Raw genomic sequence first — 54,165 nt, 5'->3', positions numbered from 1 at the left:
TACCTCTCTTTTCGCGCCAAACAATACATTTCACGCCATATGGGCCGCGATTCACGCGGTATATCCTGCTATTCGCGCGGGGCGCTTGGACGGACTGACCCAATTGCCGGTTTTCACGCCATATAATAAGTATTTCAAGCGAAAGTCCGATCGTTTCACGCCTAAGGACTTCGGCCACGCCCCCGTATCGCCTGCGCTCAAAGCTGGTCCTGCTTTCACAAAGCCTATCCATAAAGCGATTTTCCAAAACAACAAAAAAAGCCCGGCAAAAGCCGGACTCCCTTACTCCTTATTCCTCATCAAACTGATAAAGCGGCGTGCTCAAGTAACGCTCACCGTTACTCGGTATAATTGCAAGGACTTTCTTGCCTTTGCCCAATTCTTTCGCGACCTTGACGGCTGCAGAAATGGCGGCGCCGGAAGAGATGCCGCCGAGAATGCCTTCCTCCCTGGCAGCGCGGCGTGCCCAATCAAATGATTCATCGTTATCGATTGTCATCACTTCATCGTAAATTTCCGTATTCAATGTATCCGGCACGAAACCTGCCCCGATACCCTGGATTTTGTGAGGCCCCGGTTCTCCGCCGGATAAAACCGGGGATGCACTCGGCTCCAATGCGATGATTCTAACATCCTTATATTTCTCTTTCAGTACTTCTCCGACACCGCTGATTGTACCGCCGGTTCCGACACCTGAAATGAAAGCGTCAAGACTGTCGCCCATCTGCTCGACAATTTCCTTCGCTGTCGTGTTTTTATGAATGGCAGGATTCGCCGGGTTCTCGAATTGCTGCGGCATGAAATACCCTTTTTCCTCCGCGAGTTCTTTCGCTTTCCTGATTGCTCCGCCCATTCCTTCACTGCCTGGTGTAAGAACAAGTTTCGCACCATAAGCTTTCAACAGATTTCTGCGTTCCATGCTCATCGTATCGGGCATGGCAAAAATGGCGTTGATACCTTTCGCGGCAGTTACCATCGCAAGGCCGATGCCGGTATTGCCGCTTGTCGGCTCAATGATCGTATCGCCTGCTTTAATCTTGCCGTCTTTCTCTGCCGCCTCGATCATAGCAAGGGCAATTCTGTCTTTTACACTGCTGCCCGGATTCATGTATTCCAGTTTCAAATAGACATCTGCGCTGTTCTCATCTGTCAGTCTGTTCAACTTCACGACCGGTGTATTGCCGATTAACTCTGTTATCGAATTTGCGACTTTCATCCTGTCACCTCTTAATCCCGAGTATTTTTATTGGTATTATATTAAATGTAACAGAAAAGGTGCATACCGTCAATTTTTTTGAAGGAGCTATAAAAGTCTTCCCTTAGCTCAAAACATAGGATTTAACCGATTGTATTAAAAAAGGAGGCATTGCGCCCCCTTCCATTTATTCTTATTCATAAATCCAGCTGACATTCGCTTCATCCCAAAAGATTTCAGGTGAAAAATCGCCTTCAATCTGGCTCATTGCGATTTGCCTGCGGATTTGTCCTTTTACATCTTCGTAGGTGTATGTGATTCCATCGCTTTTCCGGTGCAGCTTGATTACCGCAAAGCCATCCTCTGTTTCCAGCGGTCCGCTGATCGACCCTTCTTCAAGGCCTTCCGCTGCTTCGAAATAACGTTCCGGGACAAGTCCGCTGTCCAGTGGAATAAAACCAAGGCTTCCACCCTGCGCAGCAGTAAATTCGTCCGTCGAGCGTTCCATTGCCAGCGCATCGAAGCTAGAGCCGCCTTTCAGCTCTTCAGTGACCGCTTCAGCTTCTTCAGCGGTTGCTACAGCAATATGCGACAGTTTATAACCGGCTGGAATAGTAAAGAGATCCTTATTGCCTTCATAGTAGTCTTTCAGTTCCTCTTCGGAAACGACGACATCTTTTGTCAGCAGCTCCTCAAGCAAAAGGGCATATTCCACCTGGTCCCGCCATTCTTCTTCATTCGGGAATCCCCCTTCAATCGGGCCCTCGCCAAAATCATTTTGAAACATCTGCTCCAAAAGCTCCAGCTCCTGCTCAAGCACTTTTTCCGAAATGGTGATTCCCTCTTGTTCAGCCATACTGCGGACAACTTTACGGTTGATCAGCTCTTGAAGGCGCTCGCGGCCATAAAGGGAAACGAGATCCTCAAGCCAGGCTTCCCTGCTGATCGATTTCCCGCCGACTTGGGCTACCGTTTCGGCAGATGTGATATCATTCTCCGTACTTTTATCTGTTTCTTCGGCTGCCGTATGGACTGTGTTGCTGCCCGAACCGCTCCACCACATGTATCCGACAGCCAGGTTGCTTGCTGCCAGCAGAGTGACCAGCACCCATAAACCCCTCTGTTTCAAAGTACCTCTCCCCAGTCTATTCAGTTTCCCTTTGCTTACTCTCTGCCAATAGAGAAGTCAACTCGGCTTTATCAAAATGGTATCGTTCGTTGCAAAAATGGCAAAACGCTTCTGCTTCCCCGTCTTCTTCGATCATATCCTCAATTTCTTCAGAACCCAGACCGATAATGGCGTTCGAAAGCCGTTCTTCTGAGCATCCGCATTCAAAGGTGACAGGAAGAGTATCAAGAACTTTTACATTTTCTTCGCCAAGCACACGGTAAAGCAATGCTTCCGGAGTCAGCCCTTCCTTGATCATCGTCGAAACAGCCGGAAGGGATTGAATCCTTTTTTCCAGGAACGTAATCGTTTCTTCCCCGGCTCCCGGCATCACCTGAATGATAAATCCGCCTGCTGCGAGAATCGTGTTATCGGGATTTACGAGAACACCGACTCCGACAGAAGAAGGCACCTGTTCGGAAGATACTAAATAATACGTGAAATCTTCACCGAGCTCACCGGAAACGAGCGGAACCTGTCCGGTAAAATAATCACGCATTCCGACATCCTTCACGATTGAAAGCGTGCCGGCGGTTCCCACTGCCCTCGCCACATCAAGTTTTCCGTTTTCGTTCAAGTCGAAGTGCGTCTGCGGATTGGTAACATAGCCGCGGACTTCGCCTTTTCCGTTCGCATCCACGACGATGACCCCGATCGGCCCTCCGCCTTCGACCTTTACGGTGATCTTGTCATTTCCTTTAAGCATAGCGCCGATCATGGTGGAAGCGGTCATGGCACGCCCAAGGGCAGCGGATGCTGTCGGCCAAGTCTGGTGGCGGCGCTGTGCTTCTGAAACCGTCTCCGTTGTATGTGCAGCATAAGCTCTGATTTGTCCGTCAAAGGCAAGGGCCCTGACTAAATAATCATTGCTCATCAAATCTCTCCTTTCTCAGCTGAAGCAGGGCTGCTGTTCCGCATATAAATCAAATGCAGGCCTTTCAAGGTCAAAAATTTATCGACGACATCAATCGTGTCGGTCTCCTCTGCAATCAATGATGCCAGTCCGCCTGTCGCAATGACTTTCGGCGTTATTGCAGATTGTTTTTTCATTCTTGATACAATCCCGTCAACCTGGCCGACATACCCGTAAAATATGCCGGACTGCATCGCGGTCACCGTGTTTTTGCCGACTATAGAAGGCGGCCTCTGGATTTCAATCCGGGGCAGTTTTGCCGCCCGTGAATAGAGAGCTTCAGTCGAAATGTTAATGCCGGGTGCAATCAGTCCGCCCATATAATGTTTGTTTTCATTTATCGAACAGTATGTTGTGGCAGTGCCGAAATCGACGATGACTAACGGTGCCCCATAATAGTGGATGCCGGCAACCGCATTGACAATCCGGTCGGCGCCGACTTCTCTCGGGTTATCGTATTTGATATTGAGCCCGGTTTTGATCCCCGGTCCGACAATCAGGGGTTTGACATGAAAGTACTTATCAAACATCCGTTCAAGTGAAAACATAATCGGCGGCACAACTGAAGATATAATGGCTCCTTCAATGTCGGCAAACGTCAGGCCTACATGTTCAAGAAGGGACTTCATGACCATCCCGTATTCATCTTCTGTTTTATTTCGGCTTGTCTCAATCCGCCAATGATACTTTAAATAATCGCCCTCGTACACACCAAGGACAGTATTTGTATTCCCTACATCCAGCACAAAAATCACAATTCATCACCACTTACCTTTAAAATATATGGCCCAGTGCCATTCTTGCTTTTAGGTTATCGGAAAAAATATGTTATCCCGCTGACTATGGACAGCCCAACAAAGATTACATATGTCATTTTATACTATCCTGAAGCACAGCACCAGTTAGAATGCAATACCATTGCCGTCTTGCAGCCCATGGTGGAAATGGATGCCTGTGTAGTAACTGGCTTCAGTCACTTTGGAATCAACATGTTGACTTCCGCTGCAGGGGCTCGCTTTCCGCGGGGCGGGCCCCTTCCGCTCCAATCAACAGGTGCGTGAACAGATATTCCATTTATATTCTATTTAACCATTGGTTAGATAAAAACAAGCAATCCTGCTCGTTTTAAAACTGAGTGGATTGAAGTAGAAAGAAACGGACAGCATTCAGAAAACCATAATTCTTTTCTGTGAATTTTAAAAAGTAACAACCACAAAAAGCCACGAGCTATTCACATAAACTCCAATCAAAATTTCTAAAACCATGAATGACAAGACCATTGATTTAACAACAAAAACGCATGTGATTTCAATTACGAAACCACATGCGAAATTTATTGGGATTATGCTGGGTGCACGGGACTTTCTATCCGCATGACATCCCTATTCATTTATTCCTTATCTTGATTATCGCTTTCCTCATCCTCTTTATCGGACTTGGAGTTGATATTCACTTTTACATCTTCATAAGAAGCAGGCTCTTTTTCAGTGCCGTTCCCATCTGCGCTGTAATCTCTGTCAGGCAGGGTGCCGTGGTCGACGAGATGTTTGATCTGCTCGGCATCAAGAGTTTCCACTTCAAGAAGTGTCTTGGCGATCAGCGTATGCTTATCGCGGTGTTCTTCGATGATATGGCGGGCCCGTTCATAGGACTCGCTGATGATACGCTGGATTTCAAGGTCGATTTCATAAGCGATTTGATCACTGTAGTTCGGATCGCTGCCTATGTCACGGCCAAGGAACACCTGCTCCTGCGGATGTCCGAACTGCATTGGGCCGAGCTTATCACTCATACCGTATTCAGTAACCATCTTGCGGGCGATATTCGTAGCTTTCTGGAAGTCATTGTGTGCTCCCGTACTCACTTCGCCAAACACGACTTCCTCAGCGACACGTCCGCCAAGAAGCCCGGTGATTTTATCAAGGAGCTCAGGCTTGGTCATGAAGTAACGGTCTTCTTTCGGAAGCATGACAGCATATCCGCCGGCCTGGCCGCGCGGAACGATTGTCACCTTGTGGACCATATCGGCATCTTCAAGCATGACCCCGATTATGGTATGGCCCGCTTCGTGATATGCGACGATATTCCGTTCTTTCTGGGAAATGACGCGGCTTTTCTTGGCAGGACCAGCGATGACACGGTCAATCGCTTCTTCCACATCTTCCATATCAACTTTATCTTTGTTTGCACGAGCCGCTACGAGCGCAGCTTCGTTTAACAGGTTCTCAAGGTCTGCACCTGAGAATCCAGGAGTACGCATGGCTATTGTTTTCAGGTCAACAGAATCATCGAGCGGCTTGTTTTGCGCATGGACTTTCAATACTTCTTCACGGCCCTTTACGTCAGGACGGCCGACAGGGATTTGCCTGTCAAAACGGCCCGGACGAAGCAGGGCAGGGTCCAGGATATCCGGACGGTTTGTCGCTGCTATAATGATGATGCCTTCGTTCGCACCAAAGCCATCCATCTCTACAAGCAATTGGTTCAGCGTCTGTTCACGTTCATCGTGGCCTCCGCCGAGCCCGGCGCCGCGCTGGCGTCCGACCGCATCGATTTCATCAATGAAAATGATACACGGCGAATTCTTTTTCGCATTCTCAAACAGGTCGCGCACACGGGATGCACCGACACCGACAAACATTTCCACGAAGTCGGAACCGCTGATTGAGAAGAATGGAACGCCCGCTTCCCCTGCTACTGCACGGGCAAGCAATGTTTTACCGGTTCCTGGAGGGCCCACAAGCAGGACACCTTTAGGAATACGCGCGCCAAGCTGTGAAAACTTGCGCGGATCTTTCAGGAAATCGACGACTTCGACGAGCTCCTGTTTCTCTTCATCCGCACCGGCCACGTCTTTGAACCGGACTTTTTTCTTATCCTCACTATAGAGCTTCGCCTTGCTTTTCCCGAAGTTCATGACACGGCCGCCGCCGCCCTGAGCCTGGTTCAGCAAGAAGAAGAACAAAATAAAGATAATGACAAATGGAATGATTGATGTGAAAAAGGTTACCCAGCCGCTTGTTTCTTCAGCAGGCTTGATCTCCACTTTCGACTGCTGGACAGCGTCACTGATTCTCGCCATGAACTGTTCGCTGTCAGGACCGTATGTGAGAAAATACTCATCTTCCCCATAATCGGAAAGCTGGCCCTTAATGGCATAAACACCGCGTTCTGGCTGCAGCGAGATGGATTTCACATCACCCTGTTCCAATTTAGAAAGAAATTGGTCGTAAGCCATCGGTTCTGTCTGTTGATTTGATCCATTAAAAAAGCTTACAACACCGATTACAACCAAAAATATTAATAAATAGAAAATTGTATTCCGGAAGATACGATTCATTCCTTACCTCCTCCTAAGAGCGGACAAACTATAGTAAATAGTACCATAAATAAACTGTTGCACTCAACTAATTAATTTGTATAAATTTCTGGCTTCAAAACGCCGATGTACGGCAGGTTGCGGTAACGCTCTGCATAATCCAGCCCGTAACCGACAACAAATTCATCAGGAACGTTGAAACCTACCATGTCTGCTTTCACGTCGCTCTTGCGTCCGCTCGGCTTATCCAGCAGGGTGACGATTTTAACCGATTTTGCCCGGCGATGGCGGAAAAGCTCAACAAGATAACTCAACGTCAAGCCGCTGTCGATGATATCTTCAATGATGACAATATCCCGGCCTTCGACAGGAGTGTTCAAATCCTTAACAATCTTGACTTCCCCGGAGGAAACCGTGGAATTGCCGTAACTGGAGACATCCATGAAATCCATTTCCAGATGGATGTCCATACGCTTCAACAGATCGGCCATAAAAGGCATGGCCCCTTTCAACACGCCGATCGCCAGCGGAAAGCGGTCTTTATATTCAGTTGACAGCTCCTCCGCTAATTCTGTTACTTTTTTTTGAATTTCCTCTTCGGAAATGAGCACTTTCTCAATTTCGTTATGCATTATTTCTGCCCCTCCTGGATGATGTTGCTTCTTAAGTATACTGAATGACTATATATTCTTGTTTCCTTCTATCCGTTTCTGCAAACGCAGATTTTTTCAGCTGCGGAAGCCAGAGTATCCTGCCTTCTGAGTCTGTCACAACAGGCCAGCGGTTCCGTTTTTCAATCGGAACTTTTTGATCGATGAAGATATCTTTCAGCTTTTTGGTTCCCTGCATTCCGAGAACCGACATACGGTCTCCGTTACGGCGATTCCGGATGAGTAAAGGGAGTTTAATGGAATCCGCTCCGCAAACAAAGATATTTTCATCCTGGTGCCCATGAGGGAATTCGTATGTGTGGAAGCTTGCAATCGAGGAACCATCAGGTAATGAAATTTCTTCCGGCACATTAAGGACATATTCATACTCTTCCCGTTTTTCTGCCCGAAATGTAAATAAACATTCGTCATAAGACCGGACGGCAAAAAGGCTTTCCGGGAAGTGGAGAATCCCTGATGGATGTTCACTGGCGAGCAAGTTCAGCAGCTGTTCGATATGTACCGATGACAAAGAAGGCGGTATAATCCGATAAAGATAGTTTAATATTAGATGAATCACTCTTCTTTGTAAAGGCAAAGGCAATGATGAAAGGGCCTTAATCGAAATGCGGGCGCTGTCACTGTTTTGCTCCAGGAGAACGCTGTCCAGCTTCGTCTCAGCAAGCTTCTCAAGATAGGCATTATCCTCTGTCCAGGTCTCGCTTAAGCGCTGGTACCTCTCATGGACGCGCGGGTTTTCTTCCTTTAAAAAAGGAAGAACATGATGGCGGAACCTGTTCCTCGCATATGTATCTTTCTCATTAGTGGGATCAATCCTGGGATGAAGGCCATTTTCCGAGCAATAATGTTCGATTTCCGCTTTCGTCACACTTAAAAACGGACGGATCACTTCCCCTCTCTCCAGTTTTCTCCTGGGCTGCATGCCGGCGAGGCTCATTCCGTAACCACCTCTGACCTGACGCATCAGCATTGTTTCAATCTGGTCGTCCCCATGATGGGCCAGCGCCAGAAAATCCGCATGATATGTATCCATAATTTCGCTGAAAAAAATGAAACGGCATTGGCGGGCCGCCTCTTGAACGCCAAGGTTGTACTTCTTCTGATATTCGGGAACATTTATCCTTTTTCCTTCAAAAGGAATCGATAAATTTCCGCAAAACTTTTCCACAAACAAAAGGTCTTCGTAAGATTCCTCGCCCCTGAACATATGGTCGACATGGGCGGCGATTATCGTCAGGCCCATTCTGTCTTTCACATGGTGCAAGAAATGGAGGAGCGCCAAAGAATCCGGCCCCCCGGAAACACCGACAACAACTGTCGCACCCGGCACCAGGAGCTTATGTTTTTCAGTGAATGAATAAACTTTGTCATGCATATCGAATTCGACCCCGCTTCTATACAGCCAGCCTGCCTGGTTTATGTATCTGTACTCCCATCCTACCCGAAGGATGCAGTCTTCGCAAAGGCGGGCACTGAGAAGCGCTGGACAAAATTGTACACGTTTTGAGTGTTCGGTCAGTGAATTGTAATTCAGTTGACTCCATGGAGTGAATTCCCCGTTTTCGGGTGTTAAAGACGGTGGGCATTCCATTATATTTCTTCTTTTCACGGGTGTTGAATTACTATTCAGTAACCCTATTTGTGTGAATCTCATTACCGGCCCAAAGCCTATATAGGCACTGTCCCGTCATTCAGCACCCCTAGTCCGGCACCTCCCAGCATCCGATTTCCAAGCCGGATTCCCCAGTACCCTCCACATTGCCGCCTTCCCCCGTCATCCCATAAATCACACCATCAAATACAAAAAATAAACAACAAATATCAATATAAATAGTAAAACTGTCTCAAACATATGACCGAGAAAGGTTTTCTTACGCGCAGGACTTTTTTTCTTCGTCTTTGTTTTGCCGGATACTGACTTCCTGCCTGTGCGGCTCCCCGGTGAAGAAGAAAAACTATGCCTGCCTCCCTTTGCTTCTTTTTTCTTCGCTGTTTCAATCAAGTCCCCTTTCATTTCATTCGCACTCCCGTACTTACCCTCCAGGGCTTTCAAAAGGACACCTGCATACGGGCTCAGTTCTGCATGGTTCATGATAAGCGGTTGGAGCTGTGCGATTCCGCCTTCTTTCCTGGTGAGTCTCGCTGGATAGGCAGTATTCACAAAAAACATGGCTGCAGAAAACAGGTCGTATGAAGGCTCTGCCCTGCGGCTGCCCAGACCCCAGTACCCTCTGTCGAAGAACTCGGTATATTCCTTGATTGACCGGCCGATAAGTGTCGTGCCCCCCACATCGATCAGGCGCAGCCGGGGCGGGTTCATTGTGATGACGGTATTTTCGGGTTTCAAATCCCCGAATACCCAGCCATTGTCATGAAGGAATTGCAGGTGGCCAAGCAGCTGCATCATTAAAATCGGCACCCATTCCATCCCTTTTGCCCGAATAAAAGGAAAAAAGCCGGTCCCCTGAATATATTCCATCACATAAAATGGGTATGCATCCCCTTTTCCTGCCTGCCAGTCATCAACATCAAGCAAAGAAGGTCCAAGGGGCTGGCCCTGGACCCGGGAAAACTTTTTAAGAACGTTCACCTCCGATGTAATGGACATCCCATTCTCACTGATTTTCAATGCCCCATGCCCCTGACGGCACGCAACCAGATAGACGGTTCCGGTTGCGCCAGATCCAATCTTTTTGATGACCCGGTATGTCTGACCGTGCCATTTCCCCCGCACGCTGGTGCCGGGCGTAAGTTCATAGGCCGGATTCTTCGATGTAGGATTCATCATCAGAGAGGAAACCCCTTTTTGATTTTTTCCTGTTAAAGAGAGCTGTCGCCTCTTTGATTGCCGGTCCGGTCGGCGTTATGCCGCCTGAAGCAAGTTTAGGGTACACTTTTGACAGGCTGTCCAGGCTGGGAGTCCAGTCAAGAAGCTTTTCAACATCCTTTCTTTTCCCGGGAAATGCATAGACAGCAAATTGATTTGATCCCATTCTTGCATTCAGGCTTATTGAGAGGTCTAACAGGGCTTCTTTAACAGTCGGAAGCTTCTCTTTCATGCTTGCGCTTGTATCGACAAGCACAACCACCTCAAGGCTGACGGTTTCCCCGAGCTCATCGACCACTTCCATTACCTCGCCGCGCTGTTCAGGCGGCAAATCTTCCATCGACTGTGATTTCCCAAGGATTTGTTTCAGTTCCTGGTTAATCACCCCCTGAAGTGTCTGGGTCATTGCTTTCCTTGTCACCATTTGCACAGTTTGGGACAGTTTTTCCGCATATACAACCTGGCTTACGCCTCCGCCTGACATGGAGATGTCTTCAATCTCCCTCATGCCTTCTTCGCTCATGGAGTCACGCTCAAGCACCCCGATCACATTGACAGTGATGCCCTGCTCACGGGCAAATGCCGCTGCTGCTGCAGGATCCTCGCCCTGATTTGAATGGCCGTCCGTTATCAGCAAAATTTGTTTTAATGTTCCTTTCCTCATCCTCTGAACCTCCTCTTTGCATCCATTGTTGACGCAGAGGAAAGGAAATATACTTTTGTGCCCGGACAGGCCGTTAATTATACAAAAAATTTTCACCGCTGTACGGCGGGAGAGCAGGCGGCAGAAGCCACCCCCATGTCAGGCGGCCTTACTGAGCTTTTTTTCGGTAGAGATTAATTTTGTTATACGCCGGAATCGACGCCCATTTCGGTATGTTGCGCTTGATCTTCGCGACGACAACTGTCATATCGTCATCAATATTGCCTTCTTTCGTACGAATCACCTCTTCGAGCAGGAGATCGGCAATCTCCTGCGGATCGTCTGTTTTTAACTCACCGATTTTTCGTTTTAACCAGAAGTCGACGTTCTCTATATTTCTCGGACCCTCAAATATGCCATCACTCATCATGATCAATAGATCCTCAGCCTTGAGCTGCTCACTGACCATATCGACCTCGAATTCATGGATCATTCCGATCGGCAAATTGCTCGCTTCCACTTTCATCACTTTCCCTCCCCGTTTAATGAAGCTGGGCGTCGAGCCGATTTTCAGGAATTTCGCCGTTGCATCCTGGAGATCGACGACAGCAAGATCAAGCGTTGAAAAAATTTCATCTGTCGTTCGCAAAGCAAGAATCGAATTGATCGACTTGATGGCTACCCGCTCTTCGATCCCTGATTGGAGAATTTTTTGCAGGAGCTTAATCGTTTCGTGGCTCTCGATATGGGCCCGCTCCCCGTTGCCCATCCCATCACTGATCGCTACTGCATATTTACCCCCTCCGATTTCCATTGTCGAATAGCTGTCACCTGACACCCATCCGCCCCCCATTGCGGCACAGGCAACCCCGGGTTCGACCACAAATGTTTTTGCTGAACCAAGTGTAAGCTGGCATTGACCGGCCGGAAAAGATGCACAATCCTCCTTTTTCACAATGATGGTTTCTCCCAATATATCTGAAAGGAGCGGGGCGATAATTTTTTCTCCGACCCCGGTCCCGTTGCAATGGGGTATGCTGATTTCGATATCAACATCCCCTTCCTCCAGATTGAAAATATCAATCTGGTTGATTTCCATTCCGAGAGATTCAAGTGATTCATAGATCTGTTCTTCCTGGATGTAATGGTTTTGTCTTTCTTTCTTGATCTCTTCGGCGAAGTCTCCCATTACCCTGGAAATGCCCATCAGCTGGTCAGCCACCAGCCTCCTGCTTTCCAGCACCTGTTTCTTGAGTTTCTGGTTGGCCTGGTAATAGTTGAGTTCCTGATTTATTTTATCGATGACACGCATCGGTTTCACACAGTGATTGTCCCACTCTCTCATGAGCTGCCGGTTGGATTCCAGCTCCCCTTTTTCACTTTCTTGCATAGTTTCTTTCATAAGCTCATATGTTTGAGTAAAGTTCCTCGTCCAGCACGTATCTTTTTTATAGCACGTCTGGCATGTCTTTTCGGTGACATTGCTCAGGAAATAATCTATTTCCTTTTCCCGGCTTTCCTCTTTTTGATCCCCGCCCGGCTGTGTGAAACTGTCAGACAATGTTTTGAATAGGGTCGAAAATTGCTCAACCCGGCCAGCCGTCACATCACGTACTTTGCGCAAATACTGCTGCTGCTCATTGGCATACTCAGGGGTTCCGGGGATGAAACGCGAAAGCTGCAGGATAAATCCTCTGGGTGTCAATAAAAACAGTGCAAAAGCAGCCGCTGATTCCATCAGCCCCGCAGAAAGCGCTGTTCCGTCCTGGTTATACAGCCCGATTAACACTGTGCCGATCATCAGTCCGAATCCAACGCCGATTTTTTTCCCATCCTTGAGTAAACCGCCCAACAGGCCCGAAAAGGCCAGAAGGCTGATTTGGTAAAGACTGGTGACGTTGGCAAGGCTCATAATCAAACCTGTGACAACGCCGACAGTTGAACCGATCGCTGCACCGCCCAGAAAAGCGAACAGCAGGACGAAGTAGCGGGACAAAACATGTTCGACGGACATGTCCATCACCTGCCAGCCGATCGTTCCGGACATGACAGAAGCAAGCAATATGATAAAGCAAATGATTTCTTCATTTTTTAAAGCCTGGCGCCGTTTCTTTATGGATAAAAGCGGCATGCTTTGCAGAAAAATCATCGTCAGGATCAAACTGAGTCCTGATTCGACTCCTGCCATCATCAAGTCCAGTTCCGTCAAGCCCCCGGCAACCGTATACGTGATAAGAAGCCGTACCGACATTCCAGAGAAAAACACGAAGAACGGCAGGAGCTTCAGCCGGGTGTCAGCCGATTTCACCAGCCCCCCGAACGCTGCAAGAAACAATAGGATTGAACCTGTAATGTATGCAGCTGTCGTATACGAACTTGTCACTGCCCCAATGGCAAGGGCGAGCATCACATAAAGGCTTTTATCCCTCCTTGACATGAAAACTGCCGCAAAAAAAGGCAGCGCAAACGGTGTAATATTGGATAAGACTACAGCTCGTCCAAGCAAAAAACCGATCATGACAATCAAAAGCCCTTTTTGGATGAAGATCTCCACTAGCTTCCGTTCTGTCCCTTTCGCTATTTTGTCCGTAAGCATTTGAGACTTCTTTACAACACCAAGACCCCCGAGCGGTTCAAAAAACTGCCTTTCCGCTTTTTCCATTATTAGCACCACCCCAACGTTTTTTTCTGTTGGTTTCCATTTAATCACAGGCATTTCCAACTTTTTGTCAAACCTCCTGCTAATAAACAAAAACTCTTCGACGGGTTTCCATTGAACCTGCCAAACTCTTTACCGTTTAAACAAGGTTCTGATTTGCAATGGTTCTATTCAAATGGAAATATCTGTTCGTATTCCTTGGTCGCAAAGTATACAAACCTTTGTGAGACCTGGCATTTTGCCGTTCTTTGTTTTTCACACAATTTTCACAATATTGTCAATAATTGATTATCGATTTAATAATCTCGACAAAGATAACGTCCAGGTTGACGTACATAAACATTTTGTTACGAGGTTCTCACGAAATGTCATAAAAAAGAAGACAACGCGGTTATTAAGGTAATAAAATGGAAATAGGCGCTTGCATAGGAGGGGTGGGGTTGAAGACATTATTGAAGTTTGCCGGATCCGTTTTGCTTGTGACGGCGTATTTGCTGATTGTTTATGTGCTGAGCATGATGATCATGCCTGACTTACACGTATTTGATTTCAGTTCATATCCTGCATATTTCTACTGGGCTGCTGTTCTTTTGATTCCTTTCATCTATTTAAAAAACAAAGGACCCATACATGCAAACGGCAAAGATAAGCTGTCAACAGGAGATGCAAAACTGGAAGCTCCGGAAGGAATCAACGCCAATGTCATCATTGCCGCTTTCGCATTTTATCCAACCCTATTTACCGTCGCTTATACCGTTCAGCATGCCCTATTCCAAACTGTGCCGGCTTTCTTTGAGATCGAACTATCAGCAGGGATCCCGTTTTATCTGCCTTTTTTCATCTGCAATGCAGCCATAGCAGTCCATTTGCTTTTCAAAAGCATGAAAAGGAAAGCACTCAAAAACAATTCGCTTCATTTTTGAATGGAACAAATGTGCAAGGCGGGGTACCCGCAGGGAGATGCTCTTTCCTCCCAGAGGGGATCACCGCTTATCACGATAGCCGCTGGCGCCTGGAGCTGGACGATTCCCTTCTGGCTTTTTATCGATAACGCTTACATTTTATAATTTCCGTAACGACAAAAAAAGAATGCCTGGCAATTGCCAGGCATTCTGTAATGACCCCTAGGGGATTCGAACCCCTGTTACCGCCGTGAAAGGGCGGTGTCTTAACCACTTGACCAAGGGGCCTTATATGGTAGCGGCGGAGGGGATCGAACCCCCGACCTCACGGGTATGAACCGTACGCTCTAGCCAGCTGAGCTACACCGCCATGTTCCTTAGTAAATAAGCACAAGATATATAGTACCCAAATCCACTTTTATTGTCAATAGTTAAAATCAATTGAATGGACTGCTTCCAGGATCCCTACTTCTGCATCCTCTTCCGGGGGAAAAAAGAAAAAGCACCCCGCGAAAGGGTGCTACTATATTCTATAGAGAAATAGCATATGCCGTCAGCAGCAAGTTAGCCTCGTTTCGAGCCTTTACCCCCGCGCTTGGATTCTGTATGCTTTTTCAAAGATGAAAGCCGGTCTTCGCTGTCTTTCAAGAAACGGTTCATCTTTTGCTCGAATGATTCGAAATTTTGACGCGGACGCTGCGGGCGTCTTGATGACTCCCTTTTCTCCGGTGCTTTGGCGCGTTTGATGGATAGGCCGATTTTGCCGTCCTTTTCAACGTTGATGACCTTCACTTCCACAGTTTCGCCGACCTTCAAGTGATCATTGATGTCTTTAACATAGTTGTCTGCGACTTCACTGATGTGCACAAGGCCAGTCGACCCTCCCGGCAGCTCCACAAAAGCACCGAAATTAGTAATGCCCGTAACCTTACCCTGTAACTTGCTGCCTACTTCGATTGACATAAAAAAAATGCTCCTCCTTAAGTTTTGAAAAGTAATCAGTTTCTCTTATTATACTCATTCAGGAAATAAAGTGTCAATAAGGCGGTATTTAGTCAGGCAGCTTGAAAATAACCTCTCCATCGTTGGACAGGAAATAATCCCGGCGGGCGATTTTTATAATGTAATCTTCATCATTCAGTTTCCTGATCTCTTCTTTAAGGTTTTCCTGCTCCCCTTCAAGCGTGGAAAGCTCCTCCTCAAGCTGTTCCTTCTCTTTTTTCTTTTCATTCATGGCTTCAGCCTGAGAGATGAGTGTGGATATGACGGCAACAGAGATAATAGAGACGAAAATGCCAAACAACACAAGCCTTCTCACCAACCCTTTTTTCCTGCGGAGGGCGCGTTTTTCTGCATATTCGTGTTGTTTCACATAGGTTGATTCTATTTTTGATACGTTGTGTTTTGGTCCGCCCATGGGATCTCATGTCCTCCTATCTTCGAAACTTGCCTAATATTATTTTTAACCTATTCTTTATTTTATTAGCGTTTCCTGCTTTAGTATGGATAAATTTCTTTATTTTTACAGGGACAAGCCGCCATAACAGGACTTTCGACCAATTCAGCGGTGTTACGATCACTTTCAGCAAAAACAACAAAACAGCTCCGACAAAATGAAGGAAAAATAGAGAAATGGCGACAGCCGCCTGTGTGAGCCATTGCACGGGCCTGGCCACTAAAACGGTAAACAGGGTGATGAGAATCGAAATGATACGCCTGCCCAGCGAAATCATCCGTTCCAACACATTTGTATAAAGCTGTTTCATCAGTGACTGATAGGCAGCATAACCACAAAGAAGAGCAGCAAAGATGTAAAATCTGAGCTCCCCTTCATTTACTGTAAAAAGCACAAAAAATACAATGAGGGCCTGGACGACCCAGAATAATATATCGTTGCAAAAAACAAACCAGCGCTTGCGTTTGCTCCGCTGCAAAAAACGGTTGAATGTATCAAAACCCGCACCTATCCATACCCCGGTCAGAACCATGGCAAACATGGTAGAAAATTGAATGGAAAGGCTCATTTAAAAAGCTTGCTAAAGAATCCTTTAGCTTTCTCCGCATTTTGTTCATCCAGGTAGGCCATATCATAAATCCGGCCTTTTATCGAGACGATCCCTTTGTCGACATCAAGGTTTTTCATTTGCAGGTTCGCACCGCGGATGGACAGGAAGCCCATGACAGTTTCCAACAGGAATTCTTCATTATCAAAGCTTTCGACTTGTTTGACGCCGGTTATTTCGAGTGTCTTTCGTCCGCGCATGACCACATCATGATCCTGTGTTTTCGGATTGTACACCGTATTAGTGTCATAGTAACGGTCCATAATCATCCCCCTCTTCTCAATGTTATTTTTATGAAAAGGGGGTGGAGAATAGAACAAGCTATCCGCCGGCAAGTCTTCAATTTTATTATCGGCACGTACAGGCCGCTTATTTATAACGAAATGGGTTATATTGAAAATAATAGTAAACAATTCGGAAAGCGAAAAGGTCCGTTAGTGCCAGACGCGCCTTATTTAAACCTATTGTAATGGGTGAAATGTAATTGTAATGAAAATGAGGAGAAGCGGGAAATACTGCAGAACTTTCCGTAAACCAAAATACATCTTGCTTTTTTCCCACCTCTTTTGGATATAGGAATTGAGATTATCACCCTAATGGATGCTTTTATGGAATGGAGCCTAAAAAAACGGCCAGCAGTTCAAAGACTCTGGCCGTTTTTCCGTGTGATTTGATTGTTATTTGATTAGCGGATTTAAACACCGTGATAATAGTTTGTAGTTTAAAACTGAATCCTTACCTATGATTCAGGCCTTTCCTGTTCATTCCGTTCTTCTTTCAGGACGGTATACAGCTGTGACGCTTCATCTTTCTTTGTCGTTTCACGCAGGCTTTCGACTTTCACGGTCACCGTCTTTTGCCCGAACTTGATTGCCAGTTCATCGCCGACTTTCACATCGGCACTTGCCTTTCCCTTCTGGCCGTTTATTGTAATCCGGCCCTGGTCAGCCACCTCTTTGGCAAGCGTCCGTCTTTTTATGAGGCGGGATACTTTCAAAAACTTATCAAGCCGCATGTTTCACCACTTCTTTCTTTTATGAAAATTTTCTTAATACCCTTGTGATTTTGCTTTATTCCAGTATTCATCCATTTCATCCAGGGACATGTCTGCAAGGTCTTTACCCTCTTCAGCTGCCGATTCTTCAATGAAACGGAACCGCCGCCTAAACTTCTCATTCGTCATGCGCAATGCATCTTCCGGATCAATTTTATAATACCTGGCAAGATTCACCAGGGCAAACAATAGGTCGCCGAACTCTTTTTTCGCTTCCCGGCTGTTCCCAGCCTGGATTTCCGCACGGAATTCCTCGGTTTCCTCGCTGACCTTTTCCCAGACAGGAGCTGATGTGTCCCAGTCAAATCCGACTTTTGCCGCTTTTTTCTGCAGTTCATAAGCCCGGTACAATCCCGGCAGGCCCTTTGGAATGCCGTCAAGCAGGGATTCGCGGGGACTCTCCCCTTTTTCTTCCTTTTTAATTGCTTCCCAATTCTCTACGACTTCCTCGGCATTTTCAGCGGTGGCTTCCCCGAAAACGTGCGGATGGCGGCGGATCATTTTTGAGTTGAGTGCCAAAATGACATCACGGATCGAGAACCAGCCTTCATCTTCTCCAATCTGGGCATGCAGCATCACCTGCAGTAGTACATCTCCCAATTCATCGGCAAGAAGGTCATCATCCTCTTCGTCAATCGCTTCAAGAACCTCATATGTTTCTTCGACGAGATACTTTTTCAGCGATTCATGGGTTTGTTTTTTATCCCATGGGCAGCCATCAGGACCCCTCAAAGCGGCAATCACTTCACGGAGCTTGGAAAACTCGCCGTAAAGGAGAGTTTCTTCCCGCACTGGCGGAACGTAAACGCTTGTCAGGTTATCGACCACCGCTTCCCGGTCGAGTTCGAACAGCGGAAGACGTTTGATCCGTTCGCTGCTGCTTCCAGCAGCGGTAACCAGCACGATTTCGTAGTCATCCGGATACTTTTCCATCAGGCCTAATTTCACTTCGGAAGCGGTAAAAGCATCATATACCTGCGTAATGATCACGTGCTGTTCCATCTGGATGAAGTGCGTCCTAAAATCAGTGGCATCCAGAAGCTGGAATCCCTCAACCGGATCGACCCCGAGTGCGGCGAACATTGGATCAAGAAAGCTTTGTCCGCCCGAAATGCGGACCCGGATCTCTCTTTCCCCGGCTTCCTCCAGCAGCATTTGGACAGTTTTTTCGGCAACAAGCGGATGGCCGGGTACAGCATAGACGACATCCTTTTTTTCTGCCACAGCAAAAAGACGGTCCGTTATTTCCCGGTACACGTCCTCAAACCCGCTATTTTGTTCATAGATTTCATCAAAGGAAACAAACGAAACGTTTTCCTGCTCAAGCACCTGAACAGCAGGATGCTCCTTCGTCCGTAAAAATAAGTGCTCTGAACCTGTCAGCAGTCTGTAGACCCCTACGGTCATTTGGTCAGCGTCGCCGGCTCCAAGACCGGCAACTGTTATCGTGCGTGCCATTATTTCCCCCACCTTTGCATATTTTGATGGATAGCAGCCAGCCTGCCGCCTCCCGGCAGAAGTTCAAGCTCTTCCTCAGAAAAAAGCCCGATGCGCATGATGATCAATAGAAACACGAGACCCCCGGCAGCTGTTTCAAAAAGGGCCTGCACTGCCGCTCCTGCCCTTCCCGCTGCTGTTATTATATCAAGATACCCGAACATTCCATTCAGTATTGCCAGCACAGCTGCCATCCCGGCAACAGCACCTGAAATTTTCAGAAGGGAAGCAGGGGCAACCAGCCTGCTTTTTAAAAAGATAATGATAAAAACAGCATTTATGAAAGCAATCAGTAAAAAAGCGATGACCGTGGCTGCAGCTGCCCCCTCTGTTCCGAAACGCGGGACGAAAATCATGTTTCCCGCCCACTTAATAAGGAAACCGGCGGCGGCACTAGCTGCAGGAATATAAAAATGGCCAAGTCCCTGCAGGACGGAAGAAAGCGTTATGGCGGCAGTGCTGAAGATGATTGCCAGGCTCAACATTTTCAATGTCATCTCGCCGGCATTGTTTTCAAAAAGCATGATGTTGACAGGTTCCAGGATAAGCCATAATCCCGCTGCTGCACCTGCACCTATCATAAGCCCGACCCTCAGTGCCAGTTCCGTCTTTTCCTTCACCTCCCCCATCTTGCCCTTCGCGCTTGCCGATGATACAAACGGAACAAGCGCCAGCGACAATGAGGTCGCAAATACGGTCGCGAGCTGGATCAGCGGGAACCCCCTGTCATATACCCCTTTCATTTCCTTTGCCGTAAGACCGTCCACTCCTGCATAAAGCAGGCCTTTTACAAGTGTCATGGAGTCGGCAAACTGGAGGAGGACAAGCAGCAAGTGACTCATGCTCAGCAGCAGGCCGTTTAATAGCAGGCCTTTCAGAAGATATGCCTTCTTTTCCGCCGGTTTCTTCCGCAGCCTGGCACTGCTCATTATTAACAGCGGCTGCTTCCCTTTTTTAAGCCTGAACAGGATTAAAAAAAGCAGTGCCGCAAACCCGCCGGTCACAGACCCGAATACAGCCCCGGCACCCGCTATGTAGACTCCGTATCCGCTACTGATCAGCAGGTAAGCAAACAGTAAAATCGTAGACACTCTGACCGCCTGTTCGGTTACTTGTGAAACGGCTGTCGGAACCATGTTGCCATGTCCCTGGTAATAGCCGCGGTAGACCGCCAGAAACGGCATGAAGAAAAATGCAAATGCGACGGTTCTGACCGGAAGCTCCAACTGCGGGTCGCCCATCCAGCGGGCAAGCGGACCTGCCCCTGCATACAAGGCTACAAAAAGCAGCATTCCGAAGCCGAATAGGAAAGCAAAGGCACGGATTATAAGGCCCGGGAGCCCTTCCCCGCCTGTTTTTTCATTTTCTTCCGCCACCAATTTGGAAAGCACAGCCGGGAACCCGTAAAGGGCAAACGCAAGCGCTATACCATATAGCGGATAAACCTGCTGGTAAATATAAAAACCGATATCACCGGTAATATTCTGGTAAGGAATTCGATAGGCAGCACTTAAGATTTTCGCCAGCAGCCCTGCTGCCGTTAATATGGCGGCTCCCCGCCAAATGCCGGTACGCTGCCGGAGTTTTTGATCAGGATTCAACTATTTTTTCCTCCTCAGCCAGTACTTGCAGGAAGTATTATACCATAATGCCCTCTTTTCTTCGGATGGACCCGCCCGCTTCCTCTTGTTTCCGTGTATTTCCGCTGCCTTTATCGATGTTTTCGGTGCCTGGGAATTCCCAGGCAATCCGGCGGAAAAATGAGTGCCTTTTTGAAAACGGAAAAAAGGAGACATCACGTCTCCTTTTTCGTTTCCAATCATTCTGTTGGCTGCAGCAGGTGCCTTGCGAGGTTCTATTGCAGGCTCGGAGTGCGAACTGCGCTCTGCCGCATCCCTATTGTTCCATTTGGCGTGCTAAAAATGCTGCACCTGTTTGGGCTGATTTTTGTTCAACTTCACCGAGCGGTTTGTCCCCTCTTGTAAAAATGACAACAGCGCCGATCGGATCTCCGTTGGCAATGATGGGCTGAAGAACAAAGGAAGCAATTGATTCTTCAATGCCGTCTATTAATTCAATTTCCTTTTCAGATGTTTCGAACTGGGGAGCACGGCTTTCCATCGCTTTTTCAACTGTCGGCCCGATTGCACGGTTCAGGAATTCCTTTTTTGATCCTCCCGATACTGATATGAAGGTATCGCGGTCGGAAATGAGCACGGTATGGCCGAGGCTGTCATAGAGTGCATCTGCATACTCTCTGGCGAAGTCGCTCAACTCACTGATTGGAGAATATTTTTTCAAGATGACCTCCCCGTCACGGTCCACGTAAATCTCGAGCGGGTCACCTTCACGAATCCGAAGCGTTCTGCGAATTTCTTTCGGAATGACAACCCTGCCTAAATCATCAATTCGACGAACTATTCCTGTTGCTTTCATATTCTTAGCTGCCTCACTTTCATCTCATTGTGTAATTTTTGGTGATTGGGCTGAACTTGTCCTTCAAATGAAGAAATCACCATTTTTCTTGCCTATAGTATCTTACACGTTTTATGTTCTATTCATAGAGAGGCAAATTTTAACTAAGACAGCAAGAAGAAAGCACCATATCAGGATTCAGCTGTTCACGAACCGACTTTTTCCCTTTTCACCTCGTCCAGCTGTCTTAAAACATGCTCGATTTGCGACAGCTGATCTTTAAGCTCCATTTTCCGGGTGCTGATGATCACCTTCAGCTTCTTGCCTTCCGTTCCAAGCCTGACATGATTGCCCATGTCATTGGCCATTTCAAACAGTTTGGCCCCGTCGATATTGTCACTCGCTTCTTCAGATATTCTCAGCTCAATTTCGTGTTTTTTTCTGGCCAGGAGTTCCACCCGTTCTTTTCTCATCAAGAGACGGAACTTCGTAATGTAAAAGAGATAGCCGACTTCCTCTGGATAGTCACCGAACCGGTCGACCATTTCCTCCTGCAGGTCCTCGACATCCTCGACGGTGTCCGCATTACGGAAACGTTTATACATATCAATTTTTTGCTGTTCATCCTTAATGTATTCTTCAGGGATGTAAGCGTCCAGCTCCAGGTTCATATCAACGTCAATCGGTTTTTCAGCCGGTTTATCTGATGGTCCGGTTTTCCGCTCCTCGATCGCTTCTTGAAGCATCTGGGAATACAGGTCAAATCCGACCGAATCGATGAATCCGTGTTGTTCGGCTCCAAGTATGTTCCCGGCTCCGCGGATGGATAGGTCGCGCATTGCGATTTTGAAACCGGAACCAAGCTCAGTGAATTCTTTTATCGATTGCAGGCGCTTTTCCGCCACTTCATTGAGTACCTTATCACGCTGGTAGGTGAAATAAGCGTAAGCGACCCGGTTTGACCTGCCGACACGGCCGCGCAGCTGGTAAAGCTGAGATAATCCCATCTTATCGGCATTATTGACAATGAGCGTATTGACGTTCGGGATATCAACGCCGGTTTCGATGATTGTTGTGCTGACAAGAACATCATAATGGCCTTCCAGAAAGTCGATCATTACCGCTTCGAGCTCGGTTTCATTCATTTTCCCGTGTGCGAAGGTTACACGGGCATCCGGCACAAGCATCGAAATTTCTTCCGCCTTTCTCTCGATGTCCTCCACCCGGTTATATAGAAAATATACCTGCCCGCCGCGGCCCAATTCCCGTTCGATTGCTTCTCTTACAAGGGCGCCGTTATATTCGACCACATACGTCTGGACCGGAAAACGATTTTCCGGCGGGGTTTCAATGACGGAAAGGTCGCGCACTCCGAGCATCGACATGTGAAGCGTCCTTGGAATCGGCGTGGCTGTAAGGGTCAGCACATCTACATTTGCGCGCATTTGCTTGATTTTTTCCTTATGGGTCACACCGAAGCGCTGCTCTTCATCAATGATGAGCAGGCCCAGATCCCTGAATTTCAGGTCTTTTGACAGCAAGCGGTGTGTCCCTATGACGATATCGACAGTGCCTGCCTTGAGGCCTTTGATCGTTTCATTCTGCTGTTTCCTTGTGCGGAACCGGCTGAGCATGCCGATATTGATTGCATGATCCTGGAACCGTTCACTGATTGTCTCAAAATGCTGCTGTGCCAGGATTGTAGTCGGCACCAGGAAAGCAACCTGTTTCCCCTCCATAATCGCCTTGAATGCGGCCCGGATGGCAACCTCTGTTTTTCCATAACCGACATCACCGCAAAGGAGCCGGTCCATCGGCCTGGCCTTTTCCATGTCTTCTTTGATTTCCTGGATCGTCCTGAGCTGGTCCTCCGTTTCCTGGTAAGGAAAAGCGGATTCGAACTGGCGCTGTTCTTCCGTATCTTCACTGTACGGATAACCTGGCGTCGATTCCCGTTCCGCATACAGTTTAATGAGATCATCGGCAATATCCTGCACAGATGATTGGACGCGGCTTTTCACCTTTTTCCATTCCGTTCCGCCGAGTTTGTATACTTTCGGCTCTTTCCCTTCCGAACCGACATACTTCTGGACCTGGTCGATTTGTTCGACCGGCACATAGAGCTTATCATTGCCGGAGTATTTCACATGAAGATAATCCTTATGGATGCCGTTGATTTCAAGCGTTTCTATGCCAAGATATTTACCGATGCCATGGTTGACATGTACGACGTAATCGCCGACCTTAAGCTCTGAATAACTTTTGATGCGCTCGGCATTGGACAGCTTTTGCCGCCGCTTCGGCTTTTTGGATTTCTTCTTGAACAATTCTTCCTCGGTGATGACAGCAAGTTTTATGCCAGGGAGTTCAAATCCCGATGACAGATCAGCCTCCATAATGAATTGGCCGGCACCCGGAACTTCAGCATCCCTGTCCAGGACACCCGCCTCAATATCATAATCATCCAGGACAGACTGCAGCTTTTCGACGCGCTTTTCATCCGCGGCAAGAAAAACAACACGATAACCGCTGTGCTTCCACCGGTCCAGCTCGCCTTTCAGTACATGCATCTGACCGTGGAAGTTCTGCATCGACCGGCACATGAAATTAATGATATTTTGCGGATTCGTATGCGGTACATGTTTTAAAAACAATGATAAATACAACCGCGGCCTGGCCGTTTTCTGCAGTAAATCGCCGAGATGGTGTGACAATGGGATATCAGACACGATTTTGCCGATTTGCAGCAGCGATGTATGCCAATCCGCTTCCTCTTTATCCAGCGTGGACGAGGTTTCATGGATCCGTGAGATTTCATCCATCATCACCAATCCATTTTCTGGTAAATAGTCTAGTAAACTTTCAGTCTTTTTATAGAAAAGTCCCATGTACTTGAAAATCTGTTCAAATGTCTGCCCGTTTTTCAATTGATCGATTTCAGAAGAGACCTTTTCGGACATCTGCTCTTTGACAGATGCGTCTTTCACTTTTTTCAAGCTTTTCGAAAGTTCTTCTTCCAGCCGGGAAGCGCCCCGTTCAAACTCATCATTGTAAAGCAGCACTTCCGTTGCCGGGCCGATTCTGACTGTTTCCGTTTTATCCTGTGACCGTTGATCTTCCACGTCGAAGTAACGGATTGAATCTATTTCCGTGTCGAAAAGTTCAATGCGCAGCGGCATGGCTTCTGTCAAAGGATAAACATCAATAATGCCGCCTCTCATACTGAATTCGCCCGGAGCGGATACCATGCCTGTTCGTTCATAGCCCATGTTGACAAGCTTGGCCAGGTACTCCTCCACATCGATCTCTTCACCTACAGTAAAATCAAGCTGGCTGTACTTCCAGACCGATTTGGGCGGGAGCATCCGCCTGAGTCCGGCAACCGGTGCGATGATAATCCCCTTCTCATGCTCTGCCCAGTAATTGAGAGCCTCAATCCGCTGTCCTTTCAGCTCGGGGCTTGCCACCGCTATTTCTGAAGCGATCAATTCATTCACCGGATAAAGATAGACTTCATCTTCCCCAACCAGTTCGGCCAGGTCGTCATATATTTTTTGCGCTTGAAAAAGATTGTGCGTTACGACGAGCTGCGGGCGGTTTGTTGACTTATACAGCGATGCCAGCAATAATGGGCGCGCTGCTCCGGTAAGACCTGCAGCAAGCTGTTCCCTGAGACCTTCATCAAATCCATCCACGATGGACTGGGCATCGTTGCTGTTTAAAAAATAGTGCTGCAATCCTCTCAAAGATGATTCCTCCTCCACTTTACCCCTGAAACCCGGTTCGCCTCCGGCAAGCTTCTTCAGCATCGGGTTTACTATTTTAAGTTTATGCATGGTCCGGCATCCATTATTTCATTAAACTAAGAAACAGAAAAATGCTCTGGCCTATAGGAGCCAAAGCGTTCATCCTCATCCACTTATCCGCAGGCTGCATGGAAACTACTGAATAAAAGTGTGCCACTGGTGATAATCAGGATTTCGTTCAAGTGTTTCCTGGCAATCTTCACAAATTGTATTTACATGGACATCACCGTTGGACAAATAACGGATCATCTCTGCCCTTTCGTCGTTTGATAAATGATCAAAGCCCAGCTGCTCACTGCTGACTTCGCGGCGCTCAATGGACCCGATTGCAGTCCCGCAGTGGCGGCAAAAATATTTGATAGCCATGGAATAGACCCTCCTGACAATGTTATGCCATTTTCAAGGCTGCGTTACATTTTATTGTTGATGTGAGATTTCTTTCTCAAACGCCCCCGAGTGACAGGGGAATCAACAGTAATATAACAACGCCTTTTTAAAAACATGGCATTAGTATTGCCGAAGCGGGCTCCATGTATTCATTTATTGAATGTATTCATGACCTCTGTAAATGGCTGCGAGAGCCAGCTTTCACAAGCCTCAGCACTGCGTCTGACCGCTTCATCAACAAGCGGTGCTTCTTCTTCTGTAAATGTGCCAAGAACATAATTTACGATTGGCATGCCGTTTTTAGGGCGGTCTATGCCGATTCGGATCCGATTGAATTCCTGCGTGCCAAGATGCTGGATAATCGATTTCATGCCATTATGGCCGCCGCCGCTCCCTTTCGCACGAAGCCGGATTTTTCCAGCCGGCAGATCCAGGTCATCATAAATGACGGCGATTTCTTCCACCTCGATATTATAATAATCCATAAGCGGTCTGACAGACTCGCCAGAAAGATTCATATAGGTTAAAGGTTTCAACAAAAACACCTTTTCAGATCCTATCATGCCTGAACCGAATATTCCGTTGAATTTTTGTTTGTCCAGCGGAATATTGAGCCGGTCCGACAATTCATCAATCACGCGGAATCCGACATTGTGCCTTGTTTTTTCGTATTTGCTCCCCGGGTTCCCCAGCCCAATGATTAACTTCACACTTGTTTCCTCTCTTTCTTCCGATCCTGTTGTCTTCGTTTTCCCCCTGGAAAAGGCATCCTTCACTCGTTTCATAAAGGGTAAAAAGACGTAACCCGAAAGGTTACGCCTTTGCTGTTTACTCATCTTCTTCTGTAACTTCTTCCTGCTGAGCATCTTCTTTGGATTCAGCCGGCTGTCCACCGGATTCTTCTTCCGCTTCAGCTTCTTCATCCGCTTCTTCCTCTTCAGGCTTCTGCGGAGGAAGCACGGTGATGATCGTGGATTCCTGTTCATCAAGGATTTCATACTTTCCGTCTTTTTTCAGGTCCTGAACCTGTAATGCATCTCCGATTTCAAGTGCGGATACATCAAGTTCAATGTATTCCGGCAGGTCTGAAGGGAGAGCACGCACGTTAAGATTATGAAGGGTATGCTGGACCACGCCGCCTTCTTTTACACCTGCGGCTTCCCCGGTCAAGTGAACCGGAACTTCCACTTCAACCTCTTCTTTCAAGTTAACCGCAATAAAGTCGGCATGAAGGATCTCATCTTTGATCGGTTCTGTCTGATAATCCTGGAGCATAACGGAAAGCCTGCTGTTTTGGCCCTCGACTTGAAGGTCCAAAATGCCGTTTCTGCCCGCTTCCCTTATTGTTTTAATAAAATCCGCATAGTTAATGTAAATCGTCTGGTTTTCCGTTTTATATCCGTATACAACTGCAGGGAAATTCCCTTCATCACGCAGCTTTCTTGTTGTTGAGTGATTCAGGTTGTCGCGTTTTTTAGCATGTAACGTTACTGCCATGTTCAATCACCTTCCCTTATGATATAGAAAACTCACGAAACTCTATCTATATCTTTACCCATTAAGAAAAGACACTAAACAGGCAACTTAAAAAGAAATGCGCAAGGCGCCCGCTTAGCGGCGTACGCATAAGCGGGGGCATCCGCAGGGAGGCGCTTTTCCCTCCCGGAGGAGGCCACCGCTTATGACGATAGCCGCTGGCGCCTGGAGCTGGACAACATGAAATGCGGAGAGCACCGGGTAGCGGCGTATGCATAAGCGGGGGCATCCGCAGGAAGGCGCTCTTTCCTTCCGGAGGAGGCCACCGCTTATGACGATAGCCGCTGGTGCTCGCAGCTGGACATCTCGAAATGCGCTAGGCGCCGGCAACCTGCCTCATGTATTTTGAAAAACAAAGACCTCTGAATCAATCAAACAGAGTGCTTACAGACTGCTCTTCATGAACGCGGATGATCGCTTCACTGATTAACGGCGCAACAGACAGCTCGGTGATCTTATCGATGCGTTTGTTCTCAGGAAGCGGGATGGAGTTTGTGATGACAAGCTCCTTAATGTTGGAATTCCCGATCCGCTCGATAGCAGGCCCAGATAAAACCGGGTGCGTACAGCATGCATAAACATCCTTCGCCCCGTTTTCAATCAGCGCATTGGCAGCCAGTGTGATTGTTCCGGCAGTATCGATGATGTCATCGATCAGAATAGCCGTTCTGCCTTCCACATTACCGACGATGTTCATTACTTCCGCCACATTCGGCCGCGGACGGCGCTTATCAATGATTGCAATCGGAGCCTTCAGGCGGTCCGCCATCTTGCGCGCGCGCGTCACGCCGCCGTGATCAGGAGAAACGATAACGATATCATCAAAATTCTTGCTCTTAAAGAAATCAGATAAAATCGGAACACCGACAAGATGGTCAATCGGAATATCGAAGAATCCCTGGATCTGCGGTGCATGCAGGTCAAGTGTAATCACACGTGTAGCACCGGCCGTTTCAAGAAGATTAGCAACCAGCTTGGCAGTAATCGGCTCACGTGCCCTTGCTTTGCGGTCCTGGCGGGCATACCCGTAATAAGGGATGACCACGTTGATTGATTTGGCTGAAGCGCGTTTCAGTGCATCAATCATAATGAGCAGCTCCATGATATGCTCATTCACCGGTGAAGATGTGGATTGGATGACATACACATCACAGCCGCGGATGCTTTCTTCAATATTGATCTGGATTTCCCCATCGCTGAATCGTTTGACAGTCGACTTTCCCATTTCAACCCCGATATGGTTGACGATTTCCTCAGCAAGGTGCGGATTGGAGTTCAGCGAAAACACCTTTAAGTTTGAATCACCGTATTGATTTGACATTCGTTAATGACCCTCCATAACATTATTTGCAACTGCAGCAGCTTACTTCAGCCTGTCAGCGTACCCTTCTTTATTCGTTTGCCTTGCCCTGGCAATGGACAGCGCCTTGCCCGGGACGTCTTTTGTGATTGTGGAACCGGCAGCGACAAAAGCACTTTCGCCGACCGTGACTGGGGCGACAAGATTGGTATTGCAGCCGATAAATGCCCCGTCTTCAATAACCGTCAAATGTTTGTTCTTCCCGTCATAGTTAACTGTGATCGATCCGCAGCCGATATTGACATCTTCCCCGACTTCAGCATCCCCGATGTAGCTTAAGTGGGATGCTTTGCTGCCTTTGCCGAAGCTTGCTTTTTTCACCTCGACGAAGTTTCCGATTTTCACGTAGTCGCCAAGATCCGAAGCTGGCCGGATATGTGCGAACGGGCCGATATTCACATTGTTTCCTATATGGCTGTCATAGGCGGCGGATTGGCGGATGACCGTTTCATTCCCAACTGAACATGAGGTGATCTCGGTGTTCGGACCAATGACACAATCTTCACCTATCGTTGTCTTTCCATTAATGACGGTGCCCGGCTGTAAAACTGTGTCCCTGCCGATTTCCGCATCCGGGGAAATATACGTATTGTCAGGATCAATAATCGTGACCCCATTTCTCATATGCTGCTCATTAATCCGCCTCTTCATGATTGTTTCTGCTTTCGAAAGGGCAACCCGGTCATTTACACCGAGGGTCTCATCAAAGTCCGGTGTCTGGTAAGCTGTTACGACTTCATCTTGCTTTTTCAGCAATTCAACGACATCCGGCAAGTAATACTCACCCTGGACGTTATCGTTGTCGACTTCTTTCAGAAGTTCGAAAAGCACCTTATTGTCAAAGCAATACGTACCTGTATTTATCTCTTTTACATTTCTTTCTTCTTCCGACGCATCCTTATGCTCAACAATCCGCTCCACATTTCCTTCACTGTTGCGGATAATGCGTCCATATCCAGTTGCATCTTCAGGTTCAGCGGTAAGAATGGTCGCTTTTGCCCCTGTTTCTTCATGGCGCTTTAAAAGCGCTTCCATCGTTTCAGAAGTTACCAGCGGTGTATCACCGCATACAACAAGGGTTACCCCATCTTTTCCCCCGAGAACCGGTTCAGCCTGCATCACTGCATGCGCTGTGCCCAGCTGTTCTTCCTGAAGGGCATATTCAGAACGGTCGCCAAGCTGAGATTGTACTTTCTCCGCTCCGTGGCCAATTATCGTGACGATTTTCTCAAGATCCATCTTTGATACCTGGTCAACAACATGTTCAACCATCGGCTTTCCGCAAACGGGATGAAGCACCTTGTACAATTTCGACTTCATTCTTGTACCCTGTCCGGCAGCCAGAATGACAGCATATCGATTTATCATTATAAGCCTCCATACTTTTGTCAATTGTCCATTACGAATATATCTTAAAAACGAGCCCTTTTCAAGGATTCAAGCCGTGCTGTAAAACAGTTCCAGAAACCCAGACTTTCCGGCAATACAAATAATTCCAAACACTCAACAAACATCCGAAAACAGTGCCAGGCATTGACCCACTGGATGACCTTCAAAGAATGCCCGGCCCTAAGATACACACCATTTTTTCAGTTAAATGCAAATAAATCCCAACACCAAACAAACACCCGAAAACAGTGCCAGGCATTGACCCGCTGGATGACCTCCAAAGAATGCCTGGCACTAAAATACACAACACCCCTGCCTAAAAACAATTCTGCAGTTTCAAATTTTAACAAAAAGGGAATATGTAAAATGCAATAAAAAATTTTCTCCAAATTAAAAAGGCCTGACTGCCCGTCAGACCTCTGTTGTCATTGAATTAATAATTTAAGATGCTTAAGATGCACCGGCTTCTTCATATTCCACTTCTTCCTCACCTGCACGGTGATACTCAGCCAATACGGCATCTTGAATTTTTCCACGGGTATTCGAATTGATCGGATGGGCAATATCCCTGAATTCACCATCCGGCGTGCGCTTGCTCGGCATAGCCACAAAAAGGCCGTTATTGCCGTCAATTACCCTGATGTCGTGAACGACAAATTCATGATCGAGAGTAATGGATGCAATTGCTCTCATTCTCCCTTCGGTATTCACGCGGCGTAATCTCACGTCGGTCACTTCCACTTGTATTCACCACCTTTTCCCTATATAAAAACTTATTGCCAATTATTCAACACAATTTAGGTCAATTCCTTCTTTTTTCAAAAATTTATCAAGAAAAGATGGATAACAGCCACAAAACGGACGAAAATCAGCAAAATTTGAGTCCAAATCCTCTTACGCAATAAAATTAAACCCCATTAACACGACAAATATCCTATGTATGCCCTGTATTACTTTACCAGGGCGATGATGTCCATCTCGACAAGTGCATTTTTCGGCAGTGCAGAGACTTCCACCGTAGAACGGGCCGGAAGATGCTCATTGAAAAACTGTCCGTAAATCTCATTGACGAGCGGAAAATCATCCATGTTTTTAATATAGACGGTCACTTTTACGATGTTTTCCCGATCCGAACCGGCTTCTTCGAGAATAGCATCCAAATTTGCGAACACCTGGCGCGCCTGCTCCTCTACCGTATCACCTGCCATGGTTCCTTCTGGAGTCAGGCCGATTTGACCGGAGCTGTAGAGCATGTTATTCACAATGACGCCCTGCGAATAAGGGCCGATGGCTTGCGGTGCAGCTGCAGTTTCCACGATTTTCATACCTCATCACCCTTTCCTTCCTGAATTGCAGATTCGAGAAAGCGGAAGTAATTTCCTTCCTCAGCGTTGATTTTTTGCTGTTTTACATCTACCCCGGCTAACTGGACAAGGGAGATATACTCATCGACAAGCCGCTCCACTACATCTTCAGCTTCGACCAAAACACCGATTCCAGCCACCTCAGCTTCAAATTCCTGGAGCAGATTCACCATTCCGTTAATGGTGCCGCCCGCTTTCATGAAGTCATCGATGATCAGGACTCTTGAACCGTTTTTCAGGCTCCGTTTGGCAAGCACCATTGTCTGGATACGTCCGGTTGAACCGGACACATAATTGATACTGACCGTTGACCCTTCCGTCACTTTGCTGTCTCTTCTGACGATGACAACCGGAACATTCATGTGATCGGCTACGGCATATGCTAGCGGGATCCCTTTTGTGGCAACGGTCATGACAACATCAATTTTTCGGTCAGCAAACACAGCTGCAAACAGCCGCCCGATTTCGTTCACGGTGCGCGGGTGCCCAAGAATATCAGTCAGGTACAAATAACCGCCTGGAAGCAGTCTTGCAGGATCGGCAATCCGATCAACCAGTTCGGCGATTGTTGCCTTTGCCTCACCGGGGGAAACAGATGGAACAAACATTACACCTCCTGCCGCCCCGGCAGTCGTATTCAGTTTGCCCGTGCCCTGTTCTTCAAATACAGATTTAACAATTGTCAAATCTTCACTGATAGATGATTTTGCCGCATTATACCGCTCTGCAAAATAGGTTAATGGCACAAGAGTGTGCGGGTTCTCGAGTAAGTATCTCGTCATGTCAACAAGTCTGCCGCTCCGTTTTGTTTTCATGCTGCAACCTCCAAAATCCGAATAATTTAAACCTAATATATCATTTTTGTACGGATTTATTCAAGAGAAGTTCGTTCTCCGATTAGCCGGACAGCATATACCTGTTCACAAAAACCCCGCAGACTGTTGTAAACACGCTGTACTTTCGTTTCATGATGGATAAGTGCAAACACGGTAGGCCCGCTGCCGCTCATTAAAACAGCATCAGCTCCAGTAAGCACCATCCTGTCTTTTATTTGCTTGACTTCTGGATGCAGACTCAGCGTAACCGTTTCGAGGACATTGCCGACGTTGGCGCAAATTCCCCTGAAGTCCTTGTCGTTGATTGCTGCGATCATTGCATCAATATCAGGATGATCGACACCCTCCAGCTTAAGCTTGCCGTATACGTCGGCTGTCGAGACCCCTTTTTGAGGTTTGGCGAGCACCACCCAGAATGGCGGTGGAGCCGGAAGATCAGTGATCTTTTCACCGCGTCCTTCTGCCAGTGCCGTCCCTCCATATACGCAAAACGAAACGTCTGAGCCGATTTCAGCCCCAAGCCGGGCCAATTCATCAAGACTCAGCTGCAAATTCCAGAGCTTGTTCAGCCCTCTCAATGCCGCTGCGGCATCACTGCTCCCCCCGGCAAGGCCGGCTGCCACCGGTATGTTCTTTTCAATCATGATCTGGACGCCTTTGGTAACGCCATAGCGCTCTTTAAGCAATTCGGCTGCCTGATAAGCCAGGTTCCGTTCATCACTCGGAACGAACCTGTTTTGCGATGAAACCGTGATTATATCTTCATCGAGCAGCTTGAGCTCCAGCCTGTCAGCCAGGTCAACCGTCGTCATGACCATTCGTACTTCATGGTAACCGTCATCACGTTTATGTAATACATCAAGGGCAAGGTTGATCTTTGCCGGCGCTTTAACTTCTATCGTATTCATCCGTACTCACCTACTTTATAACTTCCATTCCCTCCGTATTTTATCATAAACTGCAGTACTGTTTACATGAATGAAGGAAAGAGCTGGCAATTTCACTGTTTATTCGGAAGAACCAGCCCTTTTCTCAGGACTTTTTCAGTGGTAAGCTGGACTGATCTTTTTTCATCCTATAAAGAAAACGCGCCGATTGTGATCCCTAGGTGCAGTCGGTTTATCATATTCTTAAATTTGGCCACTGTGTTGAAATACTCCCCCTGTAGAGTAGAGGATCAAATGCGCAATGCGCCCGCTTAGCGGCGTACGCATAAGCGGGGATTCCCGCAGGGAGGTGGTGCTCCTTTCCTCCCGGAGGGGCACCGCTTATGACGATAGCCGCTGGCGCCTGAAGCTGGACGATTCTCTTCTGGCTTTTTATCCACAACATTTTATAATTTCCTTAACAATAAAAAAACCGAAGCATTTCTGCTCCGGTTCCTTTCATTACTGGTGCCGCTGCTGGTCCGCAAGCTGCGCCTGGGCGATTTCAACGGCACGTTTCACCATGTTGCCTGCATCCCTCGAGCGGATGCCTCCCCAGCCGTCCTGCTGGACCGTTTCGTAAAACCCAAGATCTCTGGCTAGTTCCTCTTTGAATCGGTCTGACATCATTCCTCTGCGTCTGCCCATTCACAGGGACTCCTTTCGTTACTGCTGCGACATTACTTAGTATGAAAAAGAGATGGATTCACTATGTATGATTATTTGAAACGTTTTATGGAGAGCCGCCGCCGGACGCCAGATATGGGTTTGATTTTTGCAAGCAAAGGCAGTCCAAAAAGCTCTGTCAGACCATGCCTTACTGCTGACATAGGTTTTCTGCCTTTAGGGCAAAGGCCAAATAAAAAAGCAGCAAACTGTAGAGTCCGCTGCCCACTTTATGCCGTTCCTGGTGATTATTGAAATCTCAATTCCACAGTCTCAGTTAATACATCTGCATAACTGTATGAAACACGTTCAAATGCATTTTGACTTTGGTCAAGCTCAACGATGAAAACTGCCGGGTATGTCTCAGCTAAAACTCCTGAACGTTCAATGGTTTTACGGCGCCCGCCATTCGCTTTTAACGTTAATCGCTTGCCCAAATTCTGATCCAACGAACTTTTGATTTCAGCAATATTTTTACCCAATTTCACTCCACCTCACTGAACTCCATTATAACACCTTTGGAAATACCAGTCAAATAAATTTTATATTATAGCAAGTAAACAAATTGAATGTCAATGTGTTTAGTGCTTGTTCACCAAACTTTTTTTAGTTTTCCTCAAAGTGTTAAAAATATGTAATCTATATTTGTTTTTATGATCTTTTTCGCCATAATTTGCAAAATCCCCTTTATATAACAGACCGCGCCCGGCACTCATACAGTTTTTACCCGGAAATGAAACCTGCTGCCGAAGCCGATTTGTGCCAATTGCGAATGTTACGGCTTTTGGATGCCTCTTCGATTGCCAGGCAATTGCCTGGCAATCACGTCCATAAAAAAAACGCCTTTAACACGAAGTTAAAGGCTCAAGCTTCCGATTCCGCTTCGGCTTCCGATTCCTGCGGCTGTTTGTAGGGCATGCCGGTCCGGAGCAGTCCCCGTGTTTCAATGCCGCCAAGTCCCTTTTCGCCTGTCAAGGTGTTGCGGAGGACATCCCACACGTTGATACGGTCCATAAAAGGGGTATAGCTCAGTTTGGCGACGACATATACAGGATCAAGCGCATGTATATTCACGCGGGACGGAGAACTGGCAAAATTAGCCCCCGCCCTGATTAGTGATTCAAAGTGGGACTGACAGGCACCGGCAAAAATGACAAGCTGGTCAAGATGGGGAACTTTTCGCCTGGCTGCCTTCACCGTCTGGGCAAATTGCCTTGAATGGCGGTAAGCTTTTAACTCGTCCGGTGAACCCTTGGCCGGCAAATATGCATCATGACCGGTGATGACAAGGATATCCGGCCGCACTTTATCCATCAAGCCCTCTATTTTCTCCGGCATTTCTTTTTCATCAATATAGACGCTGTAAACAGGAACATTCAATTTCCTGTACAATTCCATACATTTTTTTAAGTAAAGGGCGTCCCCATCAAGGTGCAGGACACGCCCCGGCAGTTGAAAATAGTTTCTGCTGTCACTGTTATAACCCGCTGTTGCGAAATACTCGCTTTTTTCCCTCAGTGTATGGTGATCCTGGCGGAACAGGCGGAGCGACGTATCCTCCCGTTCTCTCGCTTCTTTCTGGCGCTTTTTCAATTCATCGTCTGAGATGGTGACCAGGTCGTCAATCGGCGCATCTGCTTCCAGCCTGACTTCTTCCCCGGCTAAAATTGCAATTTTTTCTTCATCCTTTTCTAGAACTTCAATGACGCGGAATAACAAATCGCAGCCGTAAGATTTTCTGCCGACAATATCTCCGACTTGTATAAGCATAGGTATTCCCCCTTTCTCCAACCACCTTTACAATAGCCTATGGGAATCGGGGGGAAATGTGACATTAAATGCGCTTAAAGAACGGAATTAAGCTGGTCTTCACAACCGCATTTCTTACCTGGCAGAATCTGAACCTTGCCGCCGGGACAAAACGCCGCTCTTCTTTTACTTGAATAAACAACTACTGCATTTTTTCATATAATACGTTGCTCAACCGCCCGTATTCCTCTATCGACAGCGTTTCGCCGCGCCTTTTGGGGTCGATTCCCGCGGCTTCCAGGCTTTCGGCAACTGCCTGTTTGTCAAAGAGATCTGAGAGGTTGTGTCCCAGGTTGTTCAGAATCGTTTTACGGCGCTGGGCAAAGGACGACCTTACAACTGAGAAAAACAGGGACTCATCCTTCACATCAACCGGAGGCTGTGCCCGTTTCGTCAGCCGTATAACGGCAGAATCAACGTTAGGCTGCGGGATAAAAACGGTTTTCGGCACTGTCACAGTTGTTTCCGCTTCTGTATAGTATTGAACCGCAATCGACAGCGATCCGTAATCCTTCGTGCCAGGGCTGGCCGCTATCCGGTCTGCCACTTCCTTCTGGATCATCACGACAATCCCTTTGATCGGCAAATCTTCTTCAAGCAATTTCATCAAAATCGGGGTTGTGACATAGTACGGCAGATTGGCGACAACCCAGATATCTTCAAAGTCCGCAAATTCCTTTTCAATGACTTGCCGCACGTCCGCTTTCAGGACATCTTTATGGATGACCGTTGCATTATCATAAGGGGCAAGCGTTTCATCAAGGATAGGCAGCAGCCGCTGGTCGATTTCGAACGCCACCACTTTTCCTGCCGTCCTGGCCAGCTGCTCAGTGAGCGCACCGATGCCCGGACCGATTTCAATTGCCCCGCTTGTTTTTGACAATCCCGACTGGCTGACAATTTTCTTGAGGACATTCGGATCGATCAGGAAATTTTGTCCGAGACTCTTTTTGAATGAAAAGCCGAACTTTTCCAGGATTTCTTTTGTCCGTATCGGTGTCGCGATATCTTTAGTCATGTTCTTCCTCCTGTAATATACTTTCAAGGGCAAGGATAAAATCCTGGCGGGATATCTGGAACATCAGCAGCTTTTTATGGAGCTGCTTTCCGTTCGTATACCCGATTCTGAGACGTTCACCAAGCTTTTCCCTCCTGGCTTTCGCATGCGGGCCGCCAATCAAGCCGGCCTGCACAAGGTCATTCCATGGGATTTCCTCTTTAAGCTCATCCATTTCCTCATGGACATTCGCGAGCGCTTGCCGGATTGCCTCAGGACTGGCGTGTTCAATCCCAAGCCCCTTGCCATTTTTGGCGATCGCTTCCTGCTTCGGCAAAAATGCATGCTTGCAGCCCGGAACATACTGGGAGACGATTGTCCGAATCCGGCCGCCCGGGAAATCAGGATCTGTAAAAATAATCACACCCCGCTTTTCATGAGCGAGCTTGATTTTTTCCAGCGTAACCGCATTGACAGCAGATCCGTTCGTTTCAATCGTATCTGCACCAACCGCTCTCTTAATGGCCACGGTATCATCTTTTCCTTCAACCACAATAATTTCTTTAATTTTCATTTTTTCCTCCAAATGTTGAAACAAACAGGCACGTTCCTTCGTCTGTATAATTGACAGCTTTACTTTTCCCTCTATTATAACGGAATTGCACAAAATGAAAAATCGGGTCTGCCCATTAATAAAACAGACCAACCCAGAACAAAAGCGCAAGGCGCCCGCTTAGCGGCGTACGCATAAGCGGGGGTACCCGCAGGAGGGTGATCTTCCTTCCGAAGGGGTCACCGCTTATGACGATAGCCGCTGGCGCCTGGAGCTGGATGACTCCCTTCTCGCTTTTTATCCACAACGCAACATTTTTATAATTTCCTTAACAGCAAAAAAGCACAGAGGAAAGTTCCCCTGTGCTGGTTCGCTTATTTTACGATCGTAATTTTGACAGTTCTTCTTCCCCAGCTGTATGCCTGAGACTTTGACGGGAAGAATACATCAATTTTGTGGCCCCTGATGGCACCGCCAGTATCAGCGGCAGTCGCATAGCCATAGCCTTCAACATATACCCTGGTGCCGAGCGGGATTACATTCGGGTCGACGGCAATGACTTTCGCATTCGGATTCGTCTTCAAATTAATGCCGGTGGCGGTAACACCGGAACAGCCGTTGCATGAAGCTGTATATGCAGTGCTGCTTACATAGAACGCCTTCCCGGAAGGTGCGGTGCTTTTCGCTGTGCTCGTTTGCTTATAACCGGTGCTGCGCGATACCGGCTGGCTGATCACTTTTGTCCCAACCGCGACAACTCTGTCCTTGCTTTCCTTCACAGTTTCTGTTTTGACAAGCTTTCTGGAAACTTCTTTGCCGTTTTCGAGAACCACTTCATAGTGCTTCTCGACCTTGCCCTTTTCCCCGGATTCAACCACTTTTTCCGTCCCTTTTTTCAGGTTTTCATCCTTACGGGTGACAACCGCGTAATCCACAGGCTCTTCCACTACATCGGTGACCTTTTCTACTCGGATGATTTTGACAGTCGTATCCTTGGAGATCAATTGATCTTTTGCGGGCTTTACTTTGTCCAGTTCATTGAGTTTTACATCATGCTGTTTCAAAAAGTCAGCGACCGTAGTCGAAGTGGCCCAGGTTTCCTTCTTTTCGTTGCCATCCTCCAAAACGACCGGGAAAGCTTGTTGTAACGAAACTTTCATGTCTTCTGCCAGGACAGTATCCAGGGCAGGTTCAATTTTGTCATGCTCGCCTACATCGATACCGAGCTCCGCGATAAGATCGGAAACTGTATGTGCTGTTGTGAAAACTTCTTCTTTGCTGCCGTCCTGCGTGAACGTAACGGACCTGGCGGGTTTATACATGACATTCATACTGCTGAACAGCTGCGTTTCGCCTGCAGGAACCAGGATATCCTGTTCCTTAAACGTAATGTTTTGCTCAGAAAGCAATTCTTCAACATTTCGAGCATGAGTCCGAATTGTTTGTTTTTCCCCGTCAATCACCAGTGTGACAGAAGCTTTTGTTACTTCGTAGGAGAAAAAAGCGAATACTGCCAGAAGTGCCACTGAGATTGCGGCGATCATTCCGATTTTTTTCCCGTTTCCGGGTCGGAATCTCATTTCTCTCATGCTTTTGAACATGCTATGCGCCTCCTCTGCATACCGAATGAATGATAATCTGAGCTCTGTCTTACTCTCTCTGTCTCCCGCCTATGTCCCATTATGCTGAAAAAGCTATGCATGGCAACAAAAAATCATCGACAACTTTATCGTATGAAGGTAAAAGTGCGGATAGAACACCGCTTTCATTCCTTTTTTAGCGGAACTCCGAGACCAAACGACAAAAATCTGTCCGTTAAATGCCAAAAAGTTGTCTGGCATTGTCGGACGTTTTTTTTGCCACTTCTTCGTAAGAAAGTCCTTTCAGGTCGGCTATTTGCTCGGCGACAAGCTTAACATATGCCGGTTCGTTCCGTTTCCCCCTGTTTGGATGCGGGGCGAGATACGGACAATCAGTCTCGACCAGAAGACGTTCAAGCGGAATATCTACAGCTACTTCTTTCGGTTTTTTTGCGTTTTTGAATGTGACCGGTCCTCCGAGCGAGATGTAGAAATCCATATCCACAGCTTCCCTGGCGATTTCCGGGCTGCCGCTGAAGCAGTGCATAATGCCCCCAACCTCTGCGGCGTTTTCTTCCTTAAGTATGTCGATCACGTCTTGTGTTGCATCACGATTATGTATAACGATCGGCAATTTAACTTTGCGCGCCAGGCGGATCTGCCTTCTGAACACTTCCTGCTGCACATCTTTCGGCGATTTATCCCAGTGATAGTCGAGTCCGATTTCCCCGATGGCAACAACCCTGGGATGTTCGGCCAGTTTTTCGATTTGGTCAAGGTCTTCATCTGTCATATCAATGGCGTCTACCGGATGCCAGCCCACAGCGGCATAAATGAAATCATGCGTTTCCGCCATTTCAATTGCTTCCGGAATCGTTTTGCGGTCGAATCCGACGACAACCATTCGGGATACCCCTGCATCAAGGGCACGCTGAATCACTTCCTGGCGGTCTTCATCAAACTGCTCTGCGTTCAAATGGGTATGTGTATCAAATAACATCCTGATAACTCCTTTTTTTCAGTACCGTGCCGGGCACAAACTCCTTCTTTCGGATTATGGAAAAATAAGGAAATGAGCCTTTTTTCCCGGTACGACATTAGTATAGCAGAAAAAATTTTTTACAAGGTAACGGTCGCTTTACATTTTTGTTACAGCGCTGTATTGTTTGTCACATCTCCATATACCCCAAAGACTTGTAATCAAACATGCGGAAGGACTCATTTTCACAGTATTCCCAGCTGCACAATACATTTGCACCCGCCGCCGCCTAAAAAAGGCTTCATCGGGACAGCCGCGTTTTAGAAAAAAAAAGAAACCCCATGAAAGGGATTTCTTCAATAGTACCGGGTTTCATTCAATATGAAAAGTTATTTGACTTTCGATCCGTTCGGAAGGTTTTGATCGACGGATGCGAGAGAGAGGCTGCCGTCTTTTTCTCCGGCGAGAATCATGCCTTCGGACAGTTCCCCCCGCAGCTTTACAGGTTTCAGGTTGGCGACGACAATCACCTTCTTGCCGACAAGATCATCAGGCGAATAGTATTTGGCGATGCCTGAGACGACCTGGCGTTTTTCATAACCGAGGTCAAGCTGGATTTTTAAAAGCTTATCCGCCTTTTTCACTTTTTCGGCCCCGATGACTTCGGCCACACGCAAGTCTATTTTTGCAAACTCATCGATGGTGATTTCTGAAGCCTGTTCTTCCGGTTCTTCCTCTTTCTTCGTTTCAGGCTCTGGTTTTGGCGCTGTGCTTTGCATATCGCTCTTAATGGCCTCGACTTCTTTATCGACTTCAAGGCGAGGGAAGATCGGTTCGCCTTTTTGGACGGCAGTCCCCTGTGGGATGGCGCTGAAGTTATAGAGCGTACCCCATCCGGTCGCATCACCGCCTTCGATGCCGAGCTGCCTGAATACTTCTTGAGGGGCACGGGTCAAGAACGGCTGCAGCATAATCGCGATGTGGCGGATTGATTCAGCCAGATGAACCATTACCGATGCCAGCTGGTCTTTTTCATGTTCATCTTTCGCAAGCGCCCACGGCATCGTTTCATCGATATATTTGTTCGTTCTGCTCACAAGCTGCCATATGGCGGAAAGTGCAATCGAGAACTCCATGTTTTCCATGGCATCTTCCACTTTTTCAACTGTCACATGGTTCAATTCGACAAGCGGGTCATCAAAAGGGGTTTCGGATCCTGTGTATGCAGGGATCTTGCCGTCAAAATACTTGTCGATCATTGCCACGGTCCGGTTCACGAGGTTGCCTAGATCGTTTGCCAGATCATAATTGATCCGTTCCACAAACCCTTCCGGCGTAAAGACGCCGTCAGAACCGAACGGCACTTCCCTCAGCAAATAATACCGGAGCGAATCAAGGCCGTACCGGTCAATCAATGAAATCGGATCGATGACATTGCCTTTCGACTTGGACATTTTGCCGTCTTTCATCAGCAGCCAGCCATGGGCAAACACCTTTTTCGGAAGGGGCAGATCCAGTGCCATCAGCATGATCGGCCAGTAAATCGTATGGAAACGGACAATTTCCTTGCCGATCAAATGGACGTCCGCCGGCCAATATTTCTGGTATTTCTCATCATTTTCGGTGCCGTAACCGAGTGCGGTAATGTAATTGGACAGCGCATCGATCCAAACATAGATGACATGCTTCGGATTACCGGGAACTTTTACACCCCAATCAAATGTCGTCCGTGATACAGCAAGATCTTCAAGTCCCGGCTTGATGAAATTGTTGATCATTTCATTTTTCCGGGATTCCGGCTGGATGAAGTCAGGATTTTCCTCATAATATTCGAGCAAGCGGTCTGCATACTTGCTCATCTTAAAGAAATAGGATTCCTCTTTCACCTTTTCAACCGGCCGGCCGCAGTCAGGGCAGCTTCCTTCATTGAGCTGCCGGTCCGTAAAGAAGGATTCACACGGCGTACAATACCAGCCTTCATATTGATCCAGGTAAATATCACCCTGGTTTTCGAGCTGTTTGAATATTTTCTCCACGACCTGCTTGTGGCGTTCTTCTGTTGTCCGGATGAAATCATCATAAGAAATATCAAGTTTCTTCCATAAATCCTGAATGCCTTCAACGACCTCATCCACGAATTGCTGTGGAGTTACCCCTTTTTCTCCGGCTTTCCGCTGAATTTTCTGTCCATGTTCATCCGTTCCGGTCAGATACATCACATCATAGCCGCGCAGCCTCTTATAGCGGGCCATCGCATCCCCGGCCACCGTTGTATATGCATGTCCGATATGTAACTTGTCACTCGGATAATAAATAGGCGTTGTTAGATAAAATGTTTTCTTCTGTTCAGCCATGAACGTTCCTCCTTACCCTTTATTCAGTTGCGGTTCCAAACTTCTTTTATTTTATCATATTGATAGGAAAATCCTGAATTATGACAGGTTGGGCGAAATGCCAAAAGCCCACACTCATTGTGCAGGCATTCTAAACTGATCCGCCAGCCATTTTCCCTTCATTTTACCCTCTTTTTTCAACAAAATATACCTAATCCGCCTTTTTATTGTCAAGAGGCGGCATTTTCCTCCAGCCTTATAATCAGCCACCCATAAAAAGGAACTGGTTTTTGTCGAAAATATTTGTAGAAAATTGTCGAAATAACGCTATAATGAAAGAAACATCCATACGGATTTTTCCAAAACAATACTTTTCAAAAAATACTAATTTGAACTGTTTATCCTTTTTTTCACAAGCATTCAGCCGGTTTTTCAAAGGTTTTTAAAAAAATTTATACAATATTTATGTAAACTAACACATTCTGTATAACAAATTAATTGATTTCTTTGGGAAACACTGGTATGATAATATCAGATTAGAGATGTCGAAACATGACGAATCCAAAAAAGTTTTATGGTGGAGGAGAAACAAAATGAAATCTACAGGTATTGTACGTAAAGTTGATGAACTTGGCCGTGTGGTAATTCCAATCGAACTGCGCCGTACACTTGGAATCGCAGAAAAAGACGCATTAGAAATCTACGTGGACGATGACCGCATCATCCTGAAGAAGTACAAGCCAAACATGACTTGTGCTGTAACTGGTGAAGTTTCCGATGAGAACATTTCACTTGCAGGCGGAAAGATCATCCTCAGCAAAGAAGGCGCTGAACAGATCATGAACGAATTGAAAGACAGCATGCAAAAAGCATAAAAGCACGACGAAATCCTGCCGGAACCCGGCAGGATTTTTTCTTTTATATTCGCGTTGGTAGGGGAATGTACGATTTAAAGTGGTGAATCGTTTCCATTAGAAGCCTGATGCCTTTCCGTTTCAGCATAATGTGATTTCCAATACATCCCGCCCCGGTCTCAGTCCTCATTTTCAACATGATAAATCTGATATACTTCCCGTTTCGGCATACTCCGGTCTTCGGCTGCTTTTTTGACAGCTTCCTTCGGTTTAAGGCCTTCTTCAGAAAGATAATGTTCGACGTGTTCTATGACTGAAAGAGCATCCCACCAGGCCGGCTCTTCCCCATTGCTTTTTTCACCGCCTTCGACAAGGACACAAAATTCGCCGCGCACTTCGTTTTGATTCACCCACTCCAGTGCTTCCTGCACCGTTCCCCTTATGAATTCCTCAAACTTTTTGGTCAGTTCACGGGAAAGCACAATCCTGCGGCTGCCGAGGACTTTTTCAATATCCAGCAATGTGTTCTTGAGCCGGTGCGGGGCTTCGTAAAAAATAATCGTGTCTTCCATTTTGCTCAGGCGTTTCAGCTGCTCGCGCCGTTCTTTTTTATTCCGGTTCAAAAAGCCGAAAAAATAAAACGGCTGCGGCTTCAATCCTGAAGCGATCAGCGCTGTGAGAGCAGCGTTCGCGCCGGGCAGCGGAATGACCGGCATCTGTTCCTGAAGCGCAGCCTGGACGAGTTCAAAGCCAGGGTCGGAAATACTGGGCATTCCGGCATCACTGACGAGGGCTACAGTTTTCCCTTCCTGGATATCTTGAATGAGGCGGATTCCGCTCTTTTCTTTGTTATGTTCATGATAACTTACGACAGGCGCCGTGATTTCAAATGCATTGCATAACTTCCTCGTATGCCTTGTGTCTTCCGCTGCAATCAAGTCTGCATCCTGCAGCACTTTCACTGCCCGGTACGTCATGTCTTCAAGGTTTCCGATCGGGGTGGGAACGAGGTAAAGCTTGCCTCCTTCACTGTCCCGATAGCTTTGCTGCTGCCACACCATCAATCTTCTCCTTTATCAAACAGTTTTTCCTTCTCTTTTCTCGAAAGCCTTTTTATCCGGTACTCTTCCTTCATCGCTTCTTCCTTCGTTGCAAACCCTTTTGTAAACATAAGCTTCAGCGGAGATCGTCCCCGGGTATATTTTGCTCCTTTTCCGCTCTGATGCTTCGCAATCCGTTTATCAAGGTCGTTGGTATAGCCGGTGTAATACGTTTTATCGCTGCATTCCAGAATATAGACAACGTGCGATTTACCGTTTTCCATACAGAATCTCCTGCACTTCATCCGTGTATTCATTGTTTTCCTTATAAACCGTTATCGGGGGAAGCACCTTCACATCCGGTTTTCCGCCTTTTGTCCCTTCCGCGAGCAGCATATTCGCCTCTTTCCCCGCTTTCGGATGGACAAATTGGACCCGTTTCGGTTCAATTTTGTACTTGCGCATCATATCCATCAATTCTGCCAGCCGGCCCGGCCGGTGGACGAATGCCGCCTTCCCGCCTGTCCGCAGCAGCTGGCTGCTCACTTTCACAACATCCTCAAGGGAGAGCGTTATTTCATGCCTGGCAATAGCAAGGTGCATGTTTTCATTATGTTCGTTTTTACCCGGTGTCGGAAAATAAGGCGGATTACAGGTCACGATGTCATATTTGCCGTGTCCGAGCTTCACCGGCATATCTTTAATATCACCATGGATCATGTGCAGCCGGTCAGAAAGGCCATTCAATTCAACGCTCCTGACAGCCATGCTGTAAATCCGCTCCTGCAGTTCCACACCAGTGATTTGCCCCTTCGTCCGTTTGCTTAAAAATAACGGAATGACGCCGTTTCCTGTACAAAGGTCAATCAAGTTCCCTTTCTGGATCGGAACGTAAGCAAAGTGTGACAGCAATACAGCATCAAGTGAAAAAGCAAAAACGGATGGGCTTTGAATAATCCGCATCCTCTCATCTGCCAGCAAATAATCAAGCCGTTCATCATCATATAGCGTAACCATCGATTATTCGTCCTTTCAGCGGTGCATGTTTCTTTCTGTCATTATACACAAAACAAGTCCCGTCTTCGAATCGTGCAGCCGATATATGTTTTATTAGAATATTAATTACCTATTAATTGCCTGGCAATTGCCTGGCAATGGCTCCATAAAAAAAGCCCTTTCGTTTCCGAAAGGGCTTTGGCTGTTATTGTTTATTTAGAAAGGAAAGGCAAAACAGGCAGTCTCCTTCTTTGCGGACACTTCCGTAATGGAGGTTGCAAATGTGGAAACCTTCCTGGTAAAGGCGGGCCAGGTTGTCATATCCCTCTCCGATGCCAGGCTGCTTTGGTCCCTTACGGCCTGATTTTTTCTTTGGAGCTTTCTTTTCCTGCGGCGGATCAAGCCTTTTGCGGAGGTTTTCATTTTCCATTCGCAGATGCTGGTTCTCTTCGATGGTTTCGGCAAGCTGCTGTTTCAAGGCGCCCAGCTGCTTATAGAGATGGCCGATCTGTTCCTCCATATTGCTTACTTGATCGAAAATTTCTTTCCTGTCCACGATAACCCCACCTTGTTATTCCGTCGATTGGGTGGATACTGCCCCTTCTTTGATCAACTCATCAAGCGTATATTCAATCGTGCGTTCCTGCTCTGCAATCTCAATCCGGACAAGCCGTTCCAAAATATTCAGTCCGGTTACCCGTCCTGCACCCTGTGGCGTGTCAATTTTTTGCCCGACATCAGGCAATTCCTTCTTTGCTGTTTCGTACGTATCGTTTTCGTATTTCAAGCAGCACATCAAGCGGCCGCAAAGCCCTGAGATTTTCGTCGGATTCAACGATAAATTCTGGTCTTTGGCCATTTTGATAGATACAGGCTCGAAATCACCAAGGAACGTGGAACAACACAGCATTCTGCCGCATGGGCCAATACCGCCGAGCATCTTCGCTTCATCCCTCACCCCGATTTGCCGAAGCTCAATCCGGGTCCGGAAAATGGATGCGAGGTCTTTGACCAGTTCACGGAAATCGACCCGGCCGTCAGCCGTAAAGTAAAAAATCACTTTGTTCCGGTCAAATGTATACTCGACATCAACGAGTTTCATTTCCAGTTCATGCTCATCGATCTTTTTGACGCAAACGTCAAACGCCTCTTGAGCAGCATCTTTGTTATCTTTAACCGCCAGCTGATCTTTCTGGTCAGCGATACGGATGACTTTCTTCAGTGGAAGAACAATATCATTTTCATCGACTTTTTTCTTATCTATTACCACTTTTCCGTATTCGATTCCTCTGACTGTTTCCACGATTACAAAGTCACCAGCTGAAACAGGAAAATCTGCAGGGTCAAAATAATAGATTTTTCCCGCTTTCTTAAAGCGGACTCCCACAACTTCGTACAAAGCATTATCCCTCCTGCAGCCTGAGCACGAGCTGTTCCATTAAAAGCTGTGGATTCATGTTCGCACCCAGACGTCGTTTCGCCTCGAGTACAGCAGTCATCTGGTCGGTTATCCGCTTTTGTGATGAGCGCAGAGCCTGTTGCTTTAACAGATCGAGCTGATCATAATAGATGATTCGTTCTTCATCGTCGATCTGCATATACATTAAATCTTTATACCATAAAAGCAGCAAGTCAAGGCCTCGGTCCTGCTGCTCTTTATCTTTGAAATGCTGCAGCCAATTATTCTGGATGAACAGCAATGCTTGATGGGGCCTTTGTAAAAAGACCTCATTTAATTGTATCATTATCGCACGTGCTTGTACAAACCATTCATCACGGGCAAGATTTTCCGCTTCTGCCAGGTCGCTTACCAGCGCAGCGGACAGTCTGGCGACCGGGCGGGATATCTCCGTTTGTTCAAGTGCCTTCTCAAGTCCCTCCGGCGGCAGTGGACGGAACGAAAGGACCTGGCACCTGGAAATGATTGTATCAAGCATGCGATGTACATTCTCTGTCAAAAGAAGTGCCACTGTCATTTTACTCGGTTCTTCCAAAAATTTCAATAAACTGTTGGCCGCCTGCACCGTCATTTTGTCGGCATGCTTCAAAATGTAAACCTTTTTATTCGATTCCATGCCAGTATAGGCAAATTCCTTCTGGAGCTGGCGGATTTGGTCAATTTTTATGGATTGGCCGTCGGGTTCTATGAAATGGACATCCGGGTGGTTTCCGGAGTCGATCCTTCGGCAATCTGTACAGGTGCCGCATGGTTCCTGCTGTTCATTTTTCTGTTTGCAAAAAAGGCTTTTGGCCAGCTGTGAAGCGACAGCCTGTTTCCCGGTGCCGCGACCGCCTTCAAGAAGATAGGCATGGGCGATCCGATCCTTTTTTAAACTGTTGGCCACCATTTTGACTACGGTCGGCTGCTGTTCGCTTAATTCTTCCCATGTCGGCATGTCTGATCACTCTCTTACGTATATAAATTCACTAAAAGACCCTTGATTTCGCCGATGCGGTCAAGGAGATCGATTGATTTCTGTTCTTTCATCAGCACTTCATCCGTCAGTGCTGAAAGCTGCTCATCCACCTGTTCGACAATGGTGAGCGTCCTGTGTCCCTGGCCATTCCAGCTATTGGACTTTTTTAAATCAAGGCCGGAGTTGACTGCCTCTTTCAGAAATTGCTTCACCATGTTTTTATAACGGGCCAGGTCCTGGAAATTACGCGAGCGCACAAGCCGTGCACCTTGCTTTTCAATATCGGCCATCAACATATTAAGCTGTTCAAGCTGCAGCTTTTCGCCATGGTTTTGGACATACTTTCCGAAAGAAGCGGAAGACGGCTGCTGCCTGTTTGCTTCAGGCCGGCTGTTTTCCAGTCTCGGCCTGAGTTCATGGTTGATTTTCAAGATTCACTTCCCCTTTATTGAAGGCTGTCAATTTAACCCTAAACGCAGTCTTATACTTGCAGCCTTTTTTCTGTTACCGTTTAAAATTGGTGGAACTGCTCAACAGGAACAACAAACACAGTAGCTCCCCCGACTTCGACTTCAACCGGATACGGAACATAAGAATCAGCATTGCCGCCCATCGGTGAAACCGGTGCGACAAGCTGGTTGCGGTGCGAGCAGTTTTCCTTGATGAGGCCAAGCACATCGTCCACTTCCTCATCTTTGACACCGATAATGAACGTTGTATTTCCGGCCCGCAAAAATCCTCCCGTGCTCGCAAGTTTGGTGGCACGGTAATTTTTATCCACCAGGGCATCTGATAACCGGTTGCTGTCTTTATCCTGTACGACTGCCATAACCACTTTCATGCCATTTCATCCTTTCTTAGGAATTGGAATGGGAATTCAGGAGACGGGCAAAGTCTTCCCTTATCTCCGTAAAAATTTCTTCCACTGGCCGGACTCCGTCTATAAGGGCAATCCGGTTTTCATTTTCGCGGCAGATGGCGTGGAATCCTTCACGGACTCTTTCATGATAGTCAAGCTGCTTCTGTTCGATGCGGTCCATCCCTTCCTGGCCAGCCGATCGTTCAATGAGCCGTTTTTTGCCCTCTTCAGCAGGCACGTCAATCATATATGTGCGATCCGGCGCTACGCCGCCTGTTGCAAACGCATTGATCTGTTTGATCTGATCCAGATCAATGCCAAGCCCATATCCTTGATAGGCGATTGACGCATCAACAAACCTGTCGCACAGCACCACCTTGCCTTCATCCACGGCAGGTACAATTTTTTCTCTTACATGCTGGGCACGGGATGCCGCATATAACAGTGCCTCTGTTTCATTTCTCATTTCTGTATGTTCCGGATCCAGGATCAAAGAACGGACCCTGTCACTGATAGCCGTCCCGCCGGGTTCTCTTGTAAATAAAAATGGAATGCCCTGTTCTTCCAGATAACTTGCCAGTTTCTTTATCTGGGTCGACTTGCCGGCCCCATCAGGACCTTCAAACGTAATAAATAACCCTCTCACAACGATTCTCCTTTTGCTGTCTTATCTATTTTATGCTGTAAACCAATATTCCGTCATCGAGCGGATGGTGTTTTGCCTGGAATTTTGTGCCGTGTGCCGCAAGATTCCTTACTTCATTATAATGCACCATGGTGATTTGTTCACCGGTCTGCAAAAGCGGGATGCCCGGCGGATAAGGAATGACCGGTTCTGCCGCAATGCAGCCGAGCGCCTGTGAAAACCTGATCCGTTCCATTTCGAATTGTTTTAACTCATGATAGGAGTACGGCAATTCTTCTAACCGGTCCGCCTGGCGGCGCTGCTTGAAGGCATGTGTGTTCAGCCCCTGCAGGCCCGGTGTTTTGGAAAGCGCTCCGATAATGCGCTCCGCCATTTCCAGTGCCGGAAAATCGCAGGAAAGCGGCAGGACGAGCAGCACATTCAATGGATCAGCAAGCTCCGCAAATATGCGGTGTTCAGCAAGAATATCATGAAGCATGTAGCCGGAAATATTTCCGGCCGGCTGCACCGTGACCTTCAGAGGGTCAAGCCTGTATCCTTCCGCATGATCGATTATATTCAGCAAAGAGGACTGGCCGAGTTTCTCCCTGAACTCCATGCTGCGTGAGGCAATGACTGCCGCATTCGGTTTCATTTTTTCAATATAATATCTTGCAAGATCAAGTGATGCCATCAGCGGATAAGACGGACTGCTTGATTGCAGCATCGCTAGGTAATGTGCAAGTTTATCCCTGTCAATCCGATGCCCCTGTACATGTAAAAAAGAAGCCATTGTCATGGCAGGGAGCGTCTTATGAGCCGATTGGACAACCGCATCTGCTCCGTACTGGAGAGCGGAATCCGGGAAAGGACATCCGATGGCGAAATGAGCACCGTGAGCCTCGTCGACAAGCACCGGAATATTGCTGTCATGAGCGGAAGCGATCACTTCTTCGAGATCCCATGCCAACCCGTAATAACTCGGATGGGTCAAAATCAATGCCCTGGCATCAGGATAGCGCCTGATCGCTTCCCTGACCGCTTCTGCGCCCACCTTGCCTGCCGTCATCGTTTGCTGTTCGGTATCTGGAACCAGAAAAACAGGCCTGGCACCGGAAAGCTGCAACCCGTTCATGATCGATTTATGGCTGTTCCGCTGGACTAGCACGACATCATCCTCACCGCAAACCGAAAAAATCATCGCCAAATTCCCGGCAGTGGTCCCATTTACAAGAAAAAACGTTTCATCTGCACCATAGAAAGCTGCGGCAAATTCCTGCGCCTTCTTGATCGGCCCTTCCGGATCATGCAAATCATCAAGGCCGGAAAGCTCGGTCGCATCCAGTTTCAATACATTTGCAAAGTAATCCGTCCCGGCTTTTGGGAAGACGTTACCATATTTATGGCCAGGAACATGAAAGGAAACCGGATGCTGCCTGTCATGCTGCTGAAGTGCAGAAAAAAGCGGTAAAGACTCATTCATAAAAAATCTCACTTTCAATCTTTTCCCTTTATTATAACAAGAAGCAGCCGCCTTGTATGCAGGGAGGCAATTAGAAAACAGGCAGTCTTTTATAAAGGAATGCTCAAATAGAAATGGCCTCATCACAATGAAAATGGAATATTATGTGAATACCAACGTGGATATGGGGTATTCTTGTTCTTCAACGGGGCAGGGTTGTGGAATAAGGAAGGAATTTGATCTTCATACCTTGCACTATTAAACGGGAAGTTGATTTACGCAGCAGGAACTCGCTTTCCTCGGGGGGCGGTGCGCTTCCTCGTCGCTATGCTCCTGCGGGATCTCCGGCAAAGAAAGCAAGCGCGGAAAGGAACGGGTGATCTCCAGAATAGACTACTACCATTTCTAAGAAATTTACAATTTAAATCAGAAAAACGGCGTGTCAAAACTGATGTCAGTTCACACGCCATTTTTCCGATTTATTTTTTTTTTACTGATTTTAGTATCTCTTATCTTGTCAGTTGCATTTGTACTGAGTATTTAAAACCGAACCTGTTATACTATTTTATATCGTTAGGCTTGCACATGAATAAGGTGCCGAAGCCAGGACCATTCTTGTAAACTATGAATATTGTTCAGGCTGAAGGACCTTTTTCAACTGTTTCAAATAAAAATGATACCTCTCATCACTCGTGTCTGTCTTTACCATTTCTTTTTCGCATTCCCTGCAGATGAACCGTGTATATAAATGAATACCGTTCGCTTTCGGCTCTTCACAGACAACACATGTTTCCCCCGCCTTATTTGCCATATAAGAACCCATCTCCTCCACCTCCATATTACAAGCATTGCCCGTTATGACATCATCTATACATATTTTAATAGAAAAGTTGATTCCTTTCCGGCTGATACTTATTTATATGAAGAGATTAAATGATTTTGTTTGTCTCTGCTGGAAAAACAAATAAAATCTTCCGAACGGAATCCGGACAAAACAAAAGAGCCTGCCAGGGCCCATCCATTATTACCTAAAGGTCTTTTATTGACTCCTGTTCCGTTCAATAAGGAAAATCCCCCTGAAAATTCCGCCTCTCTCATTGGAAAAACCACAAATTATTATTGCAAGTTGGACATGCTTCGCTTTATAATAAATATCAGAAATTTTTTAATTTTTAAACAAATGGGGGATTGGATGAAAAAATTACTGGCTGGTTTCGTTTTACTGGTAAGTGTATTGATTATTCTGGCTGCCTGCGGTTCGTCGGCTAGCGAGGAAACAGATGGCGAAACAAAAACCGCGGGTGCAAAGACGGATGCGAAAGAATCGGTTACAGTCGGCATTACGCAAATTGTTGAACATCCGTCACTTGATGCAGCCAGAGAAGGATTTATTGAAGCATTAAAAGACAATGGTTATGAAGAAGGCGTCAACCTCAAACTTGACACCCAGCTTGCCCAAGGGGACATGAGCAACAACCAGTCAATTGCCCAAAAATTCGCAGGTGATGAAGTTGATTTGATTTTCGCCATCTCCACACCGAGCGCCCAGGCAGCTCTCAGCTCCACAACCACGATTCCAATCCTATTTACCGCAATCACTGATCCTGTCGGTGCTGAACTTGTCAAAAGCTTTGACAGCCCGGGTGGAAATGCAACAGGAACATCAGACACGCATCCTGACGCTATCAAAAACACAATGGAGTCAATCGCAGCATTTTTCCCCGATGCGAAGAAGGTGGGCATCATTTACAATTCTGGTGAACAAAACTCCCGAGTAAATGTCGAAAATGCCAAAAAGGCTATGGAAGGGCTTGACCTCCAATCTGTGGAGGCGACTGTCGCGACGACGTCAGAAGTTAAACAGGCGGCCCAGTCTCTTATCGGCCGTGTCGATGTCATTTACATCCCGAAAGACAATACAGTGGTTGCTGGCCTTGAATCCGTCATCGGAATCGCCAATGAAAAAGATATCCCTCTGTTTGTCGGTGAATCAGACTCTGTAAAGCGCGGCGGATTTGCCGGATTCGGCTTTGAATATCATGACCTTGGCTACCGTACCGGAGAAATGGCAGTCGACGTTCTCAACGGCAAAGCCCCGGCTGAAATCCCTGTCGAGTATCCGGAAACTCTTGATTTGATGATCAACAAGAAGGCAGCTGCAGATCAGGGCATTGAAGTGACTGATGAGATGAAGAAGGATGCTGTGCTTGTTGAAGAGTAGAATCTTAAGACAAGATTACTTCGCTTAATGCAAACATAAAATCAAGGAACTTCCTGCCTTTAAGGGAGTTCCTTTTTGATTCACTTACTCCACTGCCATATGAGTTCAGGGTATCGAGGTGGAAGTCAGGGGACTGGAAAAAACAAAAGAACACTTGAATCCATAGTAGACTCAAGCGTACATATGCCAAAAATCAAGAAGGCCGTCTATATTTTATAAAAAATAAATTGATAACCGCTTATTTGCGGAACATGGCGAACAGCTTCTCCCAACTTCCTTTAGGTTTTCGCATTGCTTCTTCTAAACGTTTATTGAAATCATTTTGGGCGCGCCATTCCTTCTTCTGTTCTTCCCGTATACTTTGTAACTCTTGTTGTAAGAATTCGCTTTTTTGCTTTTCTTGCTCCAGCAATGTTTCATAATGGGTCTTTTGCTGCTGTGTTAATTTTTCAATTTTGGCCTGCGTCTTTTGTGCGGAGTTTCCAATACCTGAACTGATCGCATGATGATCTTGCTGAAGGCGTGAAACCGTTGTTTTCAGCTGGGACATATCCTTTTTCAATTGGACATTCATTTCACGTGCGGCTGCAAGTTCATTAGTTAAAACCATTAAAAACTCTTTTAATTGACTTGAATCCTGAAGTGAATTGTCATATGTATCGGGTATCGATATCTCTGTTTCATCGGAGCCTTCCAGTCTCTCTTTTTGCTGAGCCACAAGGTCTTTGGCAGCAACGTCGAGGGGCTGGTCCGTATCGCGTATCGCTATGAGCGCTTCTATATCAGACTGGACAAATATACGCCGATCCCCTTCTTTAAAAAACTCATACCCATTTCGTTCTAGAATTTGGCCATACTTTCGAACAGTTGGGGTCGCAATCCCCACTTCTTCCGCAACTTCCTTGGAAGAAAAAGAGCGTTCATTCGGTTGTATATCGTGTCGCATATCGGGCCTCCTTTTCTATTAATATGCAGGTTTTTCAAAGATTTTGCAAGTGTTATATCGCCTGGCGATATGGTGTGCCGCAAGGAGCAGATACATTGGCTTCATGCCGTATCGCAAGACGCTACAGGAACTTGTGGTTAGAACATCGATCCTTTAGAAAATAACCATCAACGAGACAACAGTATATGGTCCTTCGTTTGCCCTGCCGTATAGTTTGATTACATATCAGCTTACATACTCATTATTTATCATTATCCGGTTTTGGATGATTTTCATATCGTCATGCGATACAACATGCAAAGATGTCACTTAGATAATTCAAGTTATTCAAGACTTATCACTGCTTCTCCTGCTGATAATAGGATGATGATTCTTGCCCTGCTCCCTTCTATAGCTGCATATCGGGTTCCATATCGCTTTCCTCCATGGTTATATGGGTTTTTAGGTGAAGGTGCGTATATCGACCTGCGATACAGTACATCGGCACGATTCTAACATATCGTTAAACCGGTTTTACAAACCACACGTTGTTTTAAATATTTCGATGAACAATGATACGCTGCGGCCGTTGGCCTGGAATCTCCTTTATGACACCACCTTCAGAATACCTTATTTCCTCTGCTTCTCTTGCAGGGTATTTAAATTCTCGTATATCGGGTTCCGTATTGTCCTTTATTACTGGAGGGTAGGCTGATTTTTTAAACACTGCCTATATCGCCTGGCATTACGAAAAGTCACCGGGTATTGGAATGATTGATTAGGTTTAAATTACTTTAATATTGAAAATCAAAATGCGGAAGCCTCACTATTTTCTGTGGACCCAAACCGGGCAACTTGCCGTTTTATGAAAACGAACAGCCGGGGGTTGGCTGTTTGGGACAATTTTTGGTTTTGGGGG

The 54,165-nt window shown here is 46.9% G+C and carries 52 protein-coding genes and 2 tRNA genes; 4 read left to right on the top strand and 50 right to left on the bottom strand.

Translation table 11 applies throughout. From position 1 onward, the window contains the following. Positions 1-289: 289 nt before the first annotated feature. The 4 genes from cysK to A4U59_RS17740 all read right to left on the bottom strand — a co-directional run bounded on the left by cysK (position 290) and on the right by A4U59_RS17740 (position 4,031). Complete coding sequence (gene cysK / locus A4U59_RS17755; protein WP_070121565.1) at positions 290-1,216, bottom strand: cysteine synthase A; 927 nt, start codon at positions 1,214-1,216, stop codon at positions 290-292. Between the two features lie 172 nt (positions 1,217-1,388). Then, complete coding sequence (locus A4U59_RS17750; protein ID WP_070121564.1) at positions 1,389-2,324, bottom strand: peptidyl-prolyl cis-trans isomerase; 936 nt, start codon at positions 2,322-2,324, stop codon at positions 1,389-1,391. 16 nt (positions 2,325-2,340) lie between these two features. Beyond that, on the bottom strand, positions 2,341-3,237 hold the full coding sequence (gene hslO / locus A4U59_RS17745; RefSeq protein ID WP_070121563.1) for an Hsp33 family molecular chaperone HslO: 897 nt from the start codon (positions 3,235-3,237) through the stop codon (positions 2,341-2,343). Next, positions 3,237-4,031, bottom strand: a complete 795-nt coding sequence (locus tag A4U59_RS17740; RefSeq protein ID WP_070121562.1) for a type III pantothenate kinase — start codon at positions 4,029-4,031, stop codon at positions 3,237-3,239. The genes hslO and A4U59_RS17740 overlap by 1 nt, the downstream gene beginning before the upstream one ends. An 87-nt stretch (positions 4,032-4,118) precedes the next feature. On the opposite strand from A4U59_RS17740, the gene A4U59_RS21905 reads away from it, so the two are divergent. Then, positions 4,119-4,337, top strand: a complete 219-nt coding sequence (locus A4U59_RS21905; protein ID WP_169824001.1) for a hypothetical protein — start codon at positions 4,119-4,121, stop codon at positions 4,335-4,337. A gap of 329 nt (positions 4,338-4,666) precedes the next feature. On the opposite strand, the gene ftsH is transcribed toward A4U59_RS21905, so the two are convergent. From ftsH to spoIIE, 6 genes are all read right to left on the bottom strand, one after another. After that, positions 4,667-6,616 carry an ATP-dependent zinc metalloprotease FtsH gene (gene ftsH, locus A4U59_RS17735; RefSeq protein WP_070121561.1) on the bottom strand — a complete coding sequence of 650 codons (1,950 nt, stop codon included), beginning with the start codon at positions 6,614-6,616 and terminating at the stop codon, positions 4,667-4,669. A 71-nt stretch (positions 6,617-6,687) separates the two neighbouring features. Beyond that, positions 6,688-7,230, bottom strand: coding sequence for a hypoxanthine phosphoribosyltransferase (gene hpt, locus A4U59_RS17730; protein ID WP_106406371.1), 543 nt, complete (start codon positions 7,228-7,230; stop codon positions 6,688-6,690). A 28-nt stretch (positions 7,231-7,258) separates the two neighbouring features. Beyond that, positions 7,259-8,641, bottom strand: a complete 1,383-nt coding sequence (gene tilS, locus A4U59_RS17725; RefSeq protein ID WP_070121559.1) for a tRNA lysidine(34) synthetase TilS — start codon at positions 8,639-8,641, stop codon at positions 7,259-7,261. 411 nt (positions 8,642-9,052) lie between these two features. Beyond that, positions 9,053-10,054 (bottom strand): protein kinase domain-containing protein, encoded by a 1,002-nt coding sequence (locus A4U59_RS17720; RefSeq protein WP_070121558.1) that lies wholly within the window; start codon positions 10,052-10,054, stop codon positions 9,053-9,055. Next, positions 10,020-10,757 (bottom strand): VWA domain-containing protein, encoded by a 738-nt coding sequence (locus A4U59_RS17715; RefSeq protein ID WP_070121557.1) that lies wholly within the window; start codon positions 10,755-10,757, stop codon positions 10,020-10,022. The genes A4U59_RS17720 and A4U59_RS17715 overlap by 35 nt, the downstream gene beginning before the upstream one ends. A gap of 148 nt (positions 10,758-10,905) precedes the next feature. Further along, complete coding sequence (gene spoIIE / locus A4U59_RS17710; protein WP_070121571.1) at positions 10,906-13,398, bottom strand: stage II sporulation protein E; 2,493 nt, start codon at positions 13,396-13,398, stop codon at positions 10,906-10,908. Between the two features lie 437 nt (positions 13,399-13,835). Between spoIIE and A4U59_RS17705 the strand changes: the two genes are divergently transcribed. Further along, positions 13,836-14,318 carry a hypothetical protein gene (locus A4U59_RS17705; RefSeq protein ID WP_070121556.1) on the top strand — a complete coding sequence of 161 codons (483 nt, stop codon included), beginning with the start codon at positions 13,836-13,838 and terminating at the stop codon, positions 14,316-14,318. A gap of 195 nt (positions 14,319-14,513) precedes the next feature. Here A4U59_RS17705 and A4U59_RS17700 read toward each other — a convergent pair. The 28 genes from A4U59_RS17700 to metG form a co-directional block, all read right to left on the bottom strand. Beyond that, positions 14,514-14,585, bottom strand: a tRNA-Glu gene (locus A4U59_RS17700). Between the two features lie 5 nt (positions 14,586-14,590). Further along, positions 14,591-14,667: transfer RNA gene (locus A4U59_RS17695), tRNA-Met, on the bottom strand. Positions 14,668-14,861: 194 nt separating this feature from the next. Further along, positions 14,862-15,260, bottom strand: coding sequence for a S1 domain-containing RNA-binding protein (locus A4U59_RS17690; RefSeq protein WP_070121555.1), 399 nt, complete (start codon positions 15,258-15,260; stop codon positions 14,862-14,864). A gap of 88 nt (positions 15,261-15,348) precedes the next feature. Further along, a complete protein-coding gene (locus A4U59_RS17685; protein ID WP_070121554.1) occupies positions 15,349-15,714 on the bottom strand; it encodes a septum formation initiator family protein in 366 nt (121 codons plus the stop codon). A gap of 16 nt (positions 15,715-15,730) precedes the next feature. Further along, positions 15,731-16,321: a spore cortex biosynthesis protein YabQ gene (gene yabQ / locus A4U59_RS17680; protein ID WP_070121553.1), complete on the bottom strand. Its 591-nt coding sequence runs from the start codon at positions 16,319-16,321 to the stop codon at positions 15,731-15,733. Beyond that, complete coding sequence (gene yabP / locus A4U59_RS17675; protein WP_070121552.1) at positions 16,318-16,623, bottom strand: sporulation protein YabP; 306 nt, start codon at positions 16,621-16,623, stop codon at positions 16,318-16,320. Before yabP ends, yabQ begins: the two co-directional genes overlap by 4 nt. A gap of 476 nt (positions 16,624-17,099) precedes the next feature. Further along, positions 17,100-17,375, bottom strand: coding sequence for an RNA-binding S4 domain-containing protein (locus tag A4U59_RS17670; RefSeq protein WP_070121551.1), 276 nt, complete (start codon positions 17,373-17,375; stop codon positions 17,100-17,102). A gap of 33 nt (positions 17,376-17,408) precedes the next feature. After that, positions 17,409-18,872, bottom strand: coding sequence for a bifunctional methyltransferase/pyrophosphohydrolase YabN (gene yabN, locus A4U59_RS17665; RefSeq protein ID WP_070121550.1), 1,464 nt, complete (start codon positions 18,870-18,872; stop codon positions 17,409-17,411). After that, positions 18,872-20,512, bottom strand: coding sequence for a putative polysaccharide biosynthesis protein (locus tag A4U59_RS17660; RefSeq protein ID WP_070121549.1), 1,641 nt, complete (start codon positions 20,510-20,512; stop codon positions 18,872-18,874). The genes yabN and A4U59_RS17660 overlap by 1 nt, the downstream gene beginning before the upstream one ends. 295 nt (positions 20,513-20,807) lie before the next feature. Further along, positions 20,808-21,347, bottom strand: coding sequence for a stage V sporulation protein T (spoVT, locus tag A4U59_RS17650; RefSeq protein WP_070121547.1), 540 nt, complete (start codon positions 21,345-21,347; stop codon positions 20,808-20,810). 185 nt (positions 21,348-21,532) lie between these two features. Continuing rightward, the gene (mfd, locus tag A4U59_RS17645) at positions 21,533-25,072 is read right to left on the bottom strand and encodes a transcription-repair coupling factor (RefSeq protein ID WP_070121570.1); all 3,540 of its coding nucleotides are present in this window, start codon (positions 25,070-25,072) and stop codon (positions 21,533-21,535) included. A 195-nt stretch (positions 25,073-25,267) separates the two neighbouring features. Beyond that, positions 25,268-25,498 carry an anti-sigma-F factor Fin gene (gene fin, locus A4U59_RS17640; RefSeq protein WP_070121546.1) on the bottom strand — a complete coding sequence of 77 codons (231 nt, stop codon included), beginning with the start codon at positions 25,496-25,498 and terminating at the stop codon, positions 25,268-25,270. A gap of 170 nt (positions 25,499-25,668) precedes the next feature. Next, the gene (gene pth / locus A4U59_RS17635; protein ID WP_070121569.1) at positions 25,669-26,229 is read right to left on the bottom strand and encodes an aminoacyl-tRNA hydrolase; all 561 of its coding nucleotides are present in this window, start codon (positions 26,227-26,229) and stop codon (positions 25,669-25,671) included. A gap of 118 nt (positions 26,230-26,347) precedes the next feature. Then, positions 26,348-27,016: a 50S ribosomal protein L25/general stress protein Ctc gene (locus A4U59_RS17630; RefSeq protein WP_070121545.1), complete on the bottom strand. Its 669-nt coding sequence runs from the start codon at positions 27,014-27,016 to the stop codon at positions 26,348-26,350. 406 nt (positions 27,017-27,422) lie between these two features. Further along, positions 27,423-28,376 (bottom strand): ribose-phosphate diphosphokinase, encoded by a 954-nt coding sequence (locus A4U59_RS17625; RefSeq protein WP_070121544.1) that lies wholly within the window; start codon positions 28,374-28,376, stop codon positions 27,423-27,425. A gap of 42 nt (positions 28,377-28,418) precedes the next feature. Continuing rightward, entirely contained in the window at positions 28,419-29,783 is a 1,365-nt protein-coding gene (glmU, locus tag A4U59_RS17620) for a bifunctional UDP-N-acetylglucosamine diphosphorylase/glucosamine-1-phosphate N-acetyltransferase GlmU (RefSeq protein WP_070121543.1), read from the bottom strand. A 471-nt stretch (positions 29,784-30,254) separates the two neighbouring features. Next, on the bottom strand, positions 30,255-30,545 hold the full coding sequence (gene spoVG, locus A4U59_RS17615; protein WP_070121542.1) for a septation regulator SpoVG: 291 nt from the start codon (positions 30,543-30,545) through the stop codon (positions 30,255-30,257). A 209-nt stretch (positions 30,546-30,754) separates the two neighbouring features. After that, on the bottom strand, positions 30,755-31,129 hold the full coding sequence (locus A4U59_RS17610; RefSeq protein WP_070121541.1) for a RidA family protein: 375 nt from the start codon (positions 31,127-31,129) through the stop codon (positions 30,755-30,757). Continuing rightward, a complete protein-coding gene (gene purR, locus A4U59_RS17605) occupies positions 31,126-31,983 on the bottom strand; it encodes a pur operon repressor (protein WP_070121539.1) in 858 nt (285 codons plus the stop codon). Before purR ends, A4U59_RS17610 begins: the two co-directional genes overlap by 4 nt. A 56-nt stretch (positions 31,984-32,039) precedes the next feature. Continuing rightward, a complete protein-coding gene (gene ispE / locus A4U59_RS17600) occupies positions 32,040-32,912 on the bottom strand; it encodes a 4-(cytidine 5'-diphospho)-2-C-methyl-D-erythritol kinase (protein ID WP_070121538.1) in 873 nt (290 codons plus the stop codon). A 480-nt stretch (positions 32,913-33,392) separates the two neighbouring features. Next, a complete protein-coding gene (locus tag A4U59_RS17590; RefSeq protein ID WP_070121536.1) occupies positions 33,393-33,578 on the bottom strand; it encodes a small, acid-soluble spore protein, alpha/beta type in 186 nt (61 codons plus the stop codon). 266 nt (positions 33,579-33,844) lie between these two features. Then, on the bottom strand, positions 33,845-34,078 hold the full coding sequence (veg, locus tag A4U59_RS17585; protein WP_070121535.1) for a biofilm formation stimulator Veg: 234 nt from the start codon (positions 34,076-34,078) through the stop codon (positions 33,845-33,847). A gap of 382 nt (positions 34,079-34,460) precedes the next feature. After that, positions 34,461-35,366, bottom strand: coding sequence for a sporulation peptidase YabG (yabG, locus tag A4U59_RS17580; RefSeq protein WP_070121533.1), 906 nt, complete (start codon positions 35,364-35,366; stop codon positions 34,461-34,463). A gap of 181 nt (positions 35,367-35,547) precedes the next feature. Next, entirely contained in the window at positions 35,548-36,423 is an 876-nt protein-coding gene (gene rsmA, locus A4U59_RS17575; RefSeq protein ID WP_070121531.1) for a 16S rRNA (adenine(1518)-N(6)/adenine(1519)-N(6))-dimethyltransferase RsmA, read from the bottom strand. After that, positions 36,416-36,988, bottom strand: coding sequence for a ribonuclease M5 (gene rnmV / locus A4U59_RS17570; protein ID WP_070121568.1), 573 nt, complete (start codon positions 36,986-36,988; stop codon positions 36,416-36,418). Before rnmV ends, rsmA begins: the two co-directional genes overlap by 8 nt. Positions 36,989-37,329: 341 nt before the next feature. Next, positions 37,330-38,556, bottom strand: a complete 1,227-nt coding sequence (locus A4U59_RS17565; RefSeq protein WP_070121530.1) for a G5 and 3D domain-containing protein — start codon at positions 38,554-38,556, stop codon at positions 37,330-37,332. A gap of 214 nt (positions 38,557-38,770) precedes the next feature. Then, on the bottom strand, positions 38,771-39,535 hold the full coding sequence (locus tag A4U59_RS17560; RefSeq protein ID WP_070121528.1) for a TatD family hydrolase: 765 nt from the start codon (positions 39,533-39,535) through the stop codon (positions 38,771-38,773). 368 nt (positions 39,536-39,903) lie between these two features. Continuing rightward, positions 39,904-41,868: a methionine--tRNA ligase gene (metG, locus tag A4U59_RS17555; protein ID WP_070121526.1), complete on the bottom strand. Its 1,965-nt coding sequence runs from the start codon at positions 41,866-41,868 to the stop codon at positions 39,904-39,906. A gap of 572 nt (positions 41,869-42,440) precedes the next feature. On the opposite strand from metG, the gene A4U59_RS17550 reads away from it, so the two are divergent. Further along, positions 42,441-42,722, top strand: coding sequence for a transition state genes transcriptional regulator AbrB (locus A4U59_RS17550; RefSeq protein ID WP_070121520.1), 282 nt, complete (start codon positions 42,441-42,443; stop codon positions 42,720-42,722). Between the two features lie 158 nt (positions 42,723-42,880). Here the strand turns inward: A4U59_RS17550 and rsmI are convergent, their stop codons facing one another. The 11 genes from rsmI to A4U59_RS17495 form a co-directional block, all read right to left on the bottom strand. Continuing rightward, positions 42,881-43,759, bottom strand: coding sequence for a 16S rRNA (cytidine(1402)-2'-O)-methyltransferase (gene rsmI / locus A4U59_RS17545; RefSeq protein WP_070121567.1), 879 nt, complete (start codon positions 43,757-43,759; stop codon positions 42,881-42,883). A 2-nt stretch (positions 43,760-43,761) separates the two neighbouring features. After that, positions 43,762-44,025: a GIY-YIG nuclease family protein gene (locus tag A4U59_RS17540; protein ID WP_070121519.1), complete on the bottom strand. Its 264-nt coding sequence runs from the start codon at positions 44,023-44,025 to the stop codon at positions 43,762-43,764. Next, positions 44,012-44,758: a tRNA1(Val) (adenine(37)-N6)-methyltransferase gene (locus tag A4U59_RS17535; protein WP_070121517.1), complete on the bottom strand. Its 747-nt coding sequence runs from the start codon at positions 44,756-44,758 to the stop codon at positions 44,012-44,014. The genes A4U59_RS17540 and A4U59_RS17535 overlap by 14 nt, the downstream gene beginning before the upstream one ends. A gap of 184 nt (positions 44,759-44,942) precedes the next feature. Next, complete coding sequence (gene yabA, locus A4U59_RS17530) at positions 44,943-45,293, bottom strand: DNA replication initiation control protein YabA (protein WP_070121515.1); 351 nt, start codon at positions 45,291-45,293, stop codon at positions 44,943-44,945. 15 nt (positions 45,294-45,308) lie between these two features. Beyond that, a complete protein-coding gene (locus tag A4U59_RS17525; RefSeq protein ID WP_070121514.1) occupies positions 45,309-46,136 on the bottom strand; it encodes a PSP1 domain-containing protein in 828 nt (275 codons plus the stop codon). A gap of 4 nt (positions 46,137-46,140) precedes the next feature. Continuing rightward, positions 46,141-47,133 carry a DNA polymerase III subunit delta' gene (gene holB, locus A4U59_RS17520; RefSeq protein ID WP_070121513.1) on the bottom strand — a complete coding sequence of 331 codons (993 nt, stop codon included), beginning with the start codon at positions 47,131-47,133 and terminating at the stop codon, positions 46,141-46,143. A 14-nt stretch (positions 47,134-47,147) separates the two neighbouring features. Beyond that, positions 47,148-47,585, bottom strand: a complete 438-nt coding sequence (locus A4U59_RS17515; protein WP_070121512.1) for a YaaR family protein — start codon at positions 47,583-47,585, stop codon at positions 47,148-47,150. A gap of 80 nt (positions 47,586-47,665) precedes the next feature. Then, the gene (locus tag A4U59_RS17510; RefSeq protein ID WP_070121511.1) at positions 47,666-47,995 is read right to left on the bottom strand and encodes a cyclic-di-AMP receptor; all 330 of its coding nucleotides are present in this window, start codon (positions 47,993-47,995) and stop codon (positions 47,666-47,668) included. Between the two features lie 16 nt (positions 47,996-48,011). Next, positions 48,012-48,659, bottom strand: coding sequence for a dTMP kinase (gene tmk, locus A4U59_RS17505; RefSeq protein ID WP_070121510.1), 648 nt, complete (start codon positions 48,657-48,659; stop codon positions 48,012-48,014). A 25-nt stretch (positions 48,660-48,684) separates the two neighbouring features. Beyond that, positions 48,685-50,133 carry an aminotransferase class I/II-fold pyridoxal phosphate-dependent enzyme gene (locus tag A4U59_RS17500; protein WP_245680584.1) on the bottom strand — a complete coding sequence of 483 codons (1,449 nt, stop codon included), beginning with the start codon at positions 50,131-50,133 and terminating at the stop codon, positions 48,685-48,687. Between the two features lie 589 nt (positions 50,134-50,722). After that, positions 50,723-50,923 carry a sigma factor G inhibitor Gin gene (locus A4U59_RS17495; protein ID WP_070121508.1) on the bottom strand — a complete coding sequence of 67 codons (201 nt, stop codon included), beginning with the start codon at positions 50,921-50,923 and terminating at the stop codon, positions 50,723-50,725. A gap of 369 nt (positions 50,924-51,292) precedes the next feature. On the opposite strand from A4U59_RS17495, the gene A4U59_RS17490 reads away from it, so the two are divergent. Beyond that, positions 51,293-52,321, top strand: a complete 1,029-nt coding sequence (locus A4U59_RS17490) for an ABC transporter substrate-binding protein (protein WP_070121566.1) — start codon at positions 51,293-51,295, stop codon at positions 52,319-52,321. Between the two features lie 238 nt (positions 52,322-52,559). Here A4U59_RS17490 and A4U59_RS17485 read toward each other — a convergent pair whose 3' ends face one another. Continuing rightward, the gene (locus tag A4U59_RS17485) at positions 52,560-53,267 is read right to left on the bottom strand and encodes a hypothetical protein (RefSeq protein WP_070121507.1); all 708 of its coding nucleotides are present in this window, start codon (positions 53,265-53,267) and stop codon (positions 52,560-52,562) included. Positions 53,268-54,165: the final 898 nt, after the last annotated feature.

This window comes from Bacillus marinisedimentorum (assembly GCF_001644195.2).
GTDB classification, from domain to species: domain Bacteria; phylum Bacillota; class Bacilli; order Bacillales; family Bacillaceae_O; genus Bacillus_BL; species Bacillus_BL marinisedimentorum.
Note: the sequence above shows the minus strand (reverse complement) of the source record. Positions and strands in the feature narration are given on the sequence as shown.

Coding starts and splice junctions, on each gene's coding strand:
- cysK (WP_070121565.1), bottom strand. CDS start 1,216: ATGAAAGTCGCAAATTCGATAACAGAGTTAATCGGCAATACACCGGTC.
- hslO (WP_070121563.1), bottom strand. CDS start 3,237: ATGAGCAATGATTATTTAGTCAGGGCCCTTGCCTTTGACGGACAAATC.
- A4U59_RS21905 (WP_169824001.1), top strand. CDS start 4,119: ATGGACAGCCCAACAAAGATTACATATGTCATTTTATACTATCCTGAA.
- ftsH (WP_070121561.1), bottom strand. CDS start 6,616: ATGAATCGTATCTTCCGGAATACAATTTTCTATTTATTAATATTTTTG.
- tilS (WP_070121559.1), bottom strand. CDS start 8,641: ATGCATGACAAAGTTTATTCATTCACTGAAAAACATAAGCTCCTGGTG.
- A4U59_RS17720 (WP_070121558.1), bottom strand. CDS start 10,054: ATGATGAATCCTACATCGAAGAATCCGGCCTATGAACTTACGCCCGGC.
- A4U59_RS17715 (WP_070121557.1), bottom strand. CDS start 10,757: ATGAGGAAAGGAACATTAAAACAAATTTTGCTGATAACGGACGGCCAT.
- spoIIE (WP_070121571.1), bottom strand. CDS start 13,398: ATGGAAAAAGCGGAAAGGCAGTTTTTTGAACCGCTCGGGGGTCTTGGT.
- A4U59_RS17690 (WP_070121555.1), bottom strand. CDS start 15,260: ATGTCAATCGAAGTAGGCAGCAAGTTACAGGGTAAGGTTACGGGCATT.
- A4U59_RS17685 (WP_070121554.1), bottom strand. CDS start 15,714: ATGGGCGGACCAAAACACAACGTATCAAAAATAGAATCAACCTATGTG.
- yabQ (WP_070121553.1), bottom strand. CDS start 16,321: ATGAGCCTTTCCATTCAATTTTCTACCATGTTTGCCATGGTTCTGACC.
- yabP (WP_070121552.1), bottom strand. CDS start 16,623: ATGGACCGTTACTATGACACTAATACGGTGTACAATCCGAAAACACAG.
- A4U59_RS17670 (WP_070121551.1), bottom strand. CDS start 17,375: ATGCGGCTTGATAAGTTTTTGAAAGTATCCCGCCTCATAAAAAGACGG.
- yabN (WP_070121550.1), bottom strand. CDS start 18,872: ATGGCACGCACGATAACAGTTGCCGGTCTTGGAGCCGGCGACGCTGAC.
- spoVT (WP_070121547.1), bottom strand. CDS start 21,347: ATGAAAGCAACAGGAATAGTTCGTCGAATTGATGATTTAGGCAGGGTT.
- fin (WP_070121546.1), bottom strand. CDS start 25,498: ATGGCTATCAAATATTTTTGCCGCCACTGCGGGACTGCAATCGGGTCC.
- A4U59_RS17630 (WP_070121545.1), bottom strand. CDS start 27,016: ATGGCAGTAACGTTACATGCTAAAAAACGCGACAACCTGAATCACTCA.
- A4U59_RS17625 (WP_070121544.1), bottom strand. CDS start 28,376: ATGTCAAATCAATACGGTGATTCAAACTTAAAGGTGTTTTCGCTGAAC.
- glmU (WP_070121543.1), bottom strand. CDS start 29,783: ATGATAAATCGATATGCTGTCATTCTGGCTGCCGGACAGGGTACAAGA.
- A4U59_RS17610 (WP_070121541.1), bottom strand. CDS start 31,129: ATGAAAATCGTGGAAACTGCAGCTGCACCGCAAGCCATCGGCCCTTAT.
- purR (WP_070121539.1), bottom strand. CDS start 31,983: ATGAAAACAAAACGGAGCGGCAGACTTGTTGACATGACGAGATACTTA.
- ispE (WP_070121538.1), bottom strand. CDS start 32,912: ATGAATACGATAGAAGTTAAAGCGCCGGCAAAGATCAACCTTGCCCTT.
- A4U59_RS17590 (WP_070121536.1), bottom strand. CDS start 33,578: ATGGGCAGACGCAGAGGAATGATGTCAGACCGATTCAAAGAGGAACTA.
- yabG (WP_070121533.1), bottom strand. CDS start 35,366: ATGCTTATACAAGTCGGAGATATTGTCGGCAGAAAATCTTACGGCTGC.
- rsmA (WP_070121531.1), bottom strand. CDS start 36,423: ATGACTAAAGATATCGCGACACCGATACGGACAAAAGAAATCCTGGAA.
- A4U59_RS17565 (WP_070121530.1), bottom strand. CDS start 38,556: ATGTTCAAAAGCATGAGAGAAATGAGATTCCGACCCGGAAACGGGAAA.
- A4U59_RS17560 (WP_070121528.1), bottom strand. CDS start 39,535: ATGTTATTTGATACACATACCCATTTGAACGCAGAGCAGTTTGATGAA.
- metG (WP_070121526.1), bottom strand. CDS start 41,868: ATGGCTGAACAGAAGAAAACATTTTATCTAACAACGCCTATTTATTAT.
- A4U59_RS17550 (WP_070121520.1), top strand. CDS start 42,441: ATGAAATCTACAGGTATTGTACGTAAAGTTGATGAACTTGGCCGTGTG.
- A4U59_RS17540 (WP_070121519.1), bottom strand. CDS start 44,025: ATGGAAAACGGTAAATCGCACGTTGTCTATATTCTGGAATGCAGCGAT.
- A4U59_RS17535 (WP_070121517.1), bottom strand. CDS start 44,758: ATGGTTACGCTATATGATGATGAACGGCTTGATTATTTGCTGGCAGAT.
- holB (WP_070121513.1), bottom strand. CDS start 47,133: ATGCCGACATGGGAAGAATTAAGCGAACAGCAGCCGACCGTAGTCAAA.
- A4U59_RS17510 (WP_070121511.1), bottom strand. CDS start 47,995: ATGAAAGTGGTTATGGCAGTCGTACAGGATAAAGACAGCAACCGGTTA.
- A4U59_RS17495 (WP_070121508.1), bottom strand. CDS start 50,923: ATGGGTTCTTATATGGCAAATAAGGCGGGGGAAACATGTGTTGTCTGT.
- A4U59_RS17490 (WP_070121566.1), top strand. CDS start 51,293: ATGAAAAAATTACTGGCTGGTTTCGTTTTACTGGTAAGTGTATTGATT.
- A4U59_RS17485 (WP_070121507.1), bottom strand. CDS start 53,267: ATGCGACACGATATACAACCGAATGAACGCTCTTTTTCTTCCAAGGAA.